52 protein-coding genes and 1 pseudogene (1 of these 53 running past the window's edge) are annotated in these 57,671 nt (G+C 44.2%); 39 read left to right on the plus strand and 14 right to left on the minus strand.

The window, feature by feature from the left end; genetic code table 11:
* On the plus strand, positions 1 to 819 hold an 819-nt coding region (gene filE / locus RJ01_RS07660; RefSeq protein WP_034170614.1), incomplete at its 5' end, for a putative pilus assembly protein FilE.
* A 21-nt stretch (positions 820 to 840) separates the two neighbouring features.
* Positions 841 to 2,769 carry a hypothetical protein gene (locus RJ01_RS07665; RefSeq protein ID WP_034170615.1) on the plus strand — a complete coding sequence of 643 codons (1,929 nt, stop codon included), beginning with the start codon at positions 841 to 843 and terminating at the stop codon, positions 2,767 to 2,769.
* A 45-nt stretch (positions 2,770 to 2,814) separates the two neighbouring features.
* On the opposite strand, the gene RJ01_RS07670 is transcribed toward RJ01_RS07665, so the two are convergent.
* Positions 2,815 to 3,363: an NUDIX hydrolase gene (locus RJ01_RS07670; RefSeq protein WP_122959126.1), complete on the minus strand. Its 549-nt coding sequence runs from the start codon at positions 3,361 to 3,363 to the stop codon at positions 2,815 to 2,817.
* A gap of 123 nt (positions 3,364 to 3,486) precedes the next feature.
* Here RJ01_RS07670 and RJ01_RS07675 point away from each other — a divergent pair, with 123 nt between their 5' ends.
* The 9 genes and pseudogenes from RJ01_RS07675 to RJ01_RS16480 all read left to right on the plus strand — a co-directional run bounded on the left by RJ01_RS07675 (position 3,487) and on the right by RJ01_RS16480 (position 10,877).
* On the plus strand, positions 3,487 to 4,101 hold the full coding sequence (locus RJ01_RS07675; RefSeq protein WP_004783401.1) for a CoA pyrophosphatase: 615 nt from the start codon (positions 3,487 to 3,489) through the stop codon (positions 4,099 to 4,101).
* A gap of 14 nt (positions 4,102 to 4,115) precedes the next feature.
* Positions 4,116 to 4,646 (plus strand): gamma carbonic anhydrase family protein, encoded by a 531-nt coding sequence (locus tag RJ01_RS07680; RefSeq protein ID WP_034170616.1) that lies wholly within the window; start codon positions 4,116 to 4,118, stop codon positions 4,644 to 4,646.
* A 140-nt stretch (positions 4,647 to 4,786) separates the two neighbouring features.
* Positions 4,787 to 5,452, plus strand: coding sequence for a tRNA (adenosine(37)-N6)-threonylcarbamoyltransferase complex dimerization subunit type 1 TsaB (gene tsaB, locus RJ01_RS07685; protein WP_034170617.1), 666 nt, complete (start codon positions 4,787 to 4,789; stop codon positions 5,450 to 5,452).
* Positions 5,453 to 5,468: 16 nt separating this feature from the next.
* On the plus strand, positions 5,469 to 6,293 hold the full coding sequence (locus RJ01_RS07690; protein WP_034170618.1) for an undecaprenyl-diphosphate phosphatase: 825 nt from the start codon (positions 5,469 to 5,471) through the stop codon (positions 6,291 to 6,293).
* A complete protein-coding gene (locus RJ01_RS07695; protein ID WP_034170619.1) occupies positions 6,287 to 7,105 on the plus strand; it encodes a class I SAM-dependent methyltransferase in 819 nt (272 codons plus the stop codon). The genes RJ01_RS07690 and RJ01_RS07695 overlap by 7 nt, the downstream gene beginning before the upstream one ends.
* Before the next feature lie 124 nt (positions 7,106 to 7,229).
* Complete coding sequence (locus RJ01_RS07700; RefSeq protein ID WP_034170620.1) at positions 7,230 to 8,630, plus strand: C13 family peptidase; 1,401 nt, start codon at positions 7,230 to 7,232, stop codon at positions 8,628 to 8,630.
* A gap of 39 nt (positions 8,631 to 8,669) precedes the next feature.
* On the plus strand, positions 8,670 to 9,506 hold the full coding sequence (gene fghA / locus RJ01_RS07705) for an S-formylglutathione hydrolase (protein WP_034170621.1): 837 nt from the start codon (positions 8,670 to 8,672) through the stop codon (positions 9,504 to 9,506).
* A 160-nt stretch (positions 9,507 to 9,666) separates the two neighbouring features.
* Positions 9,667 to 9,919 (plus strand): annotated as a pseudogene (locus RJ01_RS07710) (DUF898 family protein); the annotation flags it as partial.
* Entirely contained in the window at positions 9,879 to 10,877 is a 999-nt protein-coding gene (locus RJ01_RS16480) for a M48 family metallopeptidase (RefSeq protein ID WP_227504409.1), read from the plus strand. The pseudogene RJ01_RS07710 and the gene RJ01_RS16480, both read left to right, overlap by 41 nt.
* Positions 10,878 to 10,921: 44 nt before the next feature.
* Here the strand turns inward: RJ01_RS16480 and RJ01_RS07725 are convergent, their stop codons facing one another.
* On the minus strand, positions 10,922 to 11,200 hold the full coding sequence (locus RJ01_RS07725; RefSeq protein ID WP_034170623.1) for a DUF2218 domain-containing protein: 279 nt from the start codon (positions 11,198 to 11,200) through the stop codon (positions 10,922 to 10,924).
* A gap of 168 nt (positions 11,201 to 11,368) precedes the next feature.
* On the opposite strand from RJ01_RS07725, the gene rpe reads away from it, so the two are divergent.
* From rpe to RJ01_RS07745, 4 genes are all read left to right on the plus strand, one after another.
* A complete protein-coding gene (gene rpe, locus RJ01_RS07730) occupies positions 11,369 to 12,055 on the plus strand; it encodes a ribulose-phosphate 3-epimerase (protein ID WP_034170624.1) in 687 nt (228 codons plus the stop codon).
* A gap of 626 nt (positions 12,056 to 12,681) precedes the next feature.
* On the plus strand, positions 12,682 to 12,999 hold the full coding sequence (sugE, locus tag RJ01_RS07735; RefSeq protein ID WP_034170625.1) for a quaternary ammonium compound efflux SMR transporter SugE: 318 nt from the start codon (positions 12,682 to 12,684) through the stop codon (positions 12,997 to 12,999).
* 69 nt (positions 13,000 to 13,068) lie between these two features.
* The gene (locus tag RJ01_RS07740; RefSeq protein ID WP_034170626.1) at positions 13,069 to 13,551 is read left to right on the plus strand and encodes a methylated-DNA--[protein]-cysteine S-methyltransferase; all 483 of its coding nucleotides are present in this window, start codon (positions 13,069 to 13,071) and stop codon (positions 13,549 to 13,551) included.
* 33 nt (positions 13,552 to 13,584) lie between these two features.
* Positions 13,585 to 14,259, plus strand: coding sequence for a nuclease-related domain-containing protein (locus RJ01_RS07745; RefSeq protein ID WP_034170627.1), 675 nt, complete (start codon positions 13,585 to 13,587; stop codon positions 14,257 to 14,259).
* A gap of 20 nt (positions 14,260 to 14,279) precedes the next feature.
* Here the strand turns inward: RJ01_RS07745 and RJ01_RS07750 are convergent, their stop codons facing one another.
* From RJ01_RS07750 to paaZ, 3 genes are all read right to left on the minus strand, one after another.
* The gene (locus tag RJ01_RS07750; RefSeq protein WP_081402656.1) at positions 14,280 to 15,215 is read right to left on the minus strand and encodes a tRNA-dihydrouridine synthase; all 936 of its coding nucleotides are present in this window, start codon (positions 15,213 to 15,215) and stop codon (positions 14,280 to 14,282) included.
* Positions 15,216 to 15,413: 198 nt separating this feature from the next.
* Positions 15,414 to 16,853 (minus strand): MFS transporter, encoded by a 1,440-nt coding sequence (locus RJ01_RS07755; protein ID WP_034170629.1) that lies wholly within the window; start codon positions 16,851 to 16,853, stop codon positions 15,414 to 15,416.
* A 206-nt stretch (positions 16,854 to 17,059) separates the two neighbouring features.
* Entirely contained in the window at positions 17,060 to 19,171 is a 2,112-nt protein-coding gene (paaZ, locus tag RJ01_RS07760; RefSeq protein WP_034170630.1) for a phenylacetic acid degradation bifunctional protein PaaZ, read from the minus strand.
* A gap of 262 nt (positions 19,172 to 19,433) precedes the next feature.
* On the opposite strand from paaZ, the gene paaA reads away from it, so the two are divergent.
* From paaA to RJ01_RS07815, 11 genes are all read left to right on the plus strand, one after another.
* Positions 19,434 to 20,378: a 1,2-phenylacetyl-CoA epoxidase subunit PaaA gene (paaA, locus tag RJ01_RS07765; RefSeq protein WP_034170631.1), complete on the plus strand. Its 945-nt coding sequence runs from the start codon at positions 19,434 to 19,436 to the stop codon at positions 20,376 to 20,378.
* Between the two features lie 28 nt (positions 20,379 to 20,406).
* Positions 20,407 to 20,694 (plus strand): 1,2-phenylacetyl-CoA epoxidase subunit PaaB, encoded by a 288-nt coding sequence (paaB, locus tag RJ01_RS07770; protein ID WP_004783374.1) that lies wholly within the window; start codon positions 20,407 to 20,409, stop codon positions 20,692 to 20,694.
* Between the two features lie 16 nt (positions 20,695 to 20,710).
* Positions 20,711 to 21,466 carry a 1,2-phenylacetyl-CoA epoxidase subunit PaaC gene (gene paaC / locus RJ01_RS07775; protein ID WP_034170632.1) on the plus strand — a complete coding sequence of 252 codons (756 nt, stop codon included), beginning with the start codon at positions 20,711 to 20,713 and terminating at the stop codon, positions 21,464 to 21,466.
* A 28-nt stretch (positions 21,467 to 21,494) separates the two neighbouring features.
* Positions 21,495 to 21,995, plus strand: coding sequence for a 1,2-phenylacetyl-CoA epoxidase subunit PaaD (gene paaD, locus RJ01_RS07780; RefSeq protein ID WP_034170633.1), 501 nt, complete (start codon positions 21,495 to 21,497; stop codon positions 21,993 to 21,995).
* A 65-nt stretch (positions 21,996 to 22,060) separates the two neighbouring features.
* Entirely contained in the window at positions 22,061 to 23,119 is a 1,059-nt protein-coding gene (paaE, locus tag RJ01_RS07785) for a 1,2-phenylacetyl-CoA epoxidase subunit PaaE (protein WP_034170634.1), read from the plus strand.
* Positions 23,120 to 23,183: 64 nt separating this feature from the next.
* The gene (paaG, locus tag RJ01_RS07790) at positions 23,184 to 23,975 is read left to right on the plus strand and encodes a 2-(1,2-epoxy-1,2-dihydrophenyl)acetyl-CoA isomerase PaaG (protein WP_034170635.1); all 792 of its coding nucleotides are present in this window, start codon (positions 23,184 to 23,186) and stop codon (positions 23,973 to 23,975) included.
* Between the two features lie 442 nt (positions 23,976 to 24,417).
* Positions 24,418 to 25,629 carry a 3-oxoadipyl-CoA thiolase gene (gene pcaF / locus RJ01_RS07795; protein ID WP_034170636.1) on the plus strand — a complete coding sequence of 404 codons (1,212 nt, stop codon included), beginning with the start codon at positions 24,418 to 24,420 and terminating at the stop codon, positions 25,627 to 25,629.
* 58 nt (positions 25,630 to 25,687) lie between these two features.
* Positions 25,688 to 26,980, plus strand: a complete 1,293-nt coding sequence (gene paaK, locus RJ01_RS07800; protein ID WP_034170637.1) for a phenylacetate--CoA ligase PaaK — start codon at positions 25,688 to 25,690, stop codon at positions 26,978 to 26,980.
* A 60-nt stretch (positions 26,981 to 27,040) separates the two neighbouring features.
* Positions 27,041 to 27,982, plus strand: coding sequence for a phenylacetic acid degradation operon negative regulatory protein PaaX (gene paaX / locus RJ01_RS07805; RefSeq protein ID WP_034170638.1), 942 nt, complete (start codon positions 27,041 to 27,043; stop codon positions 27,980 to 27,982).
* 41 nt (positions 27,983 to 28,023) lie between these two features.
* Positions 28,024 to 28,623, plus strand: coding sequence for a carbonic anhydrase (locus RJ01_RS07810; protein WP_034170639.1), 600 nt, complete (start codon positions 28,024 to 28,026; stop codon positions 28,621 to 28,623).
* A 140-nt stretch (positions 28,624 to 28,763) separates the two neighbouring features.
* The gene (locus RJ01_RS07815; RefSeq protein ID WP_034170640.1) at positions 28,764 to 29,543 is read left to right on the plus strand and encodes a class I SAM-dependent methyltransferase; all 780 of its coding nucleotides are present in this window, start codon (positions 28,764 to 28,766) and stop codon (positions 29,541 to 29,543) included.
* Between the two features lie 52 nt (positions 29,544 to 29,595).
* On the opposite strand, the gene RJ01_RS07820 is transcribed toward RJ01_RS07815, so the two are convergent.
* A complete protein-coding gene (locus RJ01_RS07820) occupies positions 29,596 to 30,405 on the minus strand; it encodes an inner membrane protein YpjD (protein ID WP_034170641.1) in 810 nt (269 codons plus the stop codon).
* A 138-nt stretch (positions 30,406 to 30,543) separates the two neighbouring features.
* On the opposite strand from RJ01_RS07820, the gene ffh reads away from it, so the two are divergent.
* The 3 genes from ffh (at position 30,544) to RJ01_RS07835 (ending at position 33,443) form a co-directional block, all read left to right on the plus strand.
* Entirely contained in the window at positions 30,544 to 31,950 is a 1,407-nt protein-coding gene (gene ffh / locus RJ01_RS07825) for a signal recognition particle protein (RefSeq protein ID WP_004783356.1), read from the plus strand.
* A gap of 174 nt (positions 31,951 to 32,124) precedes the next feature.
* Positions 32,125 to 32,700, plus strand: a complete 576-nt coding sequence (locus RJ01_RS07830) for an alpha/beta hydrolase (protein WP_034170642.1) — start codon at positions 32,125 to 32,127, stop codon at positions 32,698 to 32,700.
* A gap of 137 nt (positions 32,701 to 32,837) precedes the next feature.
* Positions 32,838 to 33,443, plus strand: coding sequence for an alpha/beta hydrolase (locus RJ01_RS07835; protein ID WP_034170643.1), 606 nt, complete (start codon positions 32,838 to 32,840; stop codon positions 33,441 to 33,443).
* Here the strand turns inward: RJ01_RS07835 and RJ01_RS07840 are convergent.
* Complete coding sequence (locus RJ01_RS07840) at positions 33,397 to 34,137, minus strand: type III pantothenate kinase (RefSeq protein ID WP_034170644.1); 741 nt, start codon at positions 34,135 to 34,137, stop codon at positions 33,397 to 33,399. The two genes, RJ01_RS07835 and RJ01_RS07840, sit on opposite strands and share 47 nt — an antisense overlap.
* Before the next feature lie 14 nt (positions 34,138 to 34,151).
* Positions 34,152 to 34,907 carry a biotin--[acetyl-CoA-carboxylase] ligase gene (locus RJ01_RS07845; RefSeq protein WP_034170645.1) on the minus strand — a complete coding sequence of 252 codons (756 nt, stop codon included), beginning with the start codon at positions 34,905 to 34,907 and terminating at the stop codon, positions 34,152 to 34,154.
* 27 nt (positions 34,908 to 34,934) lie between these two features.
* Between RJ01_RS07845 and RJ01_RS07850 the strand changes: the two genes are divergently transcribed.
* The 6 genes from RJ01_RS07850 (at position 34,935) to rlmF (ending at position 44,410) form a co-directional block, all read left to right on the plus strand.
* The gene (locus RJ01_RS07850; protein WP_004783347.1) at positions 34,935 to 35,738 is read left to right on the plus strand and encodes a sulfite exporter TauE/SafE family protein; all 804 of its coding nucleotides are present in this window, start codon (positions 34,935 to 34,937) and stop codon (positions 35,736 to 35,738) included.
* 194 nt (positions 35,739 to 35,932) lie between these two features.
* Positions 35,933 to 36,628 (plus strand): GntR family transcriptional regulator, encoded by a 696-nt coding sequence (locus RJ01_RS07860; RefSeq protein ID WP_034170647.1) that lies wholly within the window; start codon positions 35,933 to 35,935, stop codon positions 36,626 to 36,628.
* 11 nt (positions 36,629 to 36,639) lie between these two features.
* Entirely contained in the window at positions 36,640 to 40,092 is a 3,453-nt protein-coding gene (gene smc, locus RJ01_RS07865; RefSeq protein ID WP_034170648.1) for a chromosome segregation protein SMC, read from the plus strand.
* 1 nt (position 40,093) lies between these two features.
* Positions 40,094 to 41,077, plus strand: a complete 984-nt coding sequence (locus RJ01_RS07870; RefSeq protein WP_034170649.1) for a cell division protein ZipA C-terminal FtsZ-binding domain-containing protein — start codon at positions 40,094 to 40,096, stop codon at positions 41,075 to 41,077.
* Positions 41,078 to 41,173: 96 nt separating this feature from the next.
* Positions 41,174 to 43,210 (plus strand): NAD-dependent DNA ligase LigA, encoded by a 2,037-nt coding sequence (gene ligA / locus RJ01_RS07875; protein WP_034170650.1) that lies wholly within the window; start codon positions 41,174 to 41,176, stop codon positions 43,208 to 43,210.
* Between the two features lie 225 nt (positions 43,211 to 43,435).
* On the plus strand, positions 43,436 to 44,410 hold the full coding sequence (gene rlmF / locus RJ01_RS07880; RefSeq protein ID WP_034170651.1) for a 23S rRNA (adenine(1618)-N(6))-methyltransferase RlmF: 975 nt from the start codon (positions 43,436 to 43,438) through the stop codon (positions 44,408 to 44,410).
* A gap of 120 nt (positions 44,411 to 44,530) precedes the next feature.
* On the opposite strand, the gene RJ01_RS07885 is transcribed toward rlmF, so the two are convergent.
* Positions 44,531 to 45,598, minus strand: coding sequence for an aldehyde reductase (locus tag RJ01_RS07885; protein WP_034170652.1), 1,068 nt, complete (start codon positions 45,596 to 45,598; stop codon positions 44,531 to 44,533).
* A 338-nt stretch (positions 45,599 to 45,936) separates the two neighbouring features.
* On the opposite strand from RJ01_RS07885, the gene bfr reads away from it, so the two are divergent.
* A complete protein-coding gene (gene bfr, locus RJ01_RS07890; protein ID WP_004783337.1) occupies positions 45,937 to 46,401 on the plus strand; it encodes a bacterioferritin in 465 nt (154 codons plus the stop codon).
* Between the two features lie 53 nt (positions 46,402 to 46,454).
* Here the strand turns inward: bfr and RJ01_RS07895 are convergent, their stop codons facing one another.
* From RJ01_RS07895 to RJ01_RS07915, 5 genes are all read right to left on the minus strand, one after another.
* Entirely contained in the window at positions 46,455 to 46,874 is a 420-nt protein-coding gene (locus RJ01_RS07895) for a biopolymer transporter ExbD (protein WP_034170653.1), read from the minus strand.
* Between the two features lie 20 nt (positions 46,875 to 46,894).
* Complete coding sequence (locus RJ01_RS07900) at positions 46,895 to 47,320, minus strand: biopolymer transporter ExbD (RefSeq protein ID WP_005234255.1); 426 nt, start codon at positions 47,318 to 47,320, stop codon at positions 46,895 to 46,897.
* A gap of 15 nt (positions 47,321 to 47,335) precedes the next feature.
* Complete coding sequence (locus RJ01_RS07905) at positions 47,336 to 48,220, minus strand: MotA/TolQ/ExbB proton channel family protein (RefSeq protein WP_034170654.1); 885 nt, start codon at positions 48,218 to 48,220, stop codon at positions 47,336 to 47,338.
* Between the two features lie 39 nt (positions 48,221 to 48,259).
* Positions 48,260 to 48,964, minus strand: a complete 705-nt coding sequence (locus tag RJ01_RS07910; protein WP_034170655.1) for an energy transducer TonB — start codon at positions 48,962 to 48,964, stop codon at positions 48,260 to 48,262.
* A gap of 138 nt (positions 48,965 to 49,102) precedes the next feature.
* The gene (locus RJ01_RS07915; protein ID WP_034170656.1) at positions 49,103 to 51,763 is read right to left on the minus strand and encodes a TonB-dependent receptor; all 2,661 of its coding nucleotides are present in this window, start codon (positions 51,761 to 51,763) and stop codon (positions 49,103 to 49,105) included.
* A 725-nt stretch (positions 51,764 to 52,488) separates the two neighbouring features.
* On the opposite strand from RJ01_RS07915, the gene RJ01_RS07920 reads away from it, so the two are divergent.
* The 3 genes in view from RJ01_RS07920 to RJ01_RS07930 are tightly spaced (at most 22 nt apart) and all read left to right on the plus strand, a layout consistent with a single transcriptional unit that may run on beyond the window.
* Positions 52,489 to 54,246, plus strand: a complete 1,758-nt coding sequence (locus tag RJ01_RS07920) for an ABC transporter substrate-binding protein (protein ID WP_034170657.1) — start codon at positions 52,489 to 52,491, stop codon at positions 54,244 to 54,246.
* A 22-nt stretch (positions 54,247 to 54,268) separates the two neighbouring features.
* Positions 54,269 to 56,071 carry an ABC transporter substrate-binding protein gene (locus RJ01_RS07925; RefSeq protein ID WP_034170658.1) on the plus strand — a complete coding sequence of 601 codons (1,803 nt, stop codon included), beginning with the start codon at positions 54,269 to 54,271 and terminating at the stop codon, positions 56,069 to 56,071.
* 19 nt (positions 56,072 to 56,090) lie between these two features.
* Positions 56,091 to 57,671, plus strand: partial view of a M3 family metallopeptidase gene (locus RJ01_RS07930; RefSeq protein ID WP_034170659.1) — the 5' portion only. Its footprint extends 423 nt past the window's final position; only the first 1,581 of its 2,004 coding nucleotides appear in the window; its start codon is at positions 56,091 to 56,093; the stop codon falls past the right edge of the window.

The following is a 57,671-nucleotide window of genomic DNA, read 5'->3' on the forward strand; positions in this document are numbered from 1 at the left end:
CAACCAGTACAACCAACTAAACACGTTGAGTCTAAATTACCGCAATACTTACCACCAGTGACACAGCCTCAAACCTCTGAACCTGTCATTCAGGCAGTACCTGATCCTGTTCAAAAACAGGGTTTCAGTCAGATTGAAGGGGTGGAATATGTGGATAGTGAATATCTGGAAAATAAAGAATTTAATCTGGAAGGTAAAAAACGTTTCTACAGTATGCCTGAAGGGATAGTTGATAAAAATATTGGGTCAACACGTGTACAGACGATTGAGCGTGAAAAAGGAGTGGGACAGTCGATTATAAAATCCTTGTTTCAACAACCTGCTGTAGATTCTGGTCCAGTCGTACTGGCCCAAACCTACTACCGTATTTCTCAGCCTGAATCTGTAGAAAGCTTAGGTAAGCAGTGTTTTAAAGATAAAAAAGTTAAGAATGCGAAAGAGATTAGTGCAGGTAGATCCATTAATCTGTGGCCACGGGCACCACTGAAATCAGATGAGTTTGATTATGAAATTGTGAAGCTAAAATCTGATATTAAAAATATTCAGATTCAGTCTTATGCTTCCCGTCAGAACAATCCTGCCTATTACTGGCCATTTGTTGTATTTCTGGATGAACGAGGCTGTGTTTTAGAAGGGGCGGGCGGTTTCAAAAATCAGGAAGCACAAGCCAATATTATTCAACATGAGAAGATACAGGGAATTATTCAGATTCCTGCGCAAAGCCAATATATATTAATGACCCCACTCGCTTCAGCCATAGATGTTGAAGACAAGATGCTGACAAATTATGGACAACTAAAACTAGTCGCCATTCGATAAGGACGATTCGAGTAGAATAAGATGAAAAATAAAATATTATATCCATTTGCTTTCACTGCTTTATTTGCCGCCCTCAGCGGATGCGGAGGTGAAAGTGCGAATGTTATACCAGAACAAAATGATGAAGCCACCACGAATGGTTCCTGCTCTGCTACTGCAACGAATTGTCTGGAATGGGGGCTTGAATATCCAATTGATGGTCTTAACTTTAATTGTAGTGGTGATAAAGAAAATACCTTCATTACTTTATTTGACCAAAATGATGGGGTGGCGTCAGGCACTTGTCAAAAAGCAGATAGTATCGAATTTTATCTAAAAAGTTTTAGTGATACCAAAATCAAATTGGGTACTGTCAAGCTCTCTGAATATATGAACCTCAGTACATCGAGCCAATTACCCCGACTAAGTGTACTTGATATTGCCAAGGGAATTACCGGTCGTAACATTGCCAGAATCGAACAGACAGATCCAACCGTACAGGTGGCGATGAAACTGGTGAAAATCTGGCAGACCTTGGCACTGGAAAAAGGCCGTATCTATAATCCGACGGATGTACAGCCCTTGTATATCACAGAGGATATGCGAAAGAATCTGGGCAAAATTAATAATAAAGATATCAGCCTGACAGATGCAAATTTGGCAGAAACCCTTAAACCTTTTATTGATATTAGCCAGATTAGTGATGATCAGGCCTTTGAAGTCGTAAAAAAACTGGCCAATATTGCCAGTGCAGCAGTATATCAACCGGAATTTTCTCTGTTCTCAACTTCAGGCATTATTAGTAGTAACTTGACTGGTTCTGATGGTCTGGCGGGTTGTAATAAATCTGTATGTGACATTAAAGATAAAACGACTAAATATTTATTTGGACATTTTATCCTGATTACAGACCGCCAGGGTTATACCTTCGGCAGTGGACTACAGTGGCGTGACACTCAGCTAAAACTGGGCTCCAATAATCTGGGATCTTTGGGTGGCATTAATGCGGAATTGATCCGTAAAATCAAACCACAGCAAATTACTGCAGTACCGCAAACCAGCTGGATTAGCCCTGCCACGAGAATGCTTTCATCAAATGCACCATATAAAATGAATGTGGCCAACAACAGCAATCCATTAGAAATTTACCAAGGTCGTTTGCTGAGCGATTATGTGATTGCCGGTAAAGAAGCATTTTATAAGATGGCTACAGGTAAAACTGAACTCAGCGATGCTGATCGTGCCAGTCTTGGCTTATGGCGTTTTAATGCCGATGATGACAACTATAGTGGCTCAATTGATCTTTATAAAATTTTCCCGATCAGCTATCTGGATCGTCAAGTTTTTAGAACAGCTGAAAATGTAGAGCCAGGTGAAGAATATATTTTCCCAATGTATGGCAACATGGAGTTTAAATTTAGCGAAAACTCAATTAGTCCTGTTACAGTGGGTGTTGTGATTGATAGTAATGGTGATGTGCGTACCAATATGCAGTCCGCAAGCAATCTTGCAACTGATAGCATTAATGGTTGCCAGGGAGATATTTTGCCGGCTGGACTTAAAGACAATAACGGCGTTCAACAATATCGTCTCGGTACCTTAGGCCGTGCATTTATAGATGAAAAAACAGTATCTATGCGACTGGTCTTCGCTGATCCTGTATTTGGTTCATTAAATGGTGCCCTAGTAGGTATGAACTCCACTATTCAGGCTTCAACCAATACAGATGATAAGATTGTGATTGGTGGGGCATTACTCAATTTATCTAATGTACTGAATGGAACCAGTCGTGTGGGCTTTACCAACTCAGCTGGAGAAAGCGTAGGTTGGGCGAATACTTATGCCAGCTTCCAGAAAGTTTATAATAACAATAATACTGATGAAACGACGCAGGAGACCAATCTGGCCAAGCTAAGTGGTGGAAGTGTTTCATTTAAATTAGCGGATTGTTATAGCATCAAAACAAAATAATGAAAAAAGCCCATCATTTGATGGGCTTTTTTATAAAAAGACATTTTAACCTGTGTGATCCAAACGAGTACCCAAGGTCTCTAGGTGCATCGGGAAATTATTGGTTTTACGGTCTTCAAAATAATGACGAAGCGTATGCTCTACACTCGGGAAAGCCAGTTCACTCCAGGGAATTTCATCTTCGTTAAATAAACGTGCTTCAATGGTTTCTTCACCTGCACCAAATTTTCCATCAATCAGTTGAGATTTGAACAGGACATAAATCTGGCCAATCCGCGGAATATTGTACATGCAGTACAGCTGTTCAATATCCACTTCAGCTTCGGCTTCTTCACGGGTTTCACGAGCTGCGCCCTGTTCCATGGTTTCAAACAGTTCCATATAGCCGGCAGGTAGGGTCCACAGTCCATAACGTGGTTCAATTGCACGGCGGCAGAGCAGGACTTTATCTTCCCAGAGCACCAATGCACCGCAAATCACTTTTGGATTAATGTAATGAATATATCCGCATGTAGTACAAACCTTGCGAACCTTCTGATCGCCTAAAGGAATTTTCTCTGTTGTTTTATGTCCACAGTTCACACAGAAGTTCATATTCATCATCAATGATAACAGTAAGGTCAGGATAACTGAAAAATCAAAATTTGGCATCATTTCTATCCCGCCAAATCAAAAATCAGCTATGATGAAATTATAGTCGCATAGGGAGCTGAATGAATGGATGAGCTGGGATTAATACAACGCTTGCAGAAACATTTACGATTTTCCAAACGGATTCAAACTGCACAGGCTGCTGTATTAATTGCGATCACAGATGAAGCTGATCCCAAAGTTTTGCTGACACGCCGTTCAGCTTATATGAATAATCATGCAGGGGAAGTCTCTTTTCCAGGTGGTAAACGCGACCCTCAAGATACCAGTAATATTGTAGTGGCTTTGAGAGAGGCGTATGAGGAAACGGCGCTTAATCCATTTGATGTGCATCTGATCGGGGATCTCCCGATGCAAAAGGCACGTAACGGGATGCTGGTTAAGCCTGTGGTCGGTTTAATTCCGCCTACCATTCAACTCATTCCTCAGCCGACAGAAATTGACCGGATTTTCTTTGCTTCCTTACAGCATTTGCTGGAAGCTCAGCCCATGCCTTATGAAGTACGGTTTGCCCAGCAGTCCCTATATTTCCCAAGTATGCGGGTGGAAAATGAGATTGTCTGGGGACTGACCGCACGTATGCTGATTTCACTATTTCAGTACGGGCTGGACTATAAAAAAGATTGGCCATTTTTACTTAATTCACCTGCGTTTAAACGCTCAAAATTTTTTAACCGTTGAACAGGATTTCAGCCATGTTATATCAATTTCAGGGACATTCACCAAAAGTAACGCATCAGCCATGGGATGGTTGGGTGGCACCTACAGCGACAGTCATTGGACAGGTCGAATTGGGCAAGCAGGTGAGTGTCTGGTTTGGTGCCGTCGTTCGCGCCGATAACAGCAAAATCCGTTTAGGTGACTTCACCAATGTTCAGGAAAATGCAGTGCTACATACCGATGCTGGCATTGAAATGAACATCGGGAATTATGTGACCATTGGTCATCAGGCCATGCTGCATGGTTGCACCATTGGCGATAATAGCCTGATTGGAATTCAAGCAGTGATCTTAAATCATGCCGTGATTGGCAAGAATTGTATTATTGGTGCCAATGCCCTGATTCCAGAAGGGAAAGTAATTCCTGATAATTCGGTGGTGATGGGCTCACCAGGCAAAGTCGTGAAAACTTTAGATGATGCCAGTATTCAAAAACTGAAAATGAGTGCCATGCACTATGCTGAGCATTTCCAGAAATTTCAGGATATGGAAGAAGTACAGCTTTAGGCTGTTATCTGAATAATGTCCTCAGTTAAGCCTAGAATTTTCTAGGCATTTTTGTATCTGGCTTGGGAAAATCTCGCCTAGAAGATATGAGTGGAGTATTATATTCGACGTTTTTTATATTCTCTGAATTAAGGTTGTGCATGAAAGTGCTGGCATTGGAAACTGCCAATGAGCAGTGTTCCGTCTCTGTGATCGATGATACTCAAGAACTATTTTTTCAGCTTGATGCGCGCGCCAAGGCACAAACGCAAACCATTCTTCCAATGATTGAACAAGGTCTCAATGATTTAGGCTGGGCTGTGTTTGATTTGACAGCGATTGCCTTTAGTCGTGGCCCGGGATCGTTTAGTGGTGTTCGTATCAATGCGGCTGTAACTCAAGCTTTGGCTTGGTCAAATGATCTGCCTGTAATTCCGGTATCCACTTTACAGGCTTTGGCGCAAGCGGCATATCGTTTGCATGGTTTAACTGCAGTAACTGCAGTACTGGATGCACGGATGAATGAAGTCTATGTCGCCAGTTATCAGTTAGATGCTCAAGGGATTATGCAGGCTGTTGATGAAGAACAGCTTTTGAGTTATGAACAAGGTGCTGAAGCAGTTAAATTTACTGTGGTGGGTTCAGGTGCCAATCTAGTTCAAGAAACAGCATCCGAATATAAAAATGTCAGTGCAACAGCACAGGATATTGCCATGATTGCGCGTGCAGCAGCAAAAACAGAAAATTGGGTCAGTGCAGAATTGGCACTTCCGGTATATTTACGTGATAACGCATGGAAAAAAATTCCAGAACAAGGCAAAGCATAATTAATCAGGATTAAGCATGGATCTTTTACTGCTGCTGAAAGCAGCAATTATGGGTATTATTGAAGGTATTACCGAGTTTTTGCCTATTTCCAGTACTGGGCATCTGATTTTGGCTTCAGAATTAATGAATTTCTGGACCAAAGAAAAAAGCGATGTTTTTGTCGTCGCAATTCAGATGGGGGCAATTGCAGCGGTTATTTATGAATATTGGGCACGGCTTTGGGGTGCAGCAACTGGGATCGTAAGTGGTGAACCGCAAGGACGCCGTTTAGGGATTGGCCTGATTCTGGCCTCTATTCCCATTGTGCTGATTGGCCTGACCCTAGGGCAAACCGTAAAAGAGCTGCTATTCAATAATATTGCGATTGCCATTGGCTTGATCGTTGGTGGTCTGATCATTATCTGGATTGAAAAGAATCCACCTAAGGTGCGTGCCCAGGAAGTTGAAGATCTGACCGTAAAAGATGCGATCTGGATTGGTCTGATTCAGGTCTTATCCCTAATACCCGGAACTTCACGTTCAGGTGCGACCATTATTGGGGCGATGTTCCTTGGCGTATCACGTAAGGCTGCAACTGAATTTTCATTCTTCTTGGGGATTCCGGTCATTATCGGTGCAGGCCTGCTCGATCTTTATCAAAGCTATGATGTTTACAGTACCACAGAAGACTGGACAGTTCTGGCAGTCGGTATCATCGTATCGTTCATCTCGGCACTTTTATTAATCCGTGCCTTGGTAGCCTATGTGGCAAAACGTGATTTCATGGTTTTTGCCTGGTATCGCATTGCCTCAGGTTTACTGATTTTATTATTTGCCTTTACAGGTTGGAGATTATGGTAAGCACGATTCGCTTATATACCGAATCTGAGTATCAAGAGAAAGCACAGCACTTCGAGGCTGTGCTTTCTTCTCGTGATGTAGAGGTTAGCATTGAGGTTATTGAAAAGCTGAATGCACGTTTCTTGCGTTTACATCCCGAACTGGCGCTGTGTGTTGATGCTGACGGCCTATGGCTCTGTGCCAATGGCATGAAAATGCAACCAGATTGGCAAGCAGAAGTAGGGCGCTTAAAACGTGCCTCTTTAAAATCGGAAATGATTGCTCGTGCTTGTAATTTGGGAGAAAAGCCGACTCTTGTCGATGCGACAGCTGGTCTAGGTCATGACAGTCTGTTGATGGCACATTTGGGTGCTCAGGTCACCTTGGTCGAACGACATCCTATTTTATTTACCCTGCTTGAAGACAGTCATCACCGAGCGAAAAAGGACACTTTTCTAAGTTCGGTGGTTAAGCGGATTCATCTGGTTTTTTCAGATTCTGCAGACTATCTGAAATCACAGGCTGAGCAGAATGCGGTCGTCGATGTGGTTTATCTGGACCCGATGTTTCCACAACGTGACCAGAACCAGCAGGCACCGAAAAAGCAGGCACAGGTGAAAAAACAAATGCAGTTATTACATCTGCTTTTACCTGAAGATGGTGAAATGGATCTGGGAGATAATCTCTTAGAATTGGCACAAAAAATTGGCAAGCGGGTGGTGGTGAAACGTCCTCGTTTGGCCGTATTTTTAGCTGGAAAAGAGCCAAATCATCAATGGTCTGGTGATGCTTGCCGTTTTGATGCCTATTTTCAGCATGAACTGGTTACTTAATATGAGAATTGCTTCAAAATAGATCAAGGATTTGTTATATATTTAAAAATTGGCATTGATAAAACTTATATCAAGCATAAACTTATTAGGCACATTAGCGAGCCACTCATCTCCCTGAAATCATATGATCGACTTTAAACCCTCCATCAATTTTTGGCACGATTTTAAAAGCAACCAAATTGCCGGGATGTGGTTATTTCTGGGATCTCGGCGTTCGCTGCAACTGGTGCGTCCCTCTATTCTACAACTGGTGTTCTGGGGCATTTTGGGCGGCTGTGCTAATAGCCTGTTTAGCTGGCTCAGTTCCGGCCGCATGGGAGATTTTAACTCTCAAGGTCTGATCAGTTATGCACTTTGGCCCTTTATTGCCTTGATTGTCGGGATTTTCTTGTCCCAACGGGTGAATAATCCTCGTCTGATGCTGGTACCTGCATTACTCTGGCTAGTGCTGGATACACATATCATGCTGTTCCAGAGCCTGATCCAGTATCTGGGGGATCTGGATTATCTACCCTATATTTTCTACGCCTATATTCCGACCCTATTTGTCATGCTGTTTGTCTGGCAAAGTCTGGCTGTGGTCTGGGTAATTTCACGTGAATTAAAATGGCCGTGGTGGGAACGGGCACTGATTATGCTGGCCACCCTGTTTACTTTGGTGGTGTGGCAGATTTCGGTGAAAGATCAGCCCATCTGGAAAGTTGAAGAAATTCCACCAAGTTTTGCTGAAGATGCTTTCTATACTCAGCCGATCTTGCTGAACAAGGCACTAGATGCAATTGAATATGGCGAATTTGCACAATCGCACTGGTACTTCATGGGCGTCGCTGGCGCCAGTTATCAGGATGTGTTCTATTCAGAAATAGAGCGGATTAAAAAGCAGTTTGATACCCGATTTGGGACTTTCGGCCGTTCGATTATGCTGGTAAATCATCCAGCAACACGGACTGAAATTCCGCTTGCTTCTAAAACCAGCATGGAACTGGCCTTGCGTCGTATTGGTCAGCAGATGAACCGGGAAAGTGATGTGCTGTTTCTGTATATGACTTCACATGGCTTGCCAAATGAATTTGAAATGGAAAATGCACCGCTAGACCTGGCATCAGTTGATCCAAAATGGTTGCGTGATACTTTGGATGCCTCAGGTGTGCGCTGGCGAGTGATTGTTATTTCTGCCTGTTTCTCAGGTAGTTTCGCTTCGGCTTTGCAGAATGATAATACCTTGATCATTACTGCTTCTGCTGCTGACCGTCAGTCATTCGGTTGTTCGAACGAAGCTGACTATACTTATTTCGGTCGTGCTTTCTTTGATGAGGCCATGCGTGAAAATAACAGTCTGAAAGCCTCTTTTGAGCAGGCCAAGACTACAGTGGCTAAATGGGAAGCAGCTCAGGGATTTGAACCGTCAGAACCACAATGGGTGATTGGCAAAAACATGGAATTGATGTTGCCACAACTAGAACAGCGTCTTTTCCCTCCAGCGACGACCACTTCAGCATCTCCGTCTGTCGCTTTGGCTCCATAAACCAATCTACAACTTTAGAAAATAGAAAAAGGGATGATGATGGAACTGGTACAGAATAATCGAAGCTTTGAGGGTGAACAGCGGATTTATAGCTTTGAGTCTAAAATATTAAAAAAACCAACCAGATTTGGCATCTTCCTGCCGCCACAAGCTCTGGAAGGCCAAAATTGCCCGGCTTTATTCTATTTAGCTGGCCTGACCTGTACTGAAGAGACTTTTGCAATCAAGGCACATGCCCAGCGTCTGGCTGCCCAGCTTGGCCTGATTCTGATTACACCAGACACTTCACCACGTGGAGATGATGTTGCCAAAGGGGATCACTGGGATATCGGGCAGGGCGCTGGCTTTTATATCAATGCCACTCAAGCACCGTGGGCTGAACATTATCAGATGGAAAGCTTTATCGTCGATGAGTTGTATGAACTGGTGTGTGAAGAGTTTGTAGTGCAGGCAGATAAGATCGGGATTTTCGGTCATTCCATGGGTGGACATGGTGCTTTAACTTTGGCTTTTAAATACCCGGAAAAATTCTGTTCAGTTTCAGCATTCGCACCGATTTGTGCACCAAGCCAATGTCCATGGGGTGAAAAAGCATTCTCAAATTATCTGGGCGAAAACCGTGAAGAATGGTTGAAGCATGATGCAACTGCGCTGGTTCAGGAAAAAGGTGCACTATTTAGCGATATCCTGATTGATCAGGGTTTTTCTGATCAGTTCTATAGCCAGCTGAATCCGGCGTTATTTCAGCAAGCTTGTGATGCCGTGAACCATAAATTAACCTTACGTGAACATCAGGGTTATGATCATGGTTACTATTTTATTCAAAGCTTTGTAGATGACCACCTACAATTCCATGCCGTGCAATTAAATCCATAAGCCAAGCAGCAAAAGCGAAGCAAATTTAAAAGTACAATGAAACTCCAAGAATAGGTCATATTTTTGGAGTTTTTTATATGAATATCAAATAAATATAATAAAAATGACATATAAGTTGCTATTCAAAAATCAGGTAGAACCAGTTGCAGTTAAGAACACGATGCACAATAAGCCTGAACCAGAGATTGGACAGTTATCACCTTCACTAGAAAAACACAGCTTCAAATTTCATGGTAGTGCCACTGAATATTTTGGAATCTGGATGGTGAATCTGATGTTAACCATCATTACGCTTACTTTGTATAGCCCTTGGGCAAAGGCACGCCGTATCCGCTATTTCTACGGTAATACCCAATTGTTAAAAACATCGCTTTGACTTCATTGCCATGCCAAGCCGATATTGGCGGGGTCGGGGGGCGTAAACCGATTATCGAACTGCCTGAAGATCGCCGGATTGAATTTTTGACCAAAGCACCGCATTGGCTGAAGATTAAATCCAAAGAAATCTATCATGTCATATGGAAATTTGAACGTTCTCCACTCCTGATTTTCTTCTCGATGATTATCGTGATATGTGCGGTAATTTTTATTCTTAAATGGGGGATTCCTCATACCGCCCAGCAGCTCGCTCAATTACTTCCCGAACAGACCTTGATCGAGGTAGGAAATCAAACTGAGCAGAAATTAATTGAGCAAACTGAGTCATCCAAGCTCTCCGCAGAGCATCAAGCACGTCTAAAAAAATTGTACGAACAAAAAATTGCGGTAGGGCAACCTGCAAAGATTATTTTCCGTCAAGGTGGAGAAACTATGGGGCTTAATGCAGCAGCGATTCCAAACAATACTATTATTGTTACCGATGAACTGGTCAAGCTCAGCGGTGCAGATGAAGAAGTCCTTGCAGTACTGGCACATGAACAAGGTCATCTGGTGCAAAAACATAGTATGCAAAAAGTGATTTCCAACTTGAGTGCAGCAGGATTATTTGCCTTGGTAACGGGAGATTTAAGTGATGTGGTGGCGGCATCTATAGCGGTACTCGCCGATGCGGGATATTCACAGGCGCTTGAACTTGCTGCGGATGATTATGCCATGCAACATTTGCATCAACAGCAGATCTCCAGTATTCATTTGTCGAACTTTTTGCAGCGGGTGAAAAATGCCAGAATACTGGCAGAGGAATCACAAACCTTAAAAATGAAAAATTTCACTCTCAATATCGATGGAAAAGACCGGCACCTGACAGAAACTGAACTGAAATGGATTCGCCTGATTGGGAAGTTTAAAAAATATCTGGAATCACATCCCGAACTGGATAAAAGAATTAAACGGATTCATGCTTTTAATGAACAGGCGAATCATCATTTTTAGCTTCTGATCATTATTATGCTTTGATTATCAAGGATTTTTAGTGCTTATCTTTGCCAGTCGACAGTCAGATTTTCCTGTCCCATACGGATCAGATGATCCAGCACTACATTTTCAAGTTTATTCAGGTCAGTGGAATCAGCATTGCTCTGAATCATTACGGTAAGATGATCTGCCTCGGGTGTCAGACTCACTTCTGCACTTGGAAAATGAATCAGGAAATTTTGTTCGGTTTCATCAATATTAAATTTATGTTTCCAGTGATTGGCCAGGCGTTTGGCAATTCGTGAAGCTTGTTGCATCTGGATATGGGCAATACTTTTCATCAGTTTTCTACACTATTCATCATTATCCTGTACTTTAAACCAAGCGGTGATGCTGGCATAAGCCTCAAAGCGTTACACAGCGTTTTAATCTTGCAACATCGAATCACAGTAGCCGGAGCGGATTTGATATAATGGGAAAAATCCAATTTCACTTAGCCAGGTCCTTTCATGTCCAAGCCTTATTTAATTGCACCTTCTATTTTGTCTGCCGACTTTGCCCGTTTAGGTGAAGAAGTTGAAAATGTACTTCAGGCCGGTGCAGACGTTGTGCATTTCGATGTTATGGATAATCACTATGTACCCAATTTAACCTTTGGCGCAGGTGTATGTAAGGCACTGAAAAAATATGGTATTCAGGCACCTATTGATGTGCATCTCATGGTGAAACCTGTAGATCGCATGATTGGTGACTTTCTGGAAGCAGGCGCAGATATTATTACGTTTCATCCGGAAGCATCTGATCATATTGACCGTTCTTTACAGTTGATCAAATCGGGTGGTGCTAAAGCCGGTCTGGTATTTAATCCAGCGACACCATTGCATTATCTGGATTATGTACTGGATAAGGTTGATCAGGTATTGCTAATGAGTGTGAACCCTGGCTTTGGTGGACAGAAATTCATTCCAATGACTTTGGATAAATTACGTCAGGCGCGCAAGATCATTGATGCTTCAGGTCGTGATATCCGCTTAGAAGTAGATGGCGGTGTGGGACCAGCAAATATTCGTGAAATTGCAGAAGCTGGTGCAGATATGTTTGTGGCCGGTTCAGCGATTTTTGGCAAGCCGGATTATAAAGCTGTGATTGATGAAATGCGTAGTGAGCTGGCTAAAGTCGGTCAAATCCAGCTTTAATCTCTAAAATGTTTATGGTGCATAAATCTGTGGATAACTTTATGGATAAGTGTGTAGATATCTATGTTGATAACCATATGGATATGTTGCATATTTTGTAATCGTTTGTACCTTGATTGATTGTATCTTAGACAAAATTTGTATAAAAAGAACTCAATTGGAGTTCTTTTTACATATGTCAGCCCTTGATTTTAGTGGTCGTTTATTCATCAAAGGTTAATAATCAAGCCAAACAAAAAGTGATCAATAGTTCTTAGGTTTGTGTTTCATTGTGTAAGATCTCCACGCTATTTTTAAATTTAATTCATGTGCATAACTTAACAATATGGATTTATCCTTTGTTTGTTTTTCTTACTCAAGTTTCTGTAATGCCATAACACGATGTCCCATGTTGGCGTTCCTTAAGATAGGCTGAAATCTTCAGGTTGTCCTGAGCATTTGAGTAAGACATGGTTAATTTAATTCTCTTTCAGTCAAATTTTGTAAATGGCAGGTTGGTTTAACCGTTTGCTTTATAAAATGTCTATTTTTTAGGGGGAACGACCTCCCTTGTTGATTAAGTTTATAAAATTCAACAAGAAAAATCGTCAGGACGGCCTGACCCTGTTAATTAGGAGGAAGGCGATATGGCCTGGATTATACTTGTATTCGCTGGGCTATTTGAGATTGTCTGGGCCTATTCTATGAAGCTCTCAGAGGGTTTTACCAAACTCACGCCGAGTATTTTTACGATTGTTTTTATGGTGCTCAGTTTTGTATTGTTGGCCTATGCCATGCGTACTTTGCCTTTAGGGACTGCCTATACCATCTGGACGGGCATTGGCGCAGTTGGCTCATTTCTGGTCGGTGTTATAGTTTTAGGTGAACCTGCTTCTGCTATGCGTATGCTGGCTGCGGTGCTGATTATTTCCGGACTTGTTTTGATGAAATTATCCTCCTCCTAAGAGCTGTTGAGCAGTTCTGATTTCGAGTAAAATAAAAACTGGCAAGCTTGATTCTGTAGGAGTAGGGCCATGCAACTCAGTTATATTTATATGGACTCGCCTGTAGGGCAGTTGCAGCTGGTCGCCAATGAAACGGCGCTGGTAGCTGTACTCTGGGATTGTGAAAAACCGAATCGGGTCAGGTTGGCAACTCTGGTTGAAGATCCACAGCATCCCGTATTGATAGAAGCTCGGCGTCAGCTTCAGGAATATTTTGCCGGTCAGCGCAATGTTTTTGAGTTGCCTTTGGACTTTGCTGGTACAGATTTCCAGAAAAAAGTCTGGCAGGCTTTGCTGAATATTCCTTATGGACAGACCCGAAGTTACCGGGAAATCGCTGAACAGGTCGGTAATGTTAAAGCAGTACGCGCCGTGGGTGCTGCCAATGGTAAAAACCCGATCTCGATTATTGCACCTTGTCATCGGGTGATTGGCAGTAGCGGTAAGTTGGTAGGCTTTGCAGGCGGTCTGGATAAAAAAGAAATTCTGTTAAATATTGAGAGAACCCATTAAGATCAAAATCATAAAATTAATGAAAATTAAAATATGGACCTGTTCGCAACACAAATCTTAGGCCAACTCTGGTCCAGTTTATGGTGGGTTCTTCTACTTTTTATTGGTTTAATCGTATTTAAGTTATTTAAACCATTTTTAAAAGGGAAGCTGGGAGAATTCGCTGTTGCCACGCATGTCAAACTTTATCTGAAAGGCCCTGAGTATCAATTATTAAATGATTTGACTCTTCCGGATGGAGACTGGGGTACAACCCAAATTGATCACCTTTTATTAAGTCCTTATGGCCTGTTTGTGATTGAAACCAAAAACTATAAAGGCTGGATCTTTGGTGGCGAGCGACAAAAGACTTGGACGCAAAAACTTTATAAAAATAGCTATAAATTTCAAAATCCGATTCATCAGAATTATAAGCACATCAAAGTTCTGGAGCAGTTGCTGGCTGATATTATCGAGCCAGACCAGCTGCATTCTGTGATTGTATTTATGCCAGATGCGGTATTCAAAACCCCAATGCCAAATTATGTATTTCGAGGCGCAGGTTGGACAGATTATGTAAAAAGCTTTAATCAGCGAGTTATTTCTGATACCAAGATTAAACGTATCCAGATTCGTTTGGAGAAGGAAGTACTAGAAAAATCCTGGAAAACCAACCGTGAACATGTCGCAAATTTAAACAGGCGGCAATCCGAACAGAAAAGCCTTTGAATCATTCAAAGGCTTTTTTCTTAATTTTTCGAGGTTTTTAACTTTTCAGTAATTTCAACCAGCTGTTTAATCCGTTTGACCTCATCCCAGAGTGCTTTGGCTTCAAGATAATGCTTGGACATCATCCCCAGCCATTGTTTGTAACGGCCGACCATATTCATTTCCTTTTTATAGGAACCATTCAGGAAACGGATTTGCAGTTCAAGCAGCTCATTCCAGGTGATGAGCGGCTCATCAGAATTCTGGCGAATACATTGGGTCAGATCAGGTGTAGTGACTGCACCACGGCCAATCATCAGGTCTTCACAGCCTGATTCTAGCTGACATTGCTTTGCATCGGCATTGGTCCAGATTTCACCATTGGCAATGACATTAATTTTTAAGGCTTCACGGATCGGTTGCAGTTGGTCCCAAAAGGCTGGCGGAGTATAGCCATCGGCCTTGGTCCGCGCATGAACAGTGACCCAGGCCGCTCCAGCATCTTCAATGGCATGCGCATTTTCCATCATGAAGTTGCGATCCATATAACCCAGACGCATTTTCGCCGAAACCGGGATATGTGCGGGCACTGCATCACGAACAGCTTTGACCAATTCATAAACGACTTCAGGTTCATCTAGTAGTACTGAACCACCACGGTGACGGTTTACGGTTTTGGCTGGACAGCCGAAATTCATGTCAATTGCAGGCGCGCCCATAGCAGCGACTTTCACTGCATTGGCTGCCAGCATTTCCGGGTTATTTCCCAGAAATTGTACATGCACTGGCGTACCGGTAGCAGTTTTGCCCTCATTTAACAGTTCAGGGCAGTAGGTGTGATAGATATGATCTGGCAGCACCGAATCCGTGACACGAATAAACTCGGTTACACACCAGTCGAAGCTCCCGACGGATGTCAGTACATCACGCATAATCGGGTCAGTTAAGCCTTCCATGGGTGCAAGAACAAGTTTCAATGGTCAACACCTGTTAATTCGAAAAACGGTGTTATACGGCTTTTTGGTGGGAATGTCCAGGCAGTTTAATTTTCATATGAATTGCAGAAAAAGATTGAGTGTGAATGAGTATCTATTGATCTTTTGCTATCGAAATAAAAAAACCTTAAATCGACTGATTTAAGGTTTGGATTTAAATCTTAAAAATCTAATATTGTCTTAATCGATTAGTTTTTCGACTTTCATACTTTCACGATAATACTGACAGCCTTTATACAGCAGGAATACACCGATTACACCAGCTACAGCATTGACGATAGAAATCGAATTACCCACCATTAAGGTATTTTCATAATATCGGTCTGTAATCAGCGCCACCGCAGTTGTACCCACACCGAGTGCAATCAGGTTAGAAATCAACAGGAATTTGGCTGATACCTGAGAGCGCAACTGGTTCGGTGTCAGCATCTGGGTAGCAGCGGCTGATGCCGGAATCGGGAAGGTGGAGAAGAACATGGCGACAAAGATCAGTGCGAATGAAAGCTGCATATTGTCGACCTGAGTAAATAGCACACTTGGAATGATCAGGGCAGCACAGCCAATTGCACCGGCACGAATCGCTGCATCACTATAGCCACGTTTAGAAAAGAAGTCGATGAGCCAGCCACAGAATAGGGCGCCTGAAGTATTTGCGACAAGAATAATACTTCCAAGGATATATCCGGTCTGGCTTGCATCCAGGCCAAAGTGACGCATGTAGTAGGCCGGTGCCCAGCCGAGCAGGGAATACAGCATCATAGTATAGAAAGAGAAGCCAATAAAATGACAGAAGAAAGTCTTTTTATGGGTTTTAATAAAACCGATGGAATTCTTAAAAGATGCTTTAACGGCGACACCATTCGCATCCATTTTGAGGCCTTTACGCTCGGGTTCCCGTACGGTCAAAATCATGAGCAGCGCCAGCAATACACCCGGTAAACCGACAATCATAAAGGTCAGCTGCCAGGTTTTGATTTCACCGATCATCGGTAAAGTGACAAAGCTAACATCTTTGAGCAGACCGATGACATAACCGCCGATCAGGAAAGCCAGTCCTGAACCGATAAAAGCACCAATGGCATAAACACCCAGCGCACGGCCCAGTTTATGTTTAGGGAATAGATCCGCCACAATGGAATAAAAGGCAGGGGAAAGTGCTGCTTCACCTGCACCGACACTGAGGCGAGCCAGAAACATCTGGATAAAGTTTTTGCTGAGACCACAGGCTGCAGTTGCCAGACTCCAGAAGGCAATCCCGACTGAAATAATTTTCACACGGGATTTCTTGTCGGCCAGTGCGGCAATCGGTACGCCCATAAAGGCATAAAACAGGGAAAAAGCCAGCCCTTGTAACAGGCTGAACTGGGTATCACTGAGCATCAGGTCGGCCTTAATTGGCTCAATCATCAGGGACAAAATCTGACGGTCTACGAAAGAAAGAATATAAGCCACCATACAGATGATCACTACATACCATTGATAGCTGCTACGTTCTGGAGCTGCTGGTGGAATTTCTGTAGCTACCTGTTCAGGGATAGGCGTAGTAATTTTTAGATGAGAATCGAGTGGTTGGACGTCATTGTCAACCTTGTCTATGACCAATGTTTTTTCATTCATCATGCAACATCCTGTGCAAGTTATAGTGATTAGCTTATTTGATACAAATTTAATTATTTTTATTTTTAATATGTATCAGTTAATCTAATCTAGGAGTAATTTGCACAGCCGTCAATATGTCTGGATTAAAAAGATACAATTATTTTTAAAAGAATAAAAAAGGGAATCAAATTGATTCCCTTCTTGCTTTAAGTATCTGAAAATGGTGGTTAAGCGGTTTTTTCCACTAGAGTCAGGATGTCATAAGTCGCGACTAGTTCATTGCGCTGGTTTTTCACTTTGATGTCCCAAACCACGACACCATGCGGTTTTTGCTCATCACGCAGTGGTTTTGGTGTTTTCTGCTTGCAGGTCAGTTCTACCTGAATGGTATCACCAATTTTCACCGGTTCTACGAAGCGAAGGTTATCCATACCGTAGTTAGCAATGACAGGACCCGGAGCGGCATCAACAAACAGACCAGCAGCGGCAGAGACAATGAAGTAACCATGTGCGACGCGTTCACCGAACAGGGATTCCGCAGCCGCAATCTTATCCATATGTGCATAGAAGTAATCACCACTTAAACCACCAAAGTTGACAATATCAGCTTCAGTAATGGTACGGCGTGCAGTCAGCAGGCGTTCACCGATCCGCAGTTCATCAAAGGATTTCTTGAATGGATGCACGCGGTCTTCAAATACCTCCGCACCCGCAGTCCAGCTATGACCGACCTGAGTCAGCACATTTGGTGAGCCTTGAATAGCAGTACGCTGCATATAGTGTTTCACTGCACGCAGACCACCGAGTTCCTCACCACCGCCAGCACGCCCCGGACCACCATGCACTAACAATGGCAGTGGTGAACCATGACCGGTACTTTCCTTAGCGCTTTCACGATCCAGAATATGCACACGACCATGCCAAGGCGCGATCTTGCTGAGTAGCTGTTCAATATTTTCATCATGGTTACGCACGATTGAAGCGACCAGACTGCCTTCACCACGAGCTACTAATGTTGCCAGTTGTGGTAGGTCACTATAGGGCATCAATGTAACCACTGGGCCAAAGGCTTCGATATTATGAATCTGTTGGGCCTGTACCGGATCTTTACATAACAATACTGTTGGTGGATAGAAAGCAGATTTTTCCGGATGTGCGACCTGGATGGCAAAGTCCTGGCGCAGGTGGCTACCCATGATGATTTCAGCTTCCTGTGCCAGTTGTTCTACCTTAGCAGCAACATCATGCTTCTGTTTAACGCTGGCCAGAGCACCCATGGTTACGCCGTCCTGTGCAGGATCACCGATGACTACTTTCTGTAGTTTTTCAGTCAGGCGCTGCTGTACAGTATCGAGTAATGCTGCTGGCACAAAGGCACGACGAATTGCAGTACATTTTTGTCCGGCCTTGGTCGTCATTTCACGGAAGACTTCACGCACAAACAAGTCAATGGTTTCATCGTTGGCTTGCTGGGTCAGGATGGCGCTGTTCACCGAATCGGCTTCCATGCTGAATGGAATGGAGTGGGCATTCAGGTGTGGATGTGCACGTAGTTTCTGCCCGGTAGCAGCCGAGCCTGTGAAGGTTATTGTATCCTGTGCATTCAGGTGATCAAACAGGTTGTAAGTCTGTCCGCAGATCAGCTGCAGAGCACCTTCTGGCAGTAAATTACTGGCTAAAATGTCTTTAACCACTGTATGTGTCAGTTCTGCGCCTTCTGTTGCCGGTTTAACAATACATGGCACACCGGCTAGTAGAGTAGGTGCAATTTTTTCCAGCATACCCCAGATTGGGAAGTTAAATGCATTAATATGCACTGCTACACCGGCTTTGGGGCTCAGGATATGTTTGGCACCAAAGCTGCCCTGTTTGGATAGGGGAATCCAGGCATCTTCTACCAGTGCGGTTTCATCGCTGAGTTCACGGCGAACTAGACTTGAATAGGCAAACAGGGTGCCGATCCCACCTTCAATATCAATCCAGGCATCTTTGCGGGTACAGCCAGTTGCGGCTGCCAGGCGGTAATAATCTTCCTTACGTTCCAGTAAATATTGTGCCACCTGTTTCAGGGCATTGGCACGCTGGTGGAAAGTCCAGTGGGCAATGGCAGCCCCTTTCTGTTTGGCATATTGCACTACGTTATGCATGTCGATGCCGTGGCTGCTGACCTGATAAATCGCTTCACCACTAATGGCGTGATAGACCGTACGCAAGTCATTTTGTGCGCTATGTTCATCACCTAAAACCAGTGAACTCAATACTTTAACTTTAGCTGAGTAATGCGCCTGCGTGTCGTCCTGAAGATCCATGCTCTGGGTGGTGCTGTCCAGTTCCAACATTGTATAACTCCATTTATGATACGTTGTTGAGTTTATTTTTGCTTTTGATGTTTCATAAATTGCAATCAAAAAGCTTAAATGTCAATCATAATCCGCAAACAAAAAAGTAACTTTCATGTAATTAAAAATTTAAAAATATTAAAAACAATAACTTAACTTAAAATGCTTTTTAAAAATATATGATACTCAAAAAATAGTATTGATTTTATATTTGTATCGTTTTAATTTGAGTGTATCAGCACTTGGGATAAGTGAGACAAACATGAATAAGCAACAACAAACATTCGATCAGAAGATAGAGCAGGACATTTCTATTGAAGCGAAGGACTGGATGCCGGATGCCTATAGAAAGACCCTGATCCGCCAGATTGGCCAGCATGGGCATTCAGAAGTGATTGGCATGCTGCCAGAAGGTAACTGGATTACCCGCGCACCGACTTTGAAACGTAAAGCGGTATTGCTGGCTAAAGTGCAAGATGAAGCAGGACATGGCCTGTACCTCTACAGTGCAGCAGAAACGCTTGGTGCAGACCGTGATGACATGATGGAAAAGCTAATTGCTGGCCGCATGAAATATTCATCCATTTTTAACTATCCAACCCTGACCTGGGCAGATGTGGCTGCGATTGGCTGGCTGGTAGATGGGGCGGCAATCGTCAATCAGGTGGCACTGTGTCGTACATCTTATGGTCCTTATGCACGTGCCATGGTGCGTATCTGTAAAGAAGAAAGTTTCCACCAGCGTCAAGGCTTTGAGGCCATGATGCAACTGGCACAAGGCACGCCAGAACAGAAACAAATGGCACAGGATGCAGTGAATCGTTTCTGGTGGCCGGCATTAATGATGTTTGGTCCAAGTGATGACAATTCTCCAAACAGTGCGCAAAGCATGCAGTGGAAAATCAAATTATTCAGTAATGATGCATTGCGTCAGAAATTTGTCGATAACACTGTGCCGCAAGTATTGCAGCTTGGCCTAACTGTACCGGATCCAGACCTGAAGTTTAATGAAGAAACAGGCCACTATGAATTTGGTCAGGTGAACTGGGATGAGTTTTTCGATGTACTGGCAGGCAAAGGTCCATGCAACCACGAACGTATTGAAGCACGTCGCAAGGCTTGGGAAGACGGCAAATGGGTGCGTGAATCAGCAGCAGTTTATGCCAGCAAGCAACAGCAGCAGTCAGATCAACGAAAAATCGCTTAAGGCAACGGAATAGCACAAGGATATGCAAATGAACAAGAATAACTGGTCTTTATACGAAGTATTTATTCGCAGCAAACAGGGTCTGAGCCACCGTCATGTCGGCAGCCTGCGCGCCCCTGATGATGAAATTGCCCTGCAAAATGCCCGTGACGTCTATACCCGTCGCAATGAAGGTGTAAGTATCTGGGTCGTGAAATCTGAACTGATTACCTCATCTCAACCAGATGAAAAATCGGAGTTTTTTGATCCTTCATTGAACAAGGTCTACCGTCATCCGACCTTCTATCACATTCCAGATGGCATCGAGCACATGTAAGGTGGAGGGCAGAGTAATGACGAATCAGGTATTAGCACAATTTTTACTACATGTTGGCGACAGCCAGCTCATCCTTTCACACCGTCTGGCGGAATGGTGCGGTCATGCACCGGAACTGGAGCTGGATATTGCACTGGCAAATATCGGCCTAGACTTACTGGGTCAGGCACGTACAGCACTGAGTCTCGCCGGTGAAATTGAAGGACTGGGCCGTGATGAAGACAAACTGGCCTATTTTCGTACCGAGCGTGAATACCGCAACCTATTGCTGTGCGAACAGCCAAATAATGACTTTGGTCAAACCATCGTACGTCAGTGGTTGATGGATCATTACCATGCTTTGCTGTTTGCAGCACTCAGCAATAGCAGGAATGAAAACATTTCTTCATTCGCTATCAAGTCGCTGAAAGAGGTGAAATACCATTTGCGTTTTTCAACCTCATGGATGGAACGCCTGAGCTTAGGTACAGCAGAAGCTCATGAAAAAATCCAGAATGGTCTGAATCAGCTATGGCGTTTTACCGAAGAGTTGTTCAGCCTGACTGCAGATGAACGTCAGCTGGTTGATGCTCACCTGATTCCGGATGTGGAACTGCTGAAACCGAAATGGTTGGAAAGCATATCTGCTGAGTTGCAACGTTTTGAACTGAGCTTGCCAGAAAGTGGTGCTTACCGTAGTGGAGCCAAGCAGGGACTACATACCGAACATCTGGGTTATGTACTGGCGGAACTGCAATATATGCAGCGCAGCTATCCAAGTATGAACTGGTAAATCCAACACATCACAGGGAGTGAGTGGCATGAATCTGATCAGACATGTAGAAGACCAATGCTGGGAGGTCCTGGCCCAGGTTTCCGATCCGGAAATTCCGGTCCTGTCGGTCCTTGACCTGGGCATGATTCGTGGGGTGGAGATCAACCCGCAGGATGAAATCATCGTCCGATTGACGCCTACTTATAGTGGCTGTCCGGCAACCGATCTGCTTAAGGCGGAAATCACCCAGGCATTTGCAGCACATGAGCTGACGCCGGTCAAAGTTGTGGTCGATCTGTCAGAAGCCTGGACCACCGATTGGATGAGTGAGGAAGGCAAACAGAAACTGCAGCAATATGGCATTGCCCCGCCCAAAGGTGGTTCAAACAGCTGCGGTACCCATGTCGCACTCAGCGATGGCATCCAGTGTCCACATTGTCATAGCCAGCACACCCGATTACTCAGTGAATTCAGTTCAACCGCTTGCAAGGCGCTGTACAAATGTCAGGAATGCCTAGAGCCGTTTGATTATTTTAAATGTATTTAAGGGCTTAAGCGCACAAGCCATAACAATAAAGCGTGAGATCGCCACAGCTTAAGAAGGATTTTGAAATGAGACAGTTTATTCCGTTAACCATTAAATCGATTCAGCCTCAGACTGAACAGGCAATTTGCATTGCTTTCGAACTGAGTCCGGAACATGCCGAAAGCTTTCAGTATCAGCCGGGCCAACACCTGACCATCCGTCACATGACAGAACAGGAAGAATTGCGCCGTTGCTATTCGATCTGTAGTGATACTGATGAAGACATGAGTATTGCGATCAAGAAAATTGATCAGGGCCAATTCTCGATCTGGGCCAATGAAAATCTGAAAGTCGGTGATGTATTGGAAGTGATGCCACCACAAGGCGTGTTTTTCCAGAAAGCGGCCAAGGCTGGTGGTAAACATTATCTGGGCTTTGCTGCAGGCAGTGGCATTACACCAATTTTGTCTATTGTCAAAGCAGTGTTGAGCCGTCAGCAAGATGCCACTTTTACACTGGTTTATGGTAACCGTTCCTGGAAACAGACCATGTTCTCTGAACAGATCATGGATCTGAAAGACCGCTTTAAAGAGCGTCTGCAACTGATCAATATTTTCTCGCGAGAATTGAATGACAGCGAGATTTTTAATGGTCGTATTGATGCAGAAAAACTGCAGCAGCTGTTTCAGGCAGGCCTGATTCCAGCAGAAACCGATCACTGCTTTGCCTGTGGTCCTGAAGAAATGATGAATGCGGTCGAAACCGTATTGCCAACCCTCGGGATTGAACGCAGCAAAATTCACACCGAACGCTTTAATACCGGGACTGCACCAAAAGCCTCTACACAGCAGATCGAAAGCCGTACTGAGGAAAAGGTCAACATCGTTCTGGATGGTCGTGAGCTGATCATTGAAGTATCCAAGCAGGATGACAGTATTCTGGATGCTGCTTTACGTGCTGGAGCAGATCTACCTTATGCCTGCAAGGGCGGGGTATGCGCAACCTGTAAATGTAAGGTGCTGCAAGGTGAAGTGGAAATGGCGATCAACTATAGCTTGGAAGAAGAAGAAATCCAGAAAGGTTATGTGCTGAGCTGTCAGGCGCGTCCAACCACTCAAAATGTTCGTCTCAGTTTCGACGAGTAAAGATTTTAAATTAAGCATCATGCAGATAAATGCATGAACGAAATAGAAACTTAAAAGGTGTGCAATGGATTACCAAACAATTATTGTCGAAGAAAAAAATGCAGTGGGCTATCTGACTTTTAACCGTCCAAAACAGCTCAACAGTTTTAATGAAACCATGCATCAGGAAGTATCTTCTGTCGTAAAACGCTGGGCGCAAGATTCAGCAATTCGCGCTGTGGTAATTTCTGCAGAAGGTCGTGGTTTCTGCGCCGGTCAGGACCTGAACGATCGTGTGGTTGATCCAAATGCTAATGCGCCAGATCTGGGGCTATCGATTGAAAAATACTACAATCCGCTGATTAAACTGATTACTGAAATGCCGAAACCAGTCATCTGTGCTGTAAATGGTGTGGCAGCAGGTGCAGGTGCAAATATCGCATTAGCGTGTGACATCGTAGTAGCTGCCAAATCTGCTTCATTTATTCAGGCTTTCTGCCGTCTTGGTCTGGTGCCAGATTCAGGGGGTACCTGGTTCCTGCCACGTCTGGTTGGCCGTGCCCAAGCGATGGGTCTGGCGATGCTGGGTGACAAAATCTCGGCTGAACGTGCACTGCAACTCGGCATGATCTGGCAGGTAGTTGAAGATGATCAGTTAAAAGCAGAAGCTGAAAAAATGGCTGCACATCTGGCGACTCAGCCGACTTATGGTCTATCTCTGATCAAAAAAGCGATTCATGCCGCCGCAGACAATAATCTGGATGAGCAACTGATTCTAGAGCGCGATCTGCAACGTCTGGCGGGCCGTTCCAGTGATTATCGTGAGGGCGTTCAGGCCTTTATGCAAAAACGAACACCACAATATAAGGGCTGCTAAATCTGCCGGAGATGGATTTGACTCGGCTCAAAGTTGTGCGATTTTTTCCCTTCAGTTATCGCTTAGCAACTTGGTCGAGTTGAATTATTCCTGACAGGTATGAATATGATACCTATTTGGTCTGATGGTTAGCTAGGTCCTATGTTATATGTAGTATTACCCTGATAGTAAATGAAATCTTAAAAAATAGATTTATGCACTATTTTTATAGTCAAGCTATTGATATGTAATTTGTTTTTTATTTTGTTTATTCAGATAAATGATTTGGGTGAGTAAATAGAATTTAATATGACACAAATTTACAAATATTAAAAAATATGTATCGTATTTTTGGTGAAGAGTGATACATCCTGGTATATATTTAATTAATTAGACAGCGCTAGGACAGGCGCAACAAGGATCGCCAACAGACTAAGGGATGGCGAGCTAAGGAACAAGAACGATGGAACATGTTTATATTTTTGACGGTATTCGTACCCCAATTGGTCGTTATGCAGGTGATTTGAGTAGTATTCGTGCCGATGACCTTGCTGCTTTATCGATCCAGTATTTAAAACAGCAGCATCCTAATCTGCCGTGGGCAGAAATCGATGAGGTGATTTTAGGCTGTGCCAATCAGGCCGGTGAAGATAATCGTAATGTCGCGCGTATGGCAGCACTTTTAGCGGGTTTGCCGGAAAGTGTGCCTGCCATTACTGTAAATCGTCTCTGTGCTTCCGGTCTGGATGCTGTCGGTCTGGCAGCACGTGCAATTAAATCGGGTGAAGCGCAATTTGTAGTGGCCGGTGGGGTAGAATCCATGAGCCGTGCACCATTTGTGCAATCCAAGCCCACCACAGCATTTAGCCGTACTCCGGAAATTTATGACACCACCATTGGCTGGCGTTTTATCAATCCAAAATTCAAGGCAGGTTTCGGCGTAGATAGCATGCCGGAAACGGCAGAAAACGTAGCTGAAAAATATCAGATTAATCGTGAAGATCAGGATTTGTTTGCTTATCGCAGCCAGAAAAAAACTGCACAGGCACAGCAGAATGGCATTTTTCAGGCAGAAATCCTGCCAGTAGAAATCAAAGGTGCTAAAGGTTCTACTCAGGTGATTGCTGAAGATGAGCATCCACGTGCTAATACTACCTTAGAAAAATTGGCTTCTTTAAAAGCACCATTTCGCAAGGAAGGTGGTTCGGTAACTGCGGGTAATGCGTCTGGTGTCAATGACGGTGCAGCCTGTGTGCTACTGGGTAATAAATATTTCGCAGAACAATATGGGCTGAAACCGCTAGCACGGGTGGTAGGAATCGCCAGTGCAGGAGTAGAACCACGTTATATGGGTATCGGTCCAGTGCCCGCAGTGCAGAAAGTATTAAAACAGACAAACTTAAGTCTGGAACAGATGGATGTGATCGAACTAAATGAAGCCTTTGCCGCACAGGCGCTTGCAGTGCTACGTGAGCTAGGCCTTCAGGATGATGATTCGCGAGTCAATCCAAACGGTGGTGCTATTGCCCTTGGCCATCCACTCGGAATGAGCGGTACGCGACTAGTGATTACCGCCATGAAAGAATTACAACGTAAGCAAGGAAAATATGCCCTTTGTACCATGTGTGTCGGTGTTGGACAGGGTGTCGCACTGATTCTGGAAAATGTGGCTTAAGGACTGAATCAAAAGAGAAATCATCAGCAGTCAGGATGACTGCAGCAGGAGCAAGAATATGAATAACAAGGCAATGGAACAAATTGAAACCGCTTCAGTAGATGAATTACGTGGCCTGCAATTGGAACGTATGAAAAAAACACTACAGCATGCTTATCAGAACAGTACGGTTTACAAGAAAAAGTTTGATGAAGCCGGTGTCCATCCGGATGATCTGAAATCACTGGACGATCTGGCAAAATTCCCGTTTACCACCAAGCAGGATCTGCGCGAAAACTATCCATTTGGCATGTTTGCTGTGCCTCAGGAGCAGATTGTCCGTGTACATGCTTCTTCAGGGACCACAGGTCAGCCGACTGTAGTCGGTTATACCCAGAATGACATTAACACTTGGTCAGATGTGGTGGCACGCTCGTTACGTGTAGCCGGACTCAGCAATAAGGATACGATTCAGGTGTCTTATGGCTATGGGCTATTTACTGGCGGTCTAGGGGCACATTATGGTGTAGAACGTCTGGGCGCCACCGTAATCCCAATGTCAGGTGGCCAAACTGACAAGCAGGCCCAGCTGATTCATGATTTCAAGCCAACGGCTTTAATGGTCACGCCATCTTACTGTCTGAATATTATTGAGTGTCTAGAGAAAAAATTCGGGACTGCCAAGGATTGTTCGATCAAGACCGGGATCTTTGGTGCAGAGCCATGGACCAATGAAATGCGTCGTGAAATCGAAGAACGACTGGGTATTGATGCGCTAGATATTTATGGCCTTTCTGAAGTCATGGGACCAGGTGTGGCGATGGAATGTCTAGAATCCAAAGATGGTCCAACGATTTGGGAAGATCACTTCTATCCTGAAATTATCCATCCGGAAACTGGTGAAGTATTACCTGACGGTGAGCTGGGAGAGCTGGTATTTACCACCATTACTAAAGAGGGTATGCCGGTAATTCGTTACCGTACTCGTGATCTGACACGCTTATTGCCAGGTACAGCGCGTACCATGCGTCGTATGGACAAGATTGTCGGTCGCAGTGATGACATGATGATTATTCGTGGTGTGAATGTGTTCCCATCACAAATTGAAGAGCAAATCCTGCATATTCCGCAGCTTATTCCAAATTATCAGATTCAGATCTGCAAGCAGGGTCATCTGGATACATTGCATATTCGTACCGAAATGCGTAAAGATAATGCTATAAATATGACACGCCAATTGGCAAATCAGCTGAAAGTACAAATCAAGACCATGGTCGGGATTAGTGTCAGTGTGGAAGTTTTACCGGAAGGTAGCTTGCCACGTTCTGAAGGTAAGGCTCAGCGGGTGTTTGATATCCGAAAGTCCGCTTAAATACGTCCGGATGACAGGCTCAGGTCTGTCATCCGGCTTTGACAAGGTAAATTGAACATAATGAATCCGAAATTAAAACAAGTAATTGATGATTTCATTCAGAATGAGACCCTCAGTGGAACCTCATTGGTAATGACGATTTTTGGTGACAGTATTTATCACCGTGGGGGAGTCATTAGTCTTGCCAGCCTGATTCAGCTGATGGATGTATTTGGCTTCAATGAGCGTTCTGTGCGTACTGCCGTATTCCGTCTGGTACAAAATGGCTGGCTGAGTTCAGAAAAGATTGGCCGCACCAGTTATTACCGGATTACCGAAAGCAGCCGTCAGCGTTTTATTACCGCAGACCAGAAAATTTATAGTTTCCAGCATAATGAATGGGATCAGAAATGGGATCTGGTTCTGCTCAGTTCAGTTGAACTAGAAAATAAACAAACGCTAAAAAAAGAACTGGAATGGTTAGGCTTTGCCAATATCGCGACCAATGTCATGGCCTATCCGGGGTGTGATCAGCAGAAACTGCAAAACCTGTTACTGAATAACAAGATGACCGATCAGGTCGTAGTGTTTCATGCTGAAACTTTACAGCTTTGGCAGGAATCTTATCCAACCATTAAACGCATGGTTGAGACTAACTGGCCAATCCCGGAACTGCATCAGCGTTATGAAAAATTTATTAGCGATTTCCGCGAGTTTTTCTATCTGGTGGAAAATGAAGAGGAACTGGATCCAGTACAAGCCTTTCAGATTCGTATCCTGCTGATCCATCAATATCGCCGTATTTTACTGAAAGACCCGAATCTGCCATTTGAACTGTTGCCAACAGACTGGTTGTCACTGATTGCGCGCAACCTGAGTACCAATCTATATCAGGCAGTATTTGCAGCAGGAGATGAGTTTTTCCTGGAGACTGCCCGGACAGCGGAAGGTTTTATGCCACCTGCACATCCACAATTTTATAAACGTTTTGGTGGCTTAAAGCAGCCGGAATTGACTTTTTAATATTTAAAAGATCATGAACCTAGTAGCTCAAGGAGGAGTCTATGCCATGTTATGCGATTGATGGGGTTATTCCTGTCGTCAGCCCTAAAGCTTATGTCCATCCTACGGCTGTGCTGATCGGTGATGTGATCATTGAAGCCGGAGTTTATATTGGTCCGTTCGCTTCGTTGCGTGCCGATTTTGGCCGGATTCATATCCAGAAAAATGCCAATGTACAGGATTCCTGTACCATTCATGGATTTCCGGACAGTGTGACCTTGGTTGAAGAATATGGCCATGTTGGTCATGGTGCCATTCTGCATGGCTGCGTGGTACGAAAAAATGCCTTGATCGGTATGAACAGTGTAATTCTGGATGAGGCCGAAATCGGGGAGAATGTCATTGTTGGGGCCAACAGTACAGTTAAGGCTAAATTCAAAGTGCCAGCAAATAATCTGGTACTTGGCAGTCCGGCAAAAGTCATCCGTCCTTTAGAAGAAAAAGAAATTGCCTGGAAAAGCCATGGCACCGAGCAATATATCCAGCTCACTACACGTTGCCTGAATACCATGCAGGAAGTAGAAGCTTTAACCGAAAATTCCGCAGAGCGACGTAGTTATCAGAACTTTAAAGCGGATTATCAAATCAAGCAAAATAGTTAAACTAGCTGATTTTTAAAAAATTTAGATAATTAAAATACGCTAATTTTTTAGTTTTAAACTTATTGGAAATGAAACCAAATTACTATTGTCGCCTTTCCGGATCGAGTTAAGCTGTGAGAAAACAGGTCAGGAAAGTGCAGATGGAAAGTCGGGAATTTAAAGACCATTTCTCCCAGCAGTCCCAAGATTATGCCTTGTTTCGCCCGCATTATCCGGATGTTTTGGGAAAGATATTGGCAGAATTGGCACCGAGTACGAAAGTAGCTTTAGATGTTGGCTGTGGCTCAGGACAGTTTTCAGGGGTTTTGGCACATTATTTTGATCAGGTGATTGCCATTGATGCGAGTAGTGAACAAATCGCACAGGCCCAACCTCATCCGAAAATTCAATATCATCAGGCCTTAGCAGAAGAAATCCCATGTGTTGACCAGAGTGTGGATCTGATTTCAGTTGCACAGGCTGCACATTGGCTGGATCTGGACAAGTTCTATGCGGAAGTTCGCCGTATTGCAAAACCCAATGCTATTCTGGCTCTTATTAGTTATGGGGTATTCAGTGTCGATGAAGAACATCTGAATCATTATTTCAGACATTTTTATGAAGTGACCATTGCGCCCTATTGGGCACCTGAACGCCGCCATGTTGATGAAGGATACAAAAATCTGCCATTCCCATTTCATGAAATTGCTGTACAGCTGCCGGTATTACAAGTCGAATGGAATTTTTACCAACTGATAGGCTATATGAGTACTTGGTCAGCCGTAAAAGCAGCCACCCAGGCACTCGGACATAATCCGCTGAATGTACTGGCAGATGCCTTATTGTCAGAATGGGAAGACCCAGAATTGCCCCGGGTAGTGAGCTGGCCGCTATCGCTACGAGTGGGAAGGATAAATCCAGATCAAGAAAAGGATAATTAAATAAAAAGCCCAGTCTTAGCTGGGCTTTTTATAATATTAAAGATCAATCAGCTTATTTGTTTAACAGCATTTCCAGTACAAATTTGGAACCGATAAAACCGAGCGCCAGCAGACCAAACCCAAGCAGGGTAAAACGAACTGCTTTCTGGCCACGCCAGCCAAATTTCCAGTGTCCAATCAGTAATGCACCATAAACCAGCCAGGACACAATACTAAAGGCAGTCTTATGGGCCAGATGTTGGGCAAAGAAATTATCGATGGTAAAGAAGCCGAAACCCAATGCTAGTGTCAATAGAATGAAACCAGTCATCAGCATATCGAACAATAAAGATTCCATATCCTGATAGGACGGCAATAGATTCACCCAAACCCGACGTTTCTGTTTTTTCTTCAGTTCGCGGTCCTGAAACCGCAAAATCACGGCCTGAATCGTCGCCATCAATAACACAGCGTAAGCGGACAAGGATAGGATAATATGAATATCCAGACCTAGGGAATTTTGTGCAATAACTTTCGCTGGTTGGGTAAAGCTGAAACCGAGAATCAGGCCAGTCGCAGCGACGGGAATACCAATCAGGTTTAATGCAATAATCGGCCGATAGGTACTATAAATGATGCTTAGCAGCAACATTAGCGCTGAAGTAAAGGAAAGTAAGGCAAATACATCATAATTCATCCCCATCGGGGTATACATGTCACCTGATAAAACCAAAGCATGGAGTACCAGTCCGACTAAAGCTGTTAAGCCGACAAACCATTGATTTGGAGTACGTTTAGCCATTAAATGAATGAACAGATACCAAAAAGAGGAGGTATAAGCGATTAATGCTAAGATCGTGTAAACCAAGGGTAGGCTAAGCATGTCAAACCTTTTTAAGGGTGATGAATATTCATTTATATAAATTCAGTGCGAACTACAGTATCCTATAGCATTCTATGCATAAATTTTCTATTTTAAGAAACAATTTTTTGCTACTGGCTATTTTAAGCGGATTTTGCAATGTTTGATACCTTAACAGAACGACTCACGCAGAGTTTAAGAAATGTTACTGGCTCAGGGCAGCTAACCGAAGACAATATTAAAGATACGTTACGTGAAGTACGTATGGCACTTCTTGAAGCCGACGTTGCGTTACCTGTAACTCGTGAATTTATCGCGAAAGTTAAGGAAGAAGCATTAGGCCAGGAAGTGATGACTCAGTTATCACCAGGGCAAGCTTTCGTCAAAATCGTTTATGACGAATTGACCAAAATGATGGGCGAGGCCAATGAAAGCCTTGACCTTGCAGCGAAACCACCGGTGGTGGTACTGCTTGCCGGTTTGCAGGGTGCGGGTAAAACCACGACTGCAGCCAAACTTGCACGCTTCCTGCAAGAACGTCAAAAGAAAAAAGTGGCTATGGTGTCTGCCGACGTTTATCGTCCGGCCGCGATCAAGCAGTTACAGACAGTGGCTGGCGAAGTTGGCGCGATTTTCCTTGAATCGAGTGCTACTGAAAAGCCAATCAGCATCGTCAATCGTGCAATTGAACAGGCAAAAATCCAGTTTGCTGATGTGTTGATTGTCGATACCGCAGGTCGTCTGCATATCGATGACGACATGATGGAAGAAATTAAAGAGCTGCATGCAGCGATTAATCCGACTGAAACCCTGTTCGTGGTCGATGCCATGACTGGTCAAGATGCGGCGAATACAGCCAAAGCATTTAACGATGCGCTTCCTTTGACGGGTGTGATCCTGACTAAAACCGATGGTGATGCGCGCGGTGGTGCAGCACTGTCTGTTCGTGCGATTACTGGCAAGCCAATCAAGTTCCTCGGTATGGGCGAAAAACTGGATGCGCTGGAACCTTTCCATCCGGAACGTGTGGCACAGCGTATTCTGGGTATGGGTGACGTCCTTTCTTTGGTCGAAGAAGTTGAACGCAAAATCGACAAAGAAAAAGCCGAGAAAATGGCGAAGAAATTGCAGAAAGGCGGTAGCTTCAACTTTGAAGATATGCTGATGCAATTCGAGCAGATGAACAAGATGGGCGGCATGATGGGCTTCTTGGACAAACTTCCAGGCATGAGCAATTCAGGTATTCAAGACGCAATTGCGCAGGCGAATCCTGAAAAGCAAGTGAAGAAAATGGAAGCGATTATTCAGTCGATGACCATTAAGGAACGCCGTAACCCTGACCTGATGAATCCAAGCCGTAAAAAGCGTATTGCAGCAGGTTGCGGTATGGAAGTGTCAGAAGTCAACAAGCTGATCAAGCAGCATGCGCAAATGGCGAAGATGATGAAGAAATTTGCCAATCCGTCTGGTATGGCAAAAATGATGAAATCACTGAGCGGTCTGCAAAAACAGTTTGGTGGCGGCGGTGGTATGGGTCCACTGTTCGGCGGCAACGACAAAAAATAACTGTTTTAAGTAAGAAAGGCGCGTATAGCGCCTTTTTTTATTGTCTGTATTTTCTTTTATATCCAGTTTAAACAAAACAACATTTGCTTACCCAAATTTCCAGAAAAATCAGGCAGACTCGAAAACATTCGAAATAAAATAATACAGATAAAATAATACAGAAGGATGTATCTAATGACTCAAGTGATTGTGGTGCACGGCTATACCGCAAGTCCTGAAGAAAACTGGTTTCCATGGATTCAGGAAAAAGCCCAGCAGGAACATGTCAGCTTGAAAGTACTCAGACTTGACCCGTCAACTACGCCAAAACTGGAGGTCTGGGAACAGCAAATGCGTGAACAGATTGATGGGATTGACGAAAATAGTATTTTTATTGCGCATAGTCTGGGTTGTCTGGCTGCATTACATTATTTAAGTCGCGAATTAAAAAATCAGAGAATCAGGCAACTGGTTTTGGTGGCCGGTTTTAATGGCAGACTGGGACGTCTGGAAGAAGTTAATCCTTTCATTGACGCGGCTGAAGTGGATTTTGAGTTACTGAAACGTCAGATTGATGAACGTGTGGTGATTTATTCGGAAGGTGACGATCGGGTTCAGCCTGACTTTAGCCTGGAGCAGGCGGAAAGTCTGGATGCAATCGTAGTCTGTGCTGAGCATCAAGGGCATTTCATTAATTCACAGGGCTGTACTGAACTGCCGGAAGTCTGGCGAGTGATTCAGCCTTATCTGATCCAATCTTCCACTGAATAGGGAGGATGATGAATAGATTGGTTCAATGATGGCAGGATGAAGTTGAATAAGGAATATTGAATTTCATCCGCTAATAAATAATTAAAAACTTAACTTTTGTCGGAGCATTTTGCTCTTAATATAATAAGTACAATGCTATGAAAAATATAACGAAGAAAGTCTATATCGTGCCTGATTATCAGGCGACCTCAAATGACCACTGGTATCCGTGGTTAAGCCGGCAGATCAAAGACGCAGGGTTCGAGGCCAAACGGATCATGCTGGCCAACCCTTTTCAACCTGATCTGGAAGAATGGCAGCACAACCTGAAACTGCAGATTCCGCCTCTGGATGAGCATAGTTTCATTGTTGCGCATGGCTTGGGTGGCTTAAGTGCTCTAAAGTTTCTTGAAGAACACTATAGCCGTACACAATTGAAAATTGGCGGGCTCATGTTAGTCGCAGCTTTTGATACACCACTGGTGGCTTGGTCAGAACTGAATAAAATGGTGCAGGCAGTAAAGTTAGATCTGAACAATCTATCACATGGTGCCAAACGCTTTGTAATGCTGCTTTCCAGCAATGATCCTTATGTACCTGCACCGATTTCACTGCGTTTGGGCCATAGCCTGAATGCACAGATTTTTGAAATCAAAAATGCAGGGCACTTTAACAAGCTGGATGGCTATGCAGATTTTTCAAAGTTACTCGAGCTCCTCAAACTGTGTCTGGCAAATGATCTGCAAAATGCTGCAGGCCTTTAAGTAATAAGTCTGGTTCAATCACGGGCTGAAACCGTTCGAGATGCTGGGCAAAGAGTGCAGCATCTCCACCAGTCAGGATCAGCTGTGCCGGAAAATCTTGCAGTACTTTTTCAATGGTGCTGAGCAGACCGAATAAAATGCCATGATGCACGGCATCAATGGTATTGCGTCCAGGACTGAGTTCCTCGAAAGCTGCATCTGGGATTTTAATGCCTTTGGTATTCTGGATCAGGGAATCGCGTTGTAAATACAGATTCGGCAGGATATAACCGCCGAGATGTTTTTGACCTTGGGCTAGATCAATGGTCAGGGCAGTCCCGCAGCTGATGACACAGTAGTTTTGGTCGGCTGACTTGGCAACGGCCAGCACCTGCAACCAGCGGTCAATCCCAAGCTGTGAAGGATCATCATAGCCACAGATCAAACCGGCATAGCGTGCCTGTACCGTGGCAAAAACTACAGGAATGTTCAGGCAGGTCAAAATCGATTGAATACGGACATTATTCGCTTTGTCCAGTACTGAAGAAATTCCGACCTGATGCAAGCCTAAACTCTTAAAGTGCTGAATCAAGCCAAGAAGTAAGTCGGCAGGGGATTGCAAATGCATTTCCGCGGCATGTTCAATGATCTGGTTCTGCTCCGTAATCCAGTATTTGAGCCGTGTATTGCCGATATCCAACCATAGTTTTTTCATTGAATGATGCCTGTTCAGCCGCCGTTTTTGAGACGGAGTTGCCCCTGATAAAATGTCTGCGTACCTGCATCCGTTTCGATAATGACTGCACCATCGTCTTGAATGCCGAGGAAAGTTCCGGAATATTGGCCTTGAATATCGGTAAATTCAACTGTTTGCTGGAAAAATGCAGCATATTGGTTAAACCGTGCCGGCAGATTCTGACTGCCATAATTAAACCATTCCCCCGCTTGCTGAATAGCCAGATACAACTCGGCAATCAGATCTACACGTGAAGTATGTGGTAGTCCCAATTCAGTCAGAGAGGTGACCTGCTGGTCTGGAATGCTTTCCATGAGTGGGCTAATATTGATCCCGACACCAACCACCACCTGTTGAGTCGAAATCGGTTCAATCAGAATGCCACCCCATTTCCCCTGCAGGCTGTACAGGTCATTGGGCCATTTCACCTGCAAGTCCAGTCCTTTTAGACTTGGCATTTGCAGGATATTTAATGCAATTTCCAGTGCCAGGCGACCATCGATTACTTTTTGTGTATGCAGCAATGTGCTTAAATAGATGTTCCCCTCAGGAGAAATCCACTGACGTTGACGCTGTCCACGTCCCTGGGTTTGCACGCGGCTACACACTAGTACCTGTTGTACCCCTTTGGTTGCCAGTTCCCGGACATCGTCATTGGTCGATGTGGTGATCGGCTTGATCAGCAACACTTCAGGGAGTTGGCCTGCTTGACTTAAACGTTGCTGCAGTTCGCGAGTTTCTACATCCATTTGAATCTAAACGTGGTAAATGTCGTTATGGAGTTAATCATATATTTATTGATTGGTGCAATTGCAGGATTTGCCGCAGGCCTGTTTGGCGTGGGTGGTGGTCTGATTATCGTGCCAATTCTGTACATTGTTTTTACCCAGCTCCAGTACGATCCAAGCGTGATTATGCATATGGCAGTCGGAACTTCTCTGGCCACAATTATTGTGACCTCAATCAGTTCGGTGATGGCACATCATCAAAGAGGAGCAGTGTTATGGGATGTAGTGCGTAATCTGGCACCCGGCCTGGTCATTGGCTCATTCTTGGGAGCTGGAATTGCAGATTATTTATCGGGCCAAGGCCTGCAATTGCTGATTGGCTTCTTTGCAGTCTGGATTGCATTCAGAATGTTTAGAGGCGCGCATTATCAGGTTGATCCGAATCAGAAATTGCCTTCAGCCGCATTACAGTTGGCAGCGGGTGGTGGCATTGGCGTGGCATCGGCCATATTCGGGATTGGTGGCGGCAGTTTGACTGTGCCTTTCCTGAATCGTTGTGGTGTCGTCATCCAGAAAGCAGTAGCCACTTCTGCTGCCTGCGGTTTGCCGATCGCAGTGGCTGGTGCCTTAGGTTTCATCTGGTTTGGTCAGAAAGCTGAAGTCGAAGTACCAAATACGATTGGTTATATTCATATTTATGCGTTTATTGGTATTAGTGTGATGAGTTTTATCACTGCAAAATTTGGTGCAAAAGTGGCGCATTTATTATCACCAGTTCTATTAAAAAAATGTTTTGCGGCCTTATTGACTACAGTTGGTCTGTATTTTATCTATCAAGGCTTTACTGCCTGAACTACTCATTTTTTATCAGCTAAATTTTTTGAGGAGAATAGGTCACTATTCTCCTTTTTCTTTGACTGGGTTGGCTGTATAGACACAAGATTGTCTGACAATGTCAAAGTATTTTCTGCAAAAAAGCCGTTTAATAACTGAAAAGTCATCCAGAATGACTGCACTTGCATCAATAAAAATAAGACAGGAACAGTATGCAACAACAAGAAGCACACAGTTTGTCTGAACAGATTGCCAAGCATATCAGTGAACAGATTATCCGGGGTGAACTGGTTGAAGGCGAACGCATCCAGGAACTCAGAATTGCATCGGAACTTGACGTCAGTCGGGGATCAGTCCGTGAAGCCTTGCTCTTGCTTGAACGTACCCAGCTGATTGAAATCTTCCCGCGTCGTGGCGCCATTGTTTCGGAAATGTCGGCCATGCAGGTTCGTGCCCTGTTTGACCTGACCTCTTTATTGCTGGGGCAGATGGTACATCGCATGGCAGAGACCTGGCGCAGTCATGAGGCAGAGCGCATTCAGCTACTATTAGAACAATTGGAAGCCGAAACCCGCCAAGGCCATATCGAAAAGTTTTATGATTTGATCTTTCAGGGAATGGCCCAGCAACAGGAGATGGTCGGTAATCTTTACCTGATGCGCTACTATCAGGAACTGCTGCCATCTTTACGCCGTAGCTATTTTCTGACCCTGAATATTTCAAGACGTGAGCTACAGGAATCTTTTGAATTATTTAAACTGGTGACGGAAGCGATTTTAATTCGTAAATCCCATCAGGCGACGTTATTTATGGAAGATTTTTGTCGACACTTGCGCAACCTTGTGTTGGAATCTCTGACACGGATGAAACAAATTGAACTCGCGTGGGCCAGACGCTCACGACGTTAAATCAGGACACTATGCGTTTAAGCAGTTTAAAACTTTCAGGCTTCAAATCTTTTGCTGACAGTACCACCTTACACTTCAAGGATAACCGGACTGCAGTGGTGGGACCCAATGGTTGTGGTAAATCAAATGTGATTGATGCCATACGCTGGGTGATGGGTGAGTCCAGTGCGCGCCAACTACGTGGTGGCAGCATGCAGGATGTGATTTTTACCGGAACAGCCAAGCGCAAACCGGTGGGCATCGCCAGTGTAGAACTGCGCTTTGATAATACCTATGGTAAGCTCGGCGGTGCGTATAATGCCTATAATGAGCTGGCAGTACGCCGTCAGGTCAACCGTGATGGCAAGTCTGAATATTTCCTGAATGGCACCAAATGCCGACGTCGTGATATTACCGATATTTTCCTGGGGACCGGTCTGGGGCCGCGTTCTTATGCGATTATTGAACAGGGCATGATTAACCGTCTGGTGGATGCCAAGCCGGAAGAAATGCGGGTTTTTATTGAAGAAGCTGCCGGGGTTTCCCGTTATCAGGCACGTCGCCGCGAGACCATGCTGCATCTGGATCACACTACGCAGAACCTGTCGCGTCTGGAAGATATTACCTCTGAACTCAAGTCTCAGCTTAAAACCTTGAAACGCCAGTCAGAAACTGCCATTCAATATAAGGAACTGGAAGGTCAGATCCGTACCATCAAGATTGAAATCCTGTCGTTCCAGTGTGAGCAGAGCCAGCGTCTGCAAGAAGAATATACCGTGCAGATGAATACACTGGGCGAGAATTTTAAGCTGGTACGTTCTGAATTGACTACTGTTGAGCATGATCTGGGAGCCACCAGTGAATTGTTCCAGCGCTTGATTCAACAGTCCACACCGCTACAAACTGAATGGCAACAGGCTGAGAAAAAGCTCAGTGAACTGGAAATGACGTTGCAGCAAAAGCAGTCATTGTTGCAGCAGAACTCTAGTAGTCTGGTGAAGCTGGAAAAACAAAAAGCTCAGACTAAAGAACGTTTACAGTTGATTGAATTGCAACTGGACACCCTGCATCAGCAGCTCGAAGATCAGACTGCACAATTACAGCAGCAGGAAGGTCAAAGTCAGGAACAAAATCAGAGTCTGACTGATCTGAAATCCCAGCAAGGCACGATTGCTGCCCAGTTTACCCAAATTAAAACCCAGGTTGAGCAACAGCAACAACGTAAACAGCAAATGCTGGCGCAAAGTGAACAGCTGGCTAAAAATATTGTCCGGATTGAACAGCAAAAAGAAACCTTGCAACAGCAGGCAGCACAAATTCAGCAGCAGGCGCAGCAAGATGAGCTGGAACAGTATCAGACTGATAGAGCTGAAACTGAACAGCAAATCACTGGCTTTGAGGCTCAACTCAAAACACTGAAAACTGAGCTTGAGCAGCTACAGGCAGAACAGGCAAGTCAGCAGCAAATGCTCATGCAGCTGAAATCAGAAATTCAGGTACTGCATTCAGAACGCAAAAACCTGAGCCAGTTACTGACCAAAGCCAATCCAAACGCCAAAGCGGATGCGGTGCAGTTAATGCAAGTGCTGAAGCTGAATCCACAGGCCAAAGCTTATGCCAGCTTGATTGAAAAGTTCCTGGCGAAATGGCTTTCTGCACAAGTATTAGAAGAAACTGAGCATTTTTTGGAAAATAGTGCACGCCAGCTCAAAGCTCAGACGACACAGGATAATATTCAGCTTGATGGGCTCCCTTGTTTAGCAGACTGGATTGAAGCGCCTCAATATTCGCTCTGGCAACAGGTGGCCGTAGCTGAGAACTTTAAACAGGCACTTGGTTTACAAACTCAGCTGAGAACAGGCCAGTCGATCTTAAGTCTGGATGGCTATCATGTCGGCCCCGACTGGATGATTGCACTGGACTATGATGAAGCCAGTCAGGCGGGACAAGGGGCATTGAGTCATCGTATCCGTCTGGATGAAATCGAGCAGCAACTGACTCAGCTTGAACCAAAATTCGCAGATCTAGAGCAACAGCTTCCTGAACTCACTGCTCAAGTAAAAGCTTTGCAAAGTCAGATTCAAAGCATTAATGAGCAGCAGAAGCAGGCACAAAAGCAGTTACAACAGCTTGATCTGAACATTGCCAAAGTTCAGAGTGCGACGCAGGCCTTTGCAGTACAGAAACAGCAATTGCAGAACCAGTTACAGCAACTGGACGAGCAACTGGAAGAAGATGCGATGCAGAAAGACGATCTGGAAATTGATCTGCATGCACTGAATCTGAAACTGGAACAGGCACTGCCCAATTACAAAACCTTGCAATTCCAGCTGGAAGAACTCAATGCCCAGCTGGAAGACTCACAGCAAGTCACTCAGCAGGCGCAGCAGGAATTAGAATTACTGCGCCGTCAAACGGTACAAAGTCAGCAACAGGCTGAACTGCTGGAAAAAGACCAGCTGTTTTTAAAAGAGCAATATCAACAGATTATTGCGCAAATAGAACAGGCCAAAAAGTTTGTCGATCCGGTACAACTGGAATTACCTGCTTTACAGAGCCAGTTCAATGAACAGGCACTGATCACGGAAAAACTGCAAAAAACCTGGGCAGACTGGCAGATCGAGCTGAATCAGATCCAGAGCAAGCAGCAGCACCTGACTGAGCAGCGCCATACTTTCCAGCAGCAAGATGAACAATTGCGTACTGAACTTGAAGCCAAACGTCTGGCCTGGCAGGCAGCAAAATCCGATTTACAGCATTATTCAGAGCAGCTGAAAGAGTTGAATAGTGAAGTAATTTCAGGGCTAAATATTGATGTAAAAGTACATCAGGCTAAACTGGAAAAAGCACAGGCTCAATTCGATAAACTGGGTGCGGTGAATCTGGCAGCTTCTGAAGAGTATGAAGAAGTTTCGAAACGCTATGACGAACTCAGCCATCAGATTCAGGACCTGGAAAATACCGTTGAACAGCTGCAGGCAGCAATGAAAAGTATTGATCAGGAAACCCGTAAGCTGTTTATGAATACCTTCGATCAGGTCAATGCCGAGCTGCAAAACCTGTTCCCGAAAGTATTTGAGGGCGGTGAAGCGAGTTTAAGTCTTGAAGATGGATGGCAATCGGGTGTAAAACTGATGGCACGCCCACCAGGCAAGCGCAATAGCTCACTGGCATTGCTTTCTGGTGGTGAAAAGGCTTTAACCGCATTAGCACTGGTCTTTGCAATTTTCCGACTAAATCCGGCACCGTTCTGTGTACTGGATGAAGTCGATGCACCGCTGGACGATGCCAATGTGGGACGTTTTTGTAATTTAGTCAAAGAGCTTTCTGAACAAGTGCAATTTATTTATATTACCCATAACAAACTTGCAATGATGATGGCGACTGATCTTTTAGGTGTAACCATGCCTGAACCGGGAACCTCAAAATTAGTGACAGTAAATTTGGAACAGGCAAAAGAATACGGCTTAGCTGCGGAGGTATAACATGGAAATCACCACAATTATCGGGATTGTTATTGCAATTGTGATTATGCTATTCGGCATAAGACTGATCTTGAAAAAACCTGCGGAGGCTGTACCGTCACTGGATGCGGATCTTCATATTGATCCTGACAGCCAGACTCCGGTTATTCCAAGACATGTACGATCTCAACTGTCTAAAACAGAAAGTCCGGCAGCTGCACGTGTTGAACCGAGTCTGAATGAAGAAGTGGTAGACAACATTGCACCTGAGACAGAACAACAAGAAGCAGTCAAAGTAGAGCCAACTTTGACTGAAACCGCCCAGCCAGAAACCAAAGCAGCAAGTCCGCTCGATACACAGGTGGTTGCAGAGGAAGCAGCCAAAACAGAAGAAAACACTACGTCAGCAGAACAAGAAAACAAGCCTGAAACAGTAGAAGCAGCAGAGCCTAAAGCCGCTGAATTTAGCCTGAATAGTAATATTGAAAAAGCTGAAATTTCTGACTTTAATGATGAAAGCAGTATTCTCGATGCACATCTCCATGAGCAAAAAATTGTGGATGAAGAATGTTCGCTGGCTAATGCTGAAACGATTATTTCATTGCATGTTTATCCACAAGGCCGTGCTCTTTCAGGCGAAAAAACCCTAAAAGTTTTACTGAAATATGGCCTGCGTTATGGTGAGTTGGCATGTTTCCATCGTTATAGTGAAGATGGCTCGAAACTGCTATTTTCGGTGTTGCGTATGGCGGATACCGGTATGGAAGGTTTTGACCTAGAAACTTTGTCGACTGAAGAAGTCAAAGGTCTGGCGTTCTTCTTGGCTTTACCGCATAGCGATGTACAGAATGCCTTCGATACCATGGACAGCATTTCACGTCTGATTGCGCGTGAAGTGGATGGTCTGGTCTATGATCAGAACCAGCAGGAAATGACCCCGCAATTACGTGAATTCTGGCGTCATCAGGCGATTGACTATCGTGCTGGACAGACTGCAGAAGTTTAATATTCCAATATTGAATCTGCAGAATCCGATTTTTATAATAGCGAAAAGCTGAATATTGTATAGGGCGGATTTTCCGCCCTTTTTTATGGTGAAATTATGACCCAAGATGCCACTGTCATTGCGCAAATGCGTCAATTGATTCAACTGCTTGCCAAGCATAATCATGCTTATTATGTGATGGATCAACCTACGATTGAAGACAGTGAATATGATCAGCTCTTTCATCAGCTCAAAGCTTTAGAAGAACAATATCCACATTTACAACAGCCAGACACACCGACAGTTAAAGTAGGCGGTCAGGCACTTTCCAAATTTCTGACCGTAACGCATGCGGTGCCAATGCTGTCTTTAGGCAACGTGTTTAATCAGGATGATCTGTTTGCTTTCGCACGCCGTATTGAAGAGCGTTTACCCAATCAAAAGATTGAATACGATGTTGAGCTGAAATTTGACGGTCTGGCAATTTCCCTCTGGTATGAACATGGCGTACTGGTTCGTGGTGTTACCCGTGGTGATGGGGAAACTGGCGAAGATATTACCCAGAATGTCAAAACCATCCGTAACCTGCCGAAATTTCTGTCTCCAGTGAATGGCGTGATTCCAGAATTACTGGAAGTGCGAGGCGAAGTGCTGATGCCGAAATCTGGCTTTGAACGCCTGAATGCAGCCAATGCTGCGAAAGGTGAAAAAACTTTTGCCAATCCACGTAATGCCGCGGCTGGCAGTTTACGCCAGCTTGATCCGAATATTGCAGCTTCTCGACCTTTGGCTTTCTATGCCTATGGGATTGCCCAGTGTGTACCGCATCATGGTCAAACCACGATGTCAGCCAGTCTGGAATGGCTACAGCAGTTTGGCTTTGCTGTTGGTGAGCGGCATTTTATCTGCAGTAGCATCCAGGAAGTGCAAAAAGTTTACGAGCAGATCATTGAAGAACGTTCAAAGCTTAGTGTCGAAATCGATGGTATGGTCATTAAGGTCAATGACCTTAAACAGCAACAAAAACTGGGTTTCTTGAGCCGTGAACCACGTTGGGCAACGGCTTATAAATTCCCGGCAATGGCTGCATTGACCACCGTTGAAAATATTGACTGGCAAGTGGGCCGTACCGGGACTCTAACGCCTGTGGCACGATTGAATCCGGTTGCTGTGGGCGGTGTAACCGTTTCTAATGTGACCCTACATAATATTGGTGAAATTCACCGTCTGGATGTAAGAATCGGGGATACCGTCAGTGTTTATCGTAGTGGTGACGTGATTCCTAAGGTTGAAAAAGTCTGGCCAGAATTCCGTCCTGCCAATGCGGTAGAAGTGCATTTACCTGAGAACTGTCCAGTCTGTGATTCTCCGGTGGTGATGCCAGAAGGTGAGGCCTTGGCACGCTGTTCAGGTGAACTGTATTGTGCAGCGCAGCGCATCGAGACCATCCGTCACTTTGTTTCACGTAAGGCCATGGATATCGAAGGTTTGGGCGATCGCTGGGTGGAGTCACTGTTACATCTCAATCTTTTGAAAGATGTGTCGGATATTTATCACTTGCATGAGCATCGTGAGCAATTACTGCAAATCGAAAAAATGGGTGAAAAGTCCGTTCAGAATCTCATTGATTCGATTGAAAACAGCAAGAAAACTACATTGGCAGCGTTTATTTATGCGCTCGGGATTCGTGGCGTAGGTGAAACGACAGCACGTATGCTGGCCAATACTTTCCAGACTCTCGACGCTTTACGTAGTGCTGATGTAGATGCTTTGAAGAAAACACCGGATGTTGGTGATATTACCGCAGAGTGGATTGTTGATTTCTTCCAGGCACCGCATAATCTGGAAGTATTGGATCGCTTGTTGGCTGCCGGTATTCATTGGGATGCGCCAATTGCACCAACGCGCCAACCACTGAATGGTGAAAGCTGGGTGGTGACGGGTACTTTAAGCTCTATGGGACGTGATGAAGCAACACAACTGTTGCAAGCCTTAGGTGCACGGGTCAGTGGCAGTGTCTCTAGCAAGACCAAATGTGTGGTGGCGGGTGAAAAAGCGGGTTCTAAGCTCGATAAAGCAAAAAAACTCGGTGTGCCCGTGATCAATGAAGCGCAATTTATTGCTTTGATGAAAGAGCATGGGCAAATCGAATAATAATCAGTTCTAAACAATGACTCAAATAAAAAAGACACCCAGGATGATGAATCTTAAGGTGTCTTTTTTATTGCTAATTCAAAACTATAGGTGAATGAGAGGGGAGGATAGACAAATACAAGGAAGGGTTCGGCAATGTAAGTTGAATTCACGTACAATAGATTCATTTGCAGGTATAGATCCTGCCTTATTGATTCTATTCTCCCGTTGATGATTGGCATACACATGGCGCAAGCAAAGAAATCTTTTCCGCAACAAAAATCGCAATTACATGCACGAAATCTGCATCGCAGTCGTTATGATTTTCCTGAGCTTATCAAAACTTGTCCGGAACTTGCTCCTTTTGTCAGCCCGAATCAATACAACGATCTTTCAGTCAACTTCTCTGATCCTCAAGCTGTGAAAATGCTCAATAAAGCATTGCTCAAGCATTTTTACGGCATTCAATGTTGGGATATTCCTCAAGATTATCTTTGCCCACCGATTCCGGGTAGAGCAGACTATATTCACTATTTGGCGGACTTGTTAAGTGATAGCAATAAAGGTCAGATTCCAACAGGGCGTGCAGTTCAGGTGTTAGATATTGGGATAGGTGCGAACTGTATTTATCCGATCATTGGGCATCGTAGTTATGGTTGGAAATTTGTCGGCTCAGACATTCATTCGGCATCGGTTAAAAGCGCTCAATTTATTGTGGAGGCAAATCCGAATCTCAGGAAGGGGATTCAGATTCGATTGCAGAAGACACCGAGCAATATCTTCAAAGGTGTGATTAAACCTTCAGATCGTTTTGATTTGACCCTGTGTAACCCACCATTTCATGCTTCACAAGATGAGGCAAATGCCACAGCAACGCAAAAATTACGCAAACTTGGCAAACCGGTTGATCGGTCTAAAGTGGTGTTAAACTTTGGTGGACAAAAGAACGAGCTGTGGTGTGACGGTGGAGAAGAACGCTTTGTTTGCCAAATGGTACGAGAGAGCACACAGTTTGCTGAGCAATGTCTTTGGTTTAGTACACTGGTTTCTAAGAAAACCACATTGCCTATGCTGTTAAATACCTTGCGTAAGTGCGGTGCAGTGGATGTAAAAACTATTAAAATGACGCAGGGGCAAAAAGAGAGTCGTTTTGTGGCTTGGACTTTTCTAGATACAAAGCAACAGCAAGCGTGGAAAAATGCGCGTTGGACTTCTGCTTAGCTTGTTTTTATGCAGGAATAGTGAGCTTGTGGGCGCATAAGTCGGTGTAGTAGCTCAAATTTAATCTGACAGACACCATAAAAAAACGGTCACTGTCAGATCAGGTTTGAGCGAGTACGGTTAAGGAATATATTTTTTCACCACACCATCATCCAGCAATTGCTGGAAATGTTCGACCAAGCTTTCTTTCACTGGACGATATTCCAGACCGAGTTCATCCTTACTTTTTTGGGCATTAAAGAAAATTGGATAACCCATATTGAGTTCAACAAATTTACGGCTAAAGCCTGCCAGAGGACCAAAAATCTTGAAGGCCGTTTTTGGCAACTGGTTGCGCGGAAACGGGAATTTAGGACCAAACGCTTCACGCAGGATTTTACCCATTTCTAGCAGGCTCAAAGTCTCACTACAGATAATATAACGGCCATGCGCTTCCGGATTAAATGCAGCACGGATATGGGCTTCCGCAACATCTTGAACATCCACCACACCATTCCACATTGGTGGAACACCCAGCAAGGTCATGCCATTGGCAAACTGTTGCAGAACTTCCACACTGCCTGATTGAGTATTAGGCGTTAAGGACTCCCCAAAGACCAGTGCCGGATTGATACAGATCAGGTCCCAGCGATCCTGCGCTTCCGCCATTTCCCAAGCTTTGCGTTCTGCCATGACTTTGGAATATGGATAAGGCTGATGGGTTTCTGAACTGGTGGTATTCCAGTGAGATTCATCAAAACTGGTGTGCTCGGTTTGCAAAATATCAATCGCATCGCCATACGTTGAGGCAATACTTGAGGTGACAATCACACGTTTGACAGATTCAGTTTTATTGACGCTATTCAGCACATTTTGCGTACCCAGAATTGCCGGTTCAATAATGTCTTTGAGAGCATCTTTATAATTGGTGACCACAAAAGGCGAGGCCATATGAAAGACAATTTCACAACCTTCCATGGCCGCATCAAAAGAACCGGGCTTGAGCAGGTTGGCTTCAAACAGCTTTAAGGTCCCCGGGCTGCTGTCTGCAATTTGTTCAAGGTGTGTATAACTCTGAGTTTTATTCAGATCGCGTACAGTGGCATGTACGGTATAACCCTGTTTTAAAAGTTTCTGGATCACCCAACTGGCGATATAGCCAGATGCGCCGGTGACCAGAACAGGTGCTGTGCTATGTTGTAATGTCATATTTAAACCGTTGTTGTTTTAACTTCTTTCATCGTAGGCATAATTATGCATGAACCAGGCCAAACAGGTGAGTCCAAGATAAAAATAAGCAACAAGATAAGTGCTTATTAATATTTACAAAAATTAACGTTTGAATATTCCAGCTTGCTAGAATGAATAAAAACGGAACGAAAAATGCAAGATGTTGTTTTATAAATGGGATTTGGCCGAACAGAGAGCGTAAATGCAAGTGCTTCTCATTTTAATTATATAAAAATCAGATATTTACCATAATTTTGCTTTTGCAAAACAAACATCTTTTCTCCATAATAGGATGATAAAAGCAGGGAGTAATTCAAATGCGCGGTAATCCAGAAGTCGTAGATTATTTAAATATGCTGATCGGTGGCGAACTGGCTGCTCGTGATCAATACCTGATTCACTCTCGTATGTATGAAGATTGGGGTCTGACGAAAATCTTTGAACGCATCGACCATGAAATGCAGGAAGAAGCACAGCATGCAGATGCCCTGATCCGTCGTGTCCTTTTTCTTGAAGGTACGCCAAATATGCAGCGTGATGACATCGAAGTTGGTGAAGATGTGGTGACCTGCCTGAAAGCTGACCTGAAGCTTGAGTATCATGTCCGTGAAAAGCTGGCTCAAGGGGTCAAACTTTGTGAAGAGAAGGGCGATTATGTGACCCGTGACATGCTGCGCCAGCAAATGTCGGATACGGAAGAAGATCATACTTACTGGTTAGAAAAACAGTTACGTTTGATCGAGCTGATTGGTCTACAAAACTATATCCAGTCACAAATGTAAGATATTGAATAATAAAAAACCCAGCAGATGCTGGGTTTTTTGATTCTATAGACTTAAGAATTGTTGTTACTGACAATTCCGATTTTTTTCACTTCCAGACGCTGAGCCGCAGCCATCACCATCGCGATATGCTTGTATTCAGTTGCACGATCAGCCTTGATTTTAATCTGATCCTGATTGGCTTTTTGCGCCACGGTCTTGAATAAGGCTTCTAGCGCTTGAGCATTGGCCACTGGCTGATCATTCCAGAAGATTTGGCCTTGAGCATTGAGACGTAAATTCACAATCTCTGGCGGTTTTTCCTCAGTTGGTGGTGGTGTACCATTCGGCAGGTTGATATTAATCGAATTATTCGGCAACGGAATAGTGATAATAAACATAATCAACAAGACCAGCATGACATCAATCAATGGTGTCATGTTGACGTCCAGCATTACATCATCATCCTGATTTGAGCCAACATTCATTCCCATAACTGGATTCTCCCTCAATCTTAAGGTGAAGCGGGCGGGGTCGTGACAAATGCAATCTTGCCAATACCTGCTTGCTGGGTAGTACTGATGACCTGATCAATCGCTTCAAAAGCTGTTCTTTGATCACCGCGAATATGCACCTCAGGCTGAGGACGTTTCTGGGCTTCTGCCTGTAAACGGGTCAGTAAAATTGCCTTGTCCGGAATATAGGATTCATTCCAGAAAATATCGCCATTTTTATTGACTGCCAGCTGGATATTTTCCGGCTTGGTTTCATACGGGACATTACGTTCTTCAGGCAGATCGACCGGTACGGTATGAATTGCAACCGGTACTGTAATCAGAAAGATAATCAGCAGTACCAGCATCACATCAACCAGAGGCGTGGTATTAATGGTACCAATGACCTCATCATCGCTGTCGTTTGAATTGACCATCATTCCCATGGTTGACCCCCATTTTTATTTTGTGTCGCGGTGAACAGGATTGTTTGAGCTGATTTCGCCGCTCAGTAGTACAGCATGCAGGTCAGAACCGAAGGTACGAACTTCTTCCATTACAGCTTTATTACGGCGAGTTAACCAGTTGTAACCAAGTACTGCCGGAACTGCCACAGCCAGACCGATTGCAGTCATGATCAGTGCTTCACCGACCGGACCAGCAACTTTATCGATTGATGCCTGTCCTGAAATACCAATTGCAGTCAAGGCATGGTAAATGCCCCAAACGGTACCAAACAGACCTACGAAAGGTGCTGTAGAACCTACAGTTGCAAGGAAGGCCAGACCACCACTCAGATGGCTTTGAATCTTGTCGACTGCGCGTGAAATAGAAATCGTAACCCAGGTATTAAAGTCGATACGCTCTAGTAAAGTACCGCCATGGTTTTTGGTTGACTTGATGCCTTTTTCAGCGATAAAACGATATACGCTGGCTTCATCCAGATTTTGCGCTGCATTATCCAAAGAAGAAGATTCCCAGAACTGATGCTCTGCTTCTTTGGCTTGTTTGCGAATCTTGCCTTGTTGCAAGCACTTGGTGATCATGATGTACCAGGTACCGATCGACATGATCACCAGAATGAACAGGGTCACTTTAGACACCATGTCGCCTTCTTTCCACATGGCTTCCAGACCATAAGGGTTGCTGGCAGGTTTTTCAGCTGCAGCAGGTGCTGGCGGTGTAGACTCAGCGACAGTCGCAGGAGTTGGGGTTGCCGTTTCAGTGACTGTCGTTGCAGGTGTAGGGGATTCTTCAGCAAATACGGTTTGCAAAGGGAGTAAAGTACTTGCCGCAATGACACTTGCAGCAGTGATATTTTTTAAAATGTGTCGTGCGTTTTTCATAATGAATCTCCTCATTTTGTTTTTAATCTGTTGTCTGGATCAGTCCAAGATAAATTCGTAGGGAATGTCGTACCAAGATTCTTGTGGTTCACCATTTTTCATTGCAGGTTTGAAGGTACATAAGCTGAAAGCCTTAGACGCTGCACGGTCGAGTGAACGACTGCCACTGGATTTTTTTACTTTGGCCTCTTTCACTTTGCCGTCGGTATTCACAAAGACAGAGATCAGCACATTACCTTGCTCTTCATTCATTAATGCATCGCGCGGGTAATCTGGACGCTTACAGCCAGCTTCGCCTTGAGATACACCACGTGTAACGCCAGTTGGTTGCGGTGGAGCAGCAGGCGCTGCTGCAACAACTGGGGCTGGTGCAGCCACCGGACTTGGGGATGGTGTTGCTGCAGCTACAGGTGTTGGTTCTGCAACCGGTTGAGTGACTGTTGGTGTAGGCTGTGTTTTCTGTACTGGAACCACTTTTTCTACCGGTTTAACCTCAGGAACCTGTGCCACTTTCTCTACTATTTTTGGTGGCTCAGGTGGGGTTTCTTTAGGTGGCTCTGGTTCTGGTGGTTTAATATCCTGAATAATCATCAATTCAACCGGTTCTTCTGATGGTTTGATGATGTCTTTTGCCATACCTGCCATTAGCACCAGGCCCACCAGGATATGCAAGAAAATCACGACACCAATTCCAGTCAATTTTTTGGCGGAGCTTTTTTCTATGTTTTCAAACGTTGTGCTCATCATGACTCCTGGAATTTAAGACAAACAAGAAATAACGGATTCTTTAAAAATGCATGCAGATGTATTATTTTTTGTTTGGCTAAATATATGATTCAGTCCGTTCACACCGCTTGGCAGCAGTGTGAACGGCAAAGTGAATTAGAAGAATTTGTAAGTACCGCGTAAGAAGTAGGTACGGCCAGTCGGGTCGCCATGACGAGGATCATAGCCATATTGAGCATTGTTGGTTGCATCAGAAGCTGGCGGTTCTTTATCGAACATGTTACGGATCCCCGCTGTCAGCTCCAGGTTTTTGAATCCGGTATAAGTGCCTGCAAAGTTATAAAGTGTATAAGCTTCTACATCACGTTCTTCAGAAAAGTCTTCATAACCATGGATATATTGCTGTTCCAACATCATTTTCCAGTTTTCAAAAGACCAGTTCACATTGGCAATATGTTTCCAGCGAACTACAGCCGGGTCATCATAGATGCCAACCAAACCTTTCCATTCACCACCTGGTTCTTCTTGTTCATCCATTTTAATGACATAGGTACCATCAATTCCGAAACCGAAGCGGCCGGTTGAAGTCAGTGGGCTCAAATAGTTCAGGCTAAGGTCTATCCCTTCAGTTTTTAAGCCACCCATATTCTGTAAGGTCGTATTTAAATACTGAATACGACCATCTGGTGCATAAACAATCAGGTTGCCATAGCGATCAAGGTCATTAAAAATATCGTTAGGGGTAACTGAGCTAACTAAGCCTTCAATATCGATATTGTAGTAATCTGCGGTGAATACCAGATTCTTGATTGGCTCGTAGACAAAACCGGCAGTATAAGAAGTTGACTCTTCAGGTTGTAAGTCCGGGTTACCGCCTTGTTTACGCTTGAACTGCATACCACATTGGTCTGCAAATTGGGTGCTGGTCGGTTGACCGTTAGCATCACAAAAACGTGGGTTGTTGAAAGAAGTGCTGGTAAAGGTCTCACTTTGTAAGGAGTTGATTTCCCACATACTCGGCGCACGGAATCCGGTACTATAAGAAGTACGGAACATTAACTCTTTAACTGGTTCCCAGCGTAGGGATACTTTTGGATTGAAGGTATCACCGAAGTCACTATAGTCATCATAACGTGCCGCAAGTTGAGCTTCTAAACTTGGCAAGATCGGGACGTGTAATTCAGTAAATACCGCAGTAATATCACGATCACCTGAACTTGACGGTTTGTTTGGATCAATACCCGAACCTGGAACCTGGCGAACAAGATCGGCATTCACCCTGGCTTCCCAGTCTTGAGTGGTATAGCTACCACCCAAGGCAAATCCAACTTCACCTGCAGGCAATTCATAGATTGGACGGCTGACGGTGAAATCTATCGTGGTAGAATCCAGACTTGCCATATTTGTTGGGCCTGCTACGTCAAAAGTAGACCATTTCCCAGCATCTGCAGCGGCCTGAGGACCAAATGGGTTTAAGGTGCCATCGTTGAGTGCAGCTTGAACCAAGCTTTGATTCAGATAGCCACTGACGAAATTATCAGTTGCCTCACTTTTGGCATAAGTAATGCCACCATTGATATCCCAACCGTATGCTTCACCTTCAATCCCTGCAAAGAAGCGGTTTGATTCATTCTCCGATTGAGAAACACGGTTACCCGATTGTGAACGTAAATAAAGAGTTGCTCTTGGATCTACCAGACCAGCGATGTCTGGCGTAATGCCGTTGCCTGGATAATATTTGCTGGTATTTGGAATAGAAAGACTACCTCCCCATACATCAGGTGCAATCGAGGTTTTTACTTTACTTTCAGTATAAATATATTCAGCAACCGCATTTAATGAATCGTTTAATTTGAAGGTACCTTTAGCTAGAGCTGAAAAGGTTTCTTCTTCTGGAGTAATACCAATCAAGGCTTGTGTGTTTAATAGACAGCGTGTACCAGACACAAACATGTTTGGCGCATTATTACAGTTTTGATTGATATAAGGGTTAACCACACCTACACCTGAATCTAGCAGGTTGGCAGGAAAGCCGGCACTTGAACCGATCGCCATGTTCAACTCGGGAATTAAACCGCCACGACGGCTGACTTTACGGTCTTTTGCCATGATCATATCAGAAGTACGGTAGTCCACTACACCATAGACATTGAAGCTCTGTTCATCGAGATCACCATACCCCCCGAAGATGGACACATCATACTTGTCGCCGTTTTTTTCTTCAGGTGCCTGCAAACCGCCAGATACGCCAAAACCTTCATATTCCTTTTTGATGATAAAGTTAATTACCCCTGCGATCGCATCCGCACCATACACTGCAGAAGCACCATCACGCAGAATCTCAATACGCTCTACCATAGCCAGAGGAATAATATTCAGGTTAACTTCTGCTGTACTGAAAGGGCTATTCGCTAAACGACGGCCATTTAAGAGTATTAGGGTCTTATCAGTACCAATCCCACGCAGGTTGGCAGAAGAGCCTGAGGTATTACTTTTCCCAATATTTTGTGAGACTGCGAAACCAGCCTGGTTGGCACTGACTTTATTAAGAGCTTCTTCGACCGTAGTCACCCCCTGATTAACCAGGTCAGCAACTTTAATCACCGTAATCGGTGACGCACTTTGTGCAGCAACCCCCTTGATTGATGAACCCGTCACTGTCACTTTCTGAACTTTAGTTGGCTGTTCAGCAGATGCAGCTTCTTCGGCATGGGCCAGCGGCAGACACATCATACTTAAGCTGAGTGCGCTTAACTTGAGTAGTCTTTTGCTGACGGTTGGAGCCCCCATAGATCCGACCAATTTATTTTTTTTCATCGTAAATTTCACCCTTTTGTTATGTGAAGTAGTGCTGGGTTGATCTAAGCAAGGCGAATGCCAACTTATAAAATTTTATATTTTTATATTTTTAAGTAATTGAAAAATATTGATTTAATTGAATTAGGTTTGAATTTATCGAGCGATATTGAAGAAAAATTAAGAAGTCTGTGTATCGAATCTGAAGAAAGAAGGAAGTGAGACCCCTGTGAAAGCAATAAATAAATATTTAATGAATAAGAAAGTAGTCCAAAAATGAGAGGGAAATTGAATAAAGTTTAATCATGGTGCATAATTTTTACATAAAATATACAATATTTTTTTAAAATAAAATATTTATAATACAAGTGCTTGTGTTTATTTATTGTTTACCTAAAGGTATACAATAGTGCAATAAGATGAAACAGGGCTGAGTTATTTTTGTGCGAAATGAACTTTAGTGAGAATTTTAAGGATAAAAATTTAATTAATGATTCATGGAAAATATTATGTTATTCATAATGTTTTAAATAATTAATAAAAATAAACTTTTTTCAGTTAAAAACAGGAAGAAATCCCTATTTTTTGCAAGGATGGCATGAAATTCGCTTTGTTCAGTTTATTCCATCTGTCCAGCTTTGACCCATCCATTGAAGCAAATATGGGATGATGTATTTAAAACTTCCTATAGCAATAAAACTTCAAGATAAAGAATAGGTACAAATTTGAAATCAGCACTTTTTAGCATGACGATTTTGGCCTTGGCTATGAGCTCGGGGCAAACTGCCTGGGCAAAATCATCTGCACATCCGGATAAAGTTTTAAACCTGGCTTTCGAAGCACCTGATGATGGTTTTGATATGGTCAAAACCTATAATTTTTATAGTGGTAGCGTTGCTGAGGCCATTTTCGAGCCTTTGTTGCGTTATGACTATCTGGCCCGGCCTGCAATTTTGGCCCCCAATACAGCCGAGTCTTTACCCGTCGTTGAACAGGATGGCAAAGTTTATACCTTTAAAATCAAGCCAGGAATTTATTTCAGTCCGGATCCGGCCTTTCAAGGCAAGAAGCGCGAACTGGTCGCCCGGGATTATATTTATTCCATGCAAAGGGTGATGGATCCGAAAAACCATTCGCCTTCTTTTTCTTTTATTGAAGGCAAAATTCTTGGCGCAGATCAAGTCCTTCGGCAGGCTAAAAAAACGGGCAAATTTAACTATGATGCTCCGATTGCCGGTTTAAAAGCCCTAGATAAATATACCTTACAAATTACCCTGACCCGTTCAGACCTGAACTTTCCTTATATTCTGGCCTATGTCGCTTTTGCTGGTACTGCACGCGAAGTCATCGAACATTATGGCGATCGGGTAGGTCAGCATCCAGTCGGAACAGGGGCATACCAGTTACACAAATATGTACCGCGTAGCCGCATTGAGCTGACTGCCAATCCAAATTATCGCGGTTTTGTCTGGAACTTCAAGGGGGATGGTTCAGAGTGGGATCAGCGGATTGTCAAAGCCATGCAAGGCAAGCAGATGCCGCAAATCGGCAAGGTCAAGATCAGCATTATTGAAGAAGAACAATCACGCTGGCTGGCCTTAAAATCTGGACAATTAGACTATGACAAACTGACTGCAAGCGGCACTGAACAGGCACTGGAAAATAAGCAGCTGAAAAGTGAATACAAGAAAAAAGGCATCCTGCACTATCCGAATAAAGAACCGGAAATCACCTATACCATCATGAATATGCGTGATCCGGTGATTGGTGGGAACTCACTGGAAAAAATTGCACTACGCCGTGCCATTGCCTTGTCCTATAACCAAAAAGAAGCCATCCAGCAGTTATATAAGGGGCATGCTGTTAAAGCTGAAATGATTCTTCCTGAAGGTGTGGGTGGATATAACCCGAATTATAGAAGTAGCATTGCCTACAACCCATTGCTTGCCAATAAACTGCTCGATCGTTTTGGCTACAAGAAAGGAGTCGACGGTTACCGCACCTTGCCTGATGGCAAACCATTGGTTCTGAAAATGAACTCGACCAGCTCAAGCTCTTCCGTTATTTCTGCGGAGCTATGGAAAAAGAACCTGGATGCAATTGGAGTAAAAGTTGAGTTTAAGGTCAGTAATTTTGCCGACAATTTAAAAGAAGCAACCCAATGCAAACATATGATGTGGGGTGGTGCCTGGATTGCAGATTATCCGGAAGGGGAAAACTTTGCCCAGTTGCTGTATGGCCCAAATGCCCAGCAAGGTAACCTGAGCTGCTATACATCTAAAGCCTATGACGCGCTGTATCAAACTGCGATGAAACTGCCGCCTCAGCAACGTACTCCATATTATGAGCAGATGAACCGCCAGATGGAGGCCGATAATCCATGGATTTTGCACAATACCCGGGTACGCAACTGGCTGATTCATCCACAGGTACAGGGCTTTAAGGCACATCCGGTGACTAGAGCAGTTTGGCAATATCTGGATATTGAACCTGTTAAAAAATAACTTGAGAAGATTAAGAACCAGTATGAATGTGAATACAAACGCTTTAAAAAAGCTGGCCAGTGGGGTCTTAGTGGCCAGTTTAATGATGGCAGGTGCTGCACCGACATGGGCTGCCAATCCCGCTAATCCGAATAAAGTCTTAAAAACGGTCTTTCCCGCGGCTGAAACCGGTTTCGACCCCGGTTATATCCATGACCGTTATTCTGCCAAGATTAACTCGGCGATTTTCGAAACCTTATATACCTATGATTATCTGGCCTCACCAGCGAAACTGGTGCCATTGACTGCGGTAGATATGCCTCAAGTCAGTGCAGACGGTTTGACTTATACCATTAAAGTTAAAAAGGGCATTTACTTTGCAGATGACCCAGTCTTTGGCGGTAAAAAACGTGAACTGACCGCCTATGACTATGCCTATTCTCTAAAGCGTCTATTAGATCCAAAGCTAAATTCACCAAATAGCTGGTTGCTGGATGGCAGGATCAAAGGGCTGGAAGCTTGGACAGCCATGGCGAAAAAGAATGGCAAAGTCTATGAAAATCCATTTGAAGGTATTCAGACTCTAGACCGCTATACGCTGGTACTCAAGCTGAATAATCCGGATCAGAACTTTCCGATGTTGCTGGCACACGGTCCGGCTGCCGCAGTCGCACGCGAAGTCATTGAAAAGTACAAAGACAAAGCTGGCTGGGTGATGAGCAAGCCGGTCGGTACAGGGCCTTATGTGCTTAGCCGCTGGACACCGGGATCACGCATTATCTTAAAACCAAATCCGGCTTACCGTGGTTTTGTCTGGAATTATAAAGCCAATAGTGCAGAAGATCAGGCAATTGTCAGTGCGATGCAGGGCAAAAAAATGCCTCAAATCGGCACCATTGATGTGCGTGTGATTGAAGAAGCACAATCACGGATGTTGTCATTTAAGAAAAATGAACTGGATCTGGTGGAAATCGACGGCGATCTGGTCGTGCAGGCATTGGATGGTGACAAGTTAAAACCTGAGCTGGCCAAGCAAGGCATCAAGCTGTCGCGCATGTTGGAGCCATCGATTAACTACCATTACTGGAATATGCAAGACCCGGTAGTGGGTGGTTTTACACCAGAAAAAATAGCCTTACGTCGTGCGATGGCAATGGCTTTTTCTGTTGAAAATATGATTAGCGTACTCCTTAAAGGAGATGGTGCAAAACTGCACATGCCTATCCCGCCAGGAGTTGCAGGCTATTCACCCGCTTATAAAACCAGTACACCCTATTCGGTCAAAGCCGCCAATATGTTGCTGGATCGCTATAACTACAAGATCGGTGCGGATGGCTGGCGGAGAACTCCTGAAGGCAAACCTCTGGTGATTGAACTGATTACTGCCAATACCAGTCGTGGGCAGCAACAGGGCGAATTCTGGAAAAAGACCCTAGATAATATTCATATCAAATTGACCAGTAAGGCCATGCCATTTGCTGAAGGCATCAAGCTGGAAAAGCAATGTAAAACCATGTTTAAAAGCTCTGCATGGATTGCCGACTATCCGGATGCTGACAACTTCATGCAGCTGTTCTATGGCAAAAACGTCAATGTCACCAATAATGCCTGCTTTAAGCATGCGGAATATGACCGTTTATATGAACAGAGTCAAAGCATGCCACCGGGTCCTGAACGGGATCTGGTTTATCGCAAAATGACCCGTATTCTAGAGGTCAATATGCCAACCATGATGCTGTATAGCACTTATCGTAATGCATTAACGCAACCTCATATTATTGGACACAAGTCCCATCCGATTCTGTCTACAGAATGGATGTATATCGATATTGATACTAAAAAGTAAGAAAAAGCTGGAGATGATGATGACATTAAAACACTTGAAATTTACCACACTCTGTCTGGCGATGATCGGGGGATCTCAAACCGTCATGGCAGAGACCCAAACCCAGCTTTTGCCTTTATTCAAGGCTGCAGAAATTCCGGCATTGTGTGATGCCAATCTGGATAAAATGCAAAAAGATATCCAGAAATTTGAAAGCCAGAAAATCAAAAATAAGGCTGAAGCCCGTCCTTATCTGGCAGCTTGGGATACATTGCAGGCATCGATCGGTGATTTTGTTTCACCTATCGGTTTATATAGCAATGTCGATCCTGATCCGGCCTTGCGTCAGGCAGCAGATGACTGTGAGCTGAAAATCAGTAAATACCTGACTTCCATGTATCAGAGTCCAAAACTGTATGCCCAGTTCAAGAAACTGAAAGCCACAGATCCGGTCGATGAAAAATTCCTGAAAGATATTCTGAATCAGTTTGAAAAAACCGGGGTACAACTCAGCGCAGAGAAGCAGAAGCGTTTGAAGGAAATTATTGAAGAAAGCACCAAACTGGGACAGGACTATTCCAAGAATGTACGTGATAACCCTGAAAAAGTTGAATTCACTGCTGCAGAACTAAAAGGTTTACCTACGAGCTATATCGCCGGTTTAAAGAAAAATGAAAAGGGCAATTATCTGCTCGGCTTCGACTATCCGGAATATCAGCCGTTTATGGAGCTGGCAGAGAGTGATGAAGCACGTAAACGTTATCAGACTGCCTATACCCGCCGAGGGACTGAGAAAAACCTCGAATACATGAAAAAGGCCATTGATCTGCGTTATGAACTGGCCCAGCTATTCGATAAAGACAGCTATGCTTATGTTGCCTTAAAAGATCGTATGGCCAAAACCCCAGAAGCAGTTAATAGTTTTCTGGATGAGGTTTATGCCAAAGTTGCGCCATTAGAAAAACAGGATGTTGAAGAATTACGTCAGTTCAAGGCAGAAACTTTAAAAATTCCTTTGGAAAAAGCAGAGATTGAGCGCTGGAGTCAGGGTTACTGGAGTGAAAAACTGCGTCAGGCCAAATATAAGGTGGACCAGGAAAAACTGCGTGATTATTTCCCGACTGAAGCGGCGCAAAAATGGTTATTTGCCGTGTCTTCCGAATTATATGGGATTGAATTCAAGCCGGTAAAAGTCAAAGCCTGGCACGATGAAGTCGAATATTATGCCGTGCATGATAAAGCCACCGGTGAGTTTATGGGCGGACTTTATGTCGATAAATACCCACGTGAAGGCAAATATGGCCATGCTGCAGTCTGGGGTGTTTATGGTGGCAGCCGTTTAAATCATCGCCGTCCGGTCTCTGTTTTGGTGACCAACTTCAACCGTAAAGGTCTGAACAGTAATGAGCTGGAAACCTTTGTGCATGAAATGGGTCATGCGCTGCATGGAATTTTATCGAAGACCCGTTATACCGAGCAGTCAGGTACATCGGTAGAGCGTGACTTTGTTGAAGCACCTTCGCAAATGTATGAAGAATGGGCACGCCGTTTTGAGACTTTATCTAAAGTAGCGGATTACTGTGAACCAGCTTGTCCTCGTGTTGATGAAGCCATGACCGAA

This window comes from Acinetobacter sp. YZS-X1-1 (genome assembly GCF_000804305.1).
Classification (GTDB): Bacteria; Pseudomonadota; Gammaproteobacteria; order Pseudomonadales; family Moraxellaceae; genus Acinetobacter; species Acinetobacter variabilis.

Bases quoted from the DNA above. Each gene is read 5' to 3' on its own strand.
- RJ01_RS07665 (WP_034170615.1), top strand. From the start codon at position 841: ATGAAAAATAAAATATTATATCCATTTGCTTTCACTGCTTTATTTGCC.
- RJ01_RS07670 (WP_122959126.1), bottom strand. From the start codon at position 3,363: ATGAACTTCTGTGTGAACTGTGGACATAAAACAACAGAGAAAATTCCT.
- RJ01_RS07675 (WP_004783401.1), top strand. From the start codon at position 3,487: ATGGATGAGCTGGGATTAATACAACGCTTGCAGAAACATTTACGATTT.
- RJ01_RS07680 (WP_034170616.1), top strand. From the start codon at position 4,116: ATGTTATATCAATTTCAGGGACATTCACCAAAAGTAACGCATCAGCCA.
- tsaB (WP_034170617.1), top strand. From the start codon at position 4,787: ATGAAAGTGCTGGCATTGGAAACTGCCAATGAGCAGTGTTCCGTCTCT.
- RJ01_RS07690 (WP_034170618.1), top strand. From the start codon at position 5,469: ATGGATCTTTTACTGCTGCTGAAAGCAGCAATTATGGGTATTATTGAA.
- RJ01_RS07695 (WP_034170619.1), top strand. From the start codon at position 6,287: ATGGTAAGCACGATTCGCTTATATACCGAATCTGAGTATCAAGAGAAA.
- RJ01_RS07700 (WP_034170620.1), top strand. From the start codon at position 7,230: ATGATCGACTTTAAACCCTCCATCAATTTTTGGCACGATTTTAAAAGC.
- fghA (WP_034170621.1), top strand. From the start codon at position 8,670: ATGGAACTGGTACAGAATAATCGAAGCTTTGAGGGTGAACAGCGGATT.
- RJ01_RS07725 (WP_034170623.1), bottom strand. From the start codon at position 11,200: ATGAAAAGTATTGCCCATATCCAGATGCAACAAGCTTCACGAATTGCC.
- rpe (WP_034170624.1), top strand. From the start codon at position 11,369: ATGTCCAAGCCTTATTTAATTGCACCTTCTATTTTGTCTGCCGACTTT.
- sugE (WP_034170625.1), top strand. From the start codon at position 12,682: ATGGCCTGGATTATACTTGTATTCGCTGGGCTATTTGAGATTGTCTGG.
- RJ01_RS07740 (WP_034170626.1), top strand. From the start codon at position 13,069: ATGCAACTCAGTTATATTTATATGGACTCGCCTGTAGGGCAGTTGCAG.
- RJ01_RS07745 (WP_034170627.1), top strand. From the start codon at position 13,585: ATGGACCTGTTCGCAACACAAATCTTAGGCCAACTCTGGTCCAGTTTA.
- RJ01_RS07755 (WP_034170629.1), bottom strand. From the start codon at position 16,853: ATGATGAATGAAAAAACATTGGTCATAGACAAGGTTGACAATGACGTC.
- paaZ (WP_034170630.1), bottom strand. From the start codon at position 19,171: ATGTTGGAACTGGACAGCACCACCCAGAGCATGGATCTTCAGGACGAC.
- paaA (WP_034170631.1), top strand. From the start codon at position 19,434: ATGAATAAGCAACAACAAACATTCGATCAGAAGATAGAGCAGGACATT.
- paaB (WP_004783374.1), top strand. From the start codon at position 20,407: ATGAACAAGAATAACTGGTCTTTATACGAAGTATTTATTCGCAGCAAA.
- paaC (WP_034170632.1), top strand. From the start codon at position 20,711: ATGACGAATCAGGTATTAGCACAATTTTTACTACATGTTGGCGACAGC.
- paaD (WP_034170633.1), top strand. From the start codon at position 21,495: ATGAATCTGATCAGACATGTAGAAGACCAATGCTGGGAGGTCCTGGCC.
- paaE (WP_034170634.1), top strand. From the start codon at position 22,061: ATGAGACAGTTTATTCCGTTAACCATTAAATCGATTCAGCCTCAGACT.
- paaG (WP_034170635.1), top strand. From the start codon at position 23,184: ATGGATTACCAAACAATTATTGTCGAAGAAAAAAATGCAGTGGGCTAT.
- pcaF (WP_034170636.1), top strand. From the start codon at position 24,418: ATGGAACATGTTTATATTTTTGACGGTATTCGTACCCCAATTGGTCGT.
- paaK (WP_034170637.1), top strand. From the start codon at position 25,688: ATGAATAACAAGGCAATGGAACAAATTGAAACCGCTTCAGTAGATGAA.
- paaX (WP_034170638.1), top strand. From the start codon at position 27,041: ATGAATCCGAAATTAAAACAAGTAATTGATGATTTCATTCAGAATGAG.
- RJ01_RS07810 (WP_034170639.1), top strand. From the start codon at position 28,024: ATGCCATGTTATGCGATTGATGGGGTTATTCCTGTCGTCAGCCCTAAA.
- RJ01_RS07815 (WP_034170640.1), top strand. From the start codon at position 28,764: ATGGAAAGTCGGGAATTTAAAGACCATTTCTCCCAGCAGTCCCAAGAT.
- RJ01_RS07820 (WP_034170641.1), bottom strand. From the start codon at position 30,405: ATGCTTAGCCTACCCTTGGTTTACACGATCTTAGCATTAATCGCTTAT.
- ffh (WP_004783356.1), top strand. From the start codon at position 30,544: ATGTTTGATACCTTAACAGAACGACTCACGCAGAGTTTAAGAAATGTT.
- RJ01_RS07830 (WP_034170642.1), top strand. From the start codon at position 32,125: ATGACTCAAGTGATTGTGGTGCACGGCTATACCGCAAGTCCTGAAGAA.
- RJ01_RS07835 (WP_034170643.1), top strand. From the start codon at position 32,838: ATGAAAAATATAACGAAGAAAGTCTATATCGTGCCTGATTATCAGGCG.
- RJ01_RS07840 (WP_034170644.1), bottom strand. From the start codon at position 34,137: ATGAAAAAACTATGGTTGGATATCGGCAATACACGGCTCAAATACTGG.
- RJ01_RS07845 (WP_034170645.1), bottom strand. From the start codon at position 34,907: ATGGATGTAGAAACTCGCGAACTGCAGCAACGTTTAAGTCAAGCAGGC.
- RJ01_RS07850 (WP_004783347.1), top strand. From the start codon at position 34,935: ATGGAGTTAATCATATATTTATTGATTGGTGCAATTGCAGGATTTGCC.
- RJ01_RS07860 (WP_034170647.1), top strand. From the start codon at position 35,933: ATGCAACAACAAGAAGCACACAGTTTGTCTGAACAGATTGCCAAGCAT.
- smc (WP_034170648.1), top strand. From the start codon at position 36,640: ATGCGTTTAAGCAGTTTAAAACTTTCAGGCTTCAAATCTTTTGCTGAC.
- RJ01_RS07870 (WP_034170649.1), top strand. From the start codon at position 40,094: ATGGAAATCACCACAATTATCGGGATTGTTATTGCAATTGTGATTATG.
- ligA (WP_034170650.1), top strand. From the start codon at position 41,174: ATGACCCAAGATGCCACTGTCATTGCGCAAATGCGTCAATTGATTCAA.
- rlmF (WP_034170651.1), top strand. From the start codon at position 43,436: ATGGCGCAAGCAAAGAAATCTTTTCCGCAACAAAAATCGCAATTACAT.
- RJ01_RS07885 (WP_034170652.1), bottom strand. From the start codon at position 45,598: ATGACATTACAACATAGCACAGCACCTGTTCTGGTCACCGGCGCATCT.
- bfr (WP_004783337.1), top strand. From the start codon at position 45,937: ATGCGCGGTAATCCAGAAGTCGTAGATTATTTAAATATGCTGATCGGT.
- RJ01_RS07895 (WP_034170653.1), bottom strand. From the start codon at position 46,874: ATGGGAATGAATGTTGGCTCAAATCAGGATGATGATGTAATGCTGGAC.
- RJ01_RS07900 (WP_005234255.1), bottom strand. From the start codon at position 47,320: ATGGGAATGATGGTCAATTCAAACGACAGCGATGATGAGGTCATTGGT.
- RJ01_RS07905 (WP_034170654.1), bottom strand. From the start codon at position 48,220: ATGAAAAACGCACGACACATTTTAAAAAATATCACTGCTGCAAGTGTC.
- RJ01_RS07910 (WP_034170655.1), bottom strand. From the start codon at position 48,964: ATGAGCACAACGTTTGAAAACATAGAAAAAAGCTCCGCCAAAAAATTG.
- RJ01_RS07915 (WP_034170656.1), bottom strand. From the start codon at position 51,763: ATGAAAAAAAATAAATTGGTCGGATCTATGGGGGCTCCAACCGTCAGC.
- RJ01_RS07920 (WP_034170657.1), top strand. From the start codon at position 52,489: ATGACGATTTTGGCCTTGGCTATGAGCTCGGGGCAAACTGCCTGGGCA.
- RJ01_RS07925 (WP_034170658.1), top strand. From the start codon at position 54,269: ATGAATGTGAATACAAACGCTTTAAAAAAGCTGGCCAGTGGGGTCTTA.